Source organism: Streptomyces sp. NPDC086023, from assembly GCF_044540325.1.
In the GTDB taxonomy this organism is placed as follows: Bacteria; Actinomycetota; Actinomycetes; order Streptomycetales; family Streptomycetaceae; genus Streptomyces.
This window is the reverse complement of the sequence record NZ_JBITRX010000001.1, coordinates 167362-225032: the sequence shown is the minus strand read 5'-3', so window position 1 is coordinate 225032 and position 57671 is coordinate 167362. Positions and strand designations below refer to the sequence as shown.

46 protein-coding genes (2 of these 46 only partly in view) are annotated in these 57671 nt (G+C 73.5%); 17 read left to right on the top strand and 29 right to left on the bottom strand.

Annotated elements, in window-relative coordinates; genetic code table 11:
* The 3 genes in view from efeB to ACIF6F_RS01045 are tightly spaced (at most 22 nt apart) and all read left to right on the top strand, a layout consistent with a single transcriptional unit that may run on beyond the window.
* Nucleotides 1-448, top strand: the final stretch of a protein-coding gene (gene efeB / locus ACIF6F_RS01055; RefSeq protein ID WP_399939389.1) for an iron uptake transporter deferrochelatase/peroxidase subunit. Its footprint begins 854 nt before the window's first position; 448 of the gene's 1302 nt are visible here — the last part of the coding sequence; its start codon lies off the left edge, out of view; it ends in the stop codon at nt 446-448.
* 22 nt (nt 449-470) lie between these two features.
* Nucleotides 471-1436 (top strand): iron uptake transporter permease EfeU, encoded by a 966-nt coding sequence (efeU, locus tag ACIF6F_RS01050; RefSeq protein ID WP_399939387.1) that lies wholly within the window; start codon nt 471-473, stop codon nt 1434-1436.
* A complete protein-coding gene (locus tag ACIF6F_RS01045; RefSeq protein WP_399940500.1) occupies nt 1342-2313 on the top strand; it encodes a hypothetical protein in 972 nt (323 codons plus the stop codon). Before efeU ends, ACIF6F_RS01045 begins: the two co-directional genes overlap by 95 nt.
* 45 nt (nt 2314-2358) lie before the next feature.
* Here the strand turns inward: ACIF6F_RS01045 and ACIF6F_RS01040 are convergent, their stop codons facing one another.
* Nucleotides 2359-3243, bottom strand: coding sequence for a PhzF family phenazine biosynthesis protein (locus ACIF6F_RS01040; RefSeq protein ID WP_399939384.1), 885 nt, complete (start codon nt 3241-3243; stop codon nt 2359-2361).
* A gap of 107 nt (nt 3244-3350) precedes the next feature.
* A complete protein-coding gene (locus ACIF6F_RS01035) occupies nt 3351-4112 on the bottom strand; it encodes an SDR family oxidoreductase (protein ID WP_399939381.1) in 762 nt (253 codons plus the stop codon).
* A 106-nt stretch (nt 4113-4218) separates the two neighbouring features.
* On the opposite strand from ACIF6F_RS01035, the gene ACIF6F_RS01030 reads away from it, so the two are divergent.
* Both ACIF6F_RS01030 and ACIF6F_RS01025 read left to right on the top strand, forming a co-directional pair.
* A complete protein-coding gene (locus tag ACIF6F_RS01030) occupies nt 4219-5571 on the top strand; it encodes a multidrug effflux MFS transporter (RefSeq protein ID WP_399939378.1) in 1353 nt (450 codons plus the stop codon).
* Nucleotides 5572-5580: 9 nt separating this feature from the next.
* The gene (locus ACIF6F_RS01025) at nt 5581-6570 is read left to right on the top strand and encodes a small ribosomal subunit Rsm22 family protein (protein WP_399939376.1); all 990 of its coding nucleotides are present in this window, start codon (nt 5581-5583) and stop codon (nt 6568-6570) included.
* Between the two features lie 19 nt (nt 6571-6589).
* Here the strand turns inward: ACIF6F_RS01025 and ddaH are convergent, their stop codons facing one another.
* From ddaH to ACIF6F_RS01010, 3 genes are all read right to left on the bottom strand, one after another.
* On the bottom strand, nt 6590-7399 hold the full coding sequence (gene ddaH, locus ACIF6F_RS01020) for a dimethylargininase (RefSeq protein ID WP_399939374.1): 810 nt from the start codon (nt 7397-7399) through the stop codon (nt 6590-6592).
* 631 nt (nt 7400-8030) lie between these two features.
* The gene (locus tag ACIF6F_RS01015) at nt 8031-8906 is read right to left on the bottom strand and encodes an alpha/beta fold hydrolase (protein ID WP_399939371.1); all 876 of its coding nucleotides are present in this window, start codon (nt 8904-8906) and stop codon (nt 8031-8033) included.
* A gap of 679 nt (nt 8907-9585) precedes the next feature.
* A complete protein-coding gene (locus ACIF6F_RS01010) occupies nt 9586-10278 on the bottom strand; it encodes an iron dependent repressor, metal binding and dimerization domain protein (RefSeq protein ID WP_399939369.1) in 693 nt (230 codons plus the stop codon).
* 187 nt (nt 10279-10465) lie between these two features.
* On the opposite strand from ACIF6F_RS01010, the gene ACIF6F_RS01005 reads away from it, so the two are divergent.
* The gene (locus tag ACIF6F_RS01005; RefSeq protein ID WP_399939367.1) at nt 10466-11221 is read left to right on the top strand and encodes an SIS domain-containing protein; all 756 of its coding nucleotides are present in this window, start codon (nt 10466-10468) and stop codon (nt 11219-11221) included.
* Between the two features lie 76 nt (nt 11222-11297).
* Here the strand turns inward: ACIF6F_RS01005 and ACIF6F_RS01000 are convergent, their stop codons facing one another.
* Both ACIF6F_RS01000 and pdxH read right to left on the bottom strand, forming a co-directional pair.
* Nucleotides 11298-12569 carry a PAS domain-containing protein gene (locus ACIF6F_RS01000; protein ID WP_399939364.1) on the bottom strand — a complete coding sequence of 424 codons (1272 nt, stop codon included), beginning with the start codon at nt 12567-12569 and terminating at the stop codon, nt 11298-11300.
* Nucleotides 12570-13127: 558 nt separating this feature from the next.
* The gene (pdxH, locus tag ACIF6F_RS00995; protein ID WP_399940497.1) at nt 13128-13757 is read right to left on the bottom strand and encodes a pyridoxamine 5'-phosphate oxidase; all 630 of its coding nucleotides are present in this window, start codon (nt 13755-13757) and stop codon (nt 13128-13130) included.
* Nucleotides 13758-14159: 402 nt separating this feature from the next.
* Between pdxH and ACIF6F_RS00990 the strand changes: the two genes are divergently transcribed.
* The gene (locus ACIF6F_RS00990) at nt 14160-15266 is read left to right on the top strand and encodes a citrate synthase 2 (protein WP_399939362.1); all 1107 of its coding nucleotides are present in this window, start codon (nt 14160-14162) and stop codon (nt 15264-15266) included.
* Nucleotides 15267-15324: 58 nt separating this feature from the next.
* Here the strand turns inward: ACIF6F_RS00990 and ACIF6F_RS00985 are convergent, their stop codons facing one another.
* The 8 genes from ACIF6F_RS00985 to ACIF6F_RS00950 all read right to left on the bottom strand — a co-directional run bounded on the left by ACIF6F_RS00985 (nt 15325) and on the right by ACIF6F_RS00950 (nt 25209).
* On the bottom strand, nt 15325-15945 hold the full coding sequence (locus tag ACIF6F_RS00985) for a TetR/AcrR family transcriptional regulator (RefSeq protein WP_399939359.1): 621 nt from the start codon (nt 15943-15945) through the stop codon (nt 15325-15327).
* Nucleotides 15933-16709, bottom strand: coding sequence for an enoyl-CoA hydratase family protein (locus ACIF6F_RS00980; RefSeq protein WP_399939357.1), 777 nt, complete (start codon nt 16707-16709; stop codon nt 15933-15935). The genes ACIF6F_RS00985 and ACIF6F_RS00980 overlap by 13 nt, the downstream gene beginning before the upstream one ends.
* 118 nt (nt 16710-16827) lie before the next feature.
* A complete protein-coding gene (locus ACIF6F_RS00975; RefSeq protein ID WP_399939354.1) occupies nt 16828-18012 on the bottom strand; it encodes an acyl-CoA dehydrogenase family protein in 1185 nt (394 codons plus the stop codon).
* A complete protein-coding gene (locus ACIF6F_RS00970; RefSeq protein ID WP_399939351.1) occupies nt 18009-19979 on the bottom strand; it encodes a biotin carboxylase N-terminal domain-containing protein in 1971 nt (656 codons plus the stop codon). The genes ACIF6F_RS00975 and ACIF6F_RS00970 overlap by 4 nt, the downstream gene beginning before the upstream one ends.
* An 8-nt stretch (nt 19980-19987) precedes the next feature.
* Complete coding sequence (locus ACIF6F_RS00965; protein WP_399939348.1) at nt 19988-21586, bottom strand: acyl-CoA carboxylase subunit beta; 1599 nt, start codon at nt 21584-21586, stop codon at nt 19988-19990.
* A gap of 105 nt (nt 21587-21691) precedes the next feature.
* Nucleotides 21692-23722, bottom strand: coding sequence for an acyclic terpene utilization AtuA family protein (locus tag ACIF6F_RS00960; protein WP_399940494.1), 2031 nt, complete (start codon nt 23720-23722; stop codon nt 21692-21694).
* 67 nt (nt 23723-23789) lie between these two features.
* Nucleotides 23790-24584, bottom strand: a complete 795-nt coding sequence (locus ACIF6F_RS00955) for a TIGR03084 family metal-binding protein (protein ID WP_399939345.1) — start codon at nt 24582-24584, stop codon at nt 23790-23792.
* Nucleotides 24585-24732: 148 nt separating this feature from the next.
* Nucleotides 24733-25209, bottom strand: coding sequence for a hypothetical protein (locus ACIF6F_RS00950; RefSeq protein ID WP_399939342.1), 477 nt, complete (start codon nt 25207-25209; stop codon nt 24733-24735).
* Nucleotides 25210-25441: 232 nt separating this feature from the next.
* On the opposite strand from ACIF6F_RS00950, the gene ACIF6F_RS00945 reads away from it, so the two are divergent.
* The gene (locus ACIF6F_RS00945; protein WP_399939340.1) at nt 25442-27094 is read left to right on the top strand and encodes a CocE/NonD family hydrolase; all 1653 of its coding nucleotides are present in this window, start codon (nt 25442-25444) and stop codon (nt 27092-27094) included.
* Between the two features lie 125 nt (nt 27095-27219).
* Here ACIF6F_RS00945 and ACIF6F_RS00940 read toward each other — a convergent pair whose 3' ends face one another.
* The 3 genes from ACIF6F_RS00940 to ACIF6F_RS00930 form a co-directional block, all read right to left on the bottom strand.
* Nucleotides 27220-28233, bottom strand: a complete 1014-nt coding sequence (locus tag ACIF6F_RS00940; RefSeq protein WP_399939337.1) for an EamA family transporter — start codon at nt 28231-28233, stop codon at nt 27220-27222.
* A 92-nt stretch (nt 28234-28325) separates the two neighbouring features.
* Nucleotides 28326-30407, bottom strand: coding sequence for a protein kinase (locus tag ACIF6F_RS00935; RefSeq protein WP_399939335.1), 2082 nt, complete (start codon nt 30405-30407; stop codon nt 28326-28328).
* A 39-nt stretch (nt 30408-30446) separates the two neighbouring features.
* On the bottom strand, nt 30447-33191 hold the full coding sequence (locus ACIF6F_RS00930; protein ID WP_399939333.1) for an FAD-binding and (Fe-S)-binding domain-containing protein: 2745 nt from the start codon (nt 33189-33191) through the stop codon (nt 30447-30449).
* A gap of 85 nt (nt 33192-33276) precedes the next feature.
* On the opposite strand from ACIF6F_RS00930, the gene serC reads away from it, so the two are divergent.
* A complete protein-coding gene (gene serC, locus ACIF6F_RS00925) occupies nt 33277-34395 on the top strand; it encodes a phosphoserine transaminase (protein WP_399939331.1) in 1119 nt (372 codons plus the stop codon).
* Nucleotides 34396-34593: 198 nt separating this feature from the next.
* Here serC and ACIF6F_RS00920 read toward each other — a convergent pair whose 3' ends face one another.
* Nucleotides 34594-35391 carry a hypothetical protein gene (locus ACIF6F_RS00920; RefSeq protein ID WP_399939329.1) on the bottom strand — a complete coding sequence of 266 codons (798 nt, stop codon included), beginning with the start codon at nt 35389-35391 and terminating at the stop codon, nt 34594-34596.
* Nucleotides 35392-35491: 100 nt separating this feature from the next.
* Nucleotides 35492-36520, bottom strand: a complete 1029-nt coding sequence (locus ACIF6F_RS00915) for a WD40 repeat domain-containing protein (RefSeq protein WP_399939326.1) — start codon at nt 36518-36520, stop codon at nt 35492-35494.
* A gap of 75 nt (nt 36521-36595) precedes the next feature.
* Here ACIF6F_RS00915 and ACIF6F_RS00910 point away from each other — a divergent pair, with 75 nt between their 5' ends.
* The gene (locus ACIF6F_RS00910) at nt 36596-37279 is read left to right on the top strand and encodes a GDSL-type esterase/lipase family protein (RefSeq protein WP_399939324.1); all 684 of its coding nucleotides are present in this window, start codon (nt 36596-36598) and stop codon (nt 37277-37279) included.
* On the opposite strand, the gene ACIF6F_RS00905 is transcribed toward ACIF6F_RS00910, so the two are convergent.
* The 3 genes from ACIF6F_RS00905 to ACIF6F_RS00895 form a co-directional block, all read right to left on the bottom strand.
* Nucleotides 37280-38794 carry an FG-GAP and VCBS repeat-containing protein gene (locus tag ACIF6F_RS00905; protein WP_399939323.1) on the bottom strand — a complete coding sequence of 505 codons (1515 nt, stop codon included), beginning with the start codon at nt 38792-38794 and terminating at the stop codon, nt 37280-37282.
* A gap of 102 nt (nt 38795-38896) precedes the next feature.
* On the bottom strand, nt 38897-40351 hold the full coding sequence (locus ACIF6F_RS00900) for an FG-GAP-like repeat-containing protein (RefSeq protein ID WP_399939321.1): 1455 nt from the start codon (nt 40349-40351) through the stop codon (nt 38897-38899).
* Nucleotides 40352-40437: 86 nt separating this feature from the next.
* A complete protein-coding gene (locus ACIF6F_RS00895) occupies nt 40438-41925 on the bottom strand; it encodes an FG-GAP repeat domain-containing protein (protein WP_399939320.1) in 1488 nt (495 codons plus the stop codon).
* A 137-nt stretch (nt 41926-42062) separates the two neighbouring features.
* Here ACIF6F_RS00895 and ACIF6F_RS00890 point away from each other — a divergent pair, with 137 nt between their 5' ends.
* Entirely contained in the window at nt 42063-43052 is a 990-nt protein-coding gene (locus ACIF6F_RS00890; RefSeq protein WP_399939318.1) for an aldo/keto reductase, read from the top strand.
* 230 nt (nt 43053-43282) lie between these two features.
* Here the strand turns inward: ACIF6F_RS00890 and thpR are convergent, their stop codons facing one another.
* From thpR to ACIF6F_RS00875, 3 genes are all read right to left on the bottom strand, one after another.
* Nucleotides 43283-43843 (bottom strand): RNA 2',3'-cyclic phosphodiesterase, encoded by a 561-nt coding sequence (thpR, locus tag ACIF6F_RS00885; protein ID WP_399939316.1) that lies wholly within the window; start codon nt 43841-43843, stop codon nt 43283-43285.
* A gap of 111 nt (nt 43844-43954) precedes the next feature.
* Nucleotides 43955-45418, bottom strand: coding sequence for an MFS transporter (locus ACIF6F_RS00880; RefSeq protein ID WP_399939314.1), 1464 nt, complete (start codon nt 45416-45418; stop codon nt 43955-43957).
* 25 nt (nt 45419-45443) lie between these two features.
* Complete coding sequence (locus tag ACIF6F_RS00875) at nt 45444-45881, bottom strand: MarR family winged helix-turn-helix transcriptional regulator (protein ID WP_399939311.1); 438 nt, start codon at nt 45879-45881, stop codon at nt 45444-45446.
* A gap of 161 nt (nt 45882-46042) precedes the next feature.
* On the opposite strand from ACIF6F_RS00875, the gene ACIF6F_RS00870 reads away from it, so the two are divergent.
* Entirely contained in the window at nt 46043-46225 is a 183-nt protein-coding gene (locus ACIF6F_RS00870; RefSeq protein WP_399939308.1) for a ribbon-helix-helix protein, CopG family, read from the top strand.
* Nucleotides 46226-46254: 29 nt separating this feature from the next.
* Here the strand turns inward: ACIF6F_RS00870 and ACIF6F_RS00865 are convergent, their stop codons facing one another.
* Nucleotides 46255-47712, bottom strand: coding sequence for an NCS2 family permease (locus tag ACIF6F_RS00865; RefSeq protein WP_399939305.1), 1458 nt, complete (start codon nt 47710-47712; stop codon nt 46255-46257).
* A gap of 139 nt (nt 47713-47851) precedes the next feature.
* Between ACIF6F_RS00865 and ACIF6F_RS00860 the strand changes: the two genes are divergently transcribed.
* Nucleotides 47852-48142, top strand: coding sequence for a DUF2530 domain-containing protein (locus tag ACIF6F_RS00860; protein WP_399939302.1), 291 nt, complete (start codon nt 47852-47854; stop codon nt 48140-48142).
* 53 nt (nt 48143-48195) lie between these two features.
* A complete protein-coding gene (locus ACIF6F_RS00855; RefSeq protein WP_399939299.1) occupies nt 48196-50673 on the top strand; it encodes an HAD-IC family P-type ATPase in 2478 nt (825 codons plus the stop codon).
* Nucleotides 50674-50899: 226 nt separating this feature from the next.
* Here ACIF6F_RS00855 and ACIF6F_RS00850 read toward each other — a convergent pair whose 3' ends face one another.
* A complete protein-coding gene (locus ACIF6F_RS00850; RefSeq protein ID WP_399939296.1) occupies nt 50900-51691 on the bottom strand; it encodes a hypothetical protein in 792 nt (263 codons plus the stop codon).
* A 199-nt stretch (nt 51692-51890) separates the two neighbouring features.
* On the opposite strand from ACIF6F_RS00850, the gene ACIF6F_RS00845 reads away from it, so the two are divergent.
* Nucleotides 51891-54449 (top strand): hypothetical protein, encoded by a 2559-nt coding sequence (locus ACIF6F_RS00845; RefSeq protein ID WP_399939293.1) that lies wholly within the window; start codon nt 51891-51893, stop codon nt 54447-54449.
* Between the two features lie 91 nt (nt 54450-54540).
* Nucleotides 54541-56817, top strand: coding sequence for a hypothetical protein (locus tag ACIF6F_RS00840; RefSeq protein WP_399939290.1), 2277 nt, complete (start codon nt 54541-54543; stop codon nt 56815-56817).
* Nucleotides 56818-57119: 302 nt separating this feature from the next.
* On the opposite strand, the gene ACIF6F_RS00835 is transcribed toward ACIF6F_RS00840, so the two are convergent.
* Nucleotides 57120-57374: a hypothetical protein gene (locus tag ACIF6F_RS00835; protein ID WP_399939287.1), complete on the bottom strand. Its 255-nt coding sequence runs from the start codon at nt 57372-57374 to the stop codon at nt 57120-57122.
* A gap of 266 nt (nt 57375-57640) precedes the next feature.
* On the opposite strand from ACIF6F_RS00835, the gene ACIF6F_RS00830 reads away from it, so the two are divergent.
* Nucleotides 57641-57671 carry the start of a GntR family transcriptional regulator gene (locus ACIF6F_RS00830; RefSeq protein WP_399939284.1) on the top strand. Its footprint extends 728 nt past the window's final position, so 31 of the gene's 759 nt are visible here — the first part of the coding sequence; it begins with the start codon at nt 57641-57643; its stop codon lies off the right edge, out of view.

The following is a 57671-nucleotide window of genomic DNA, read 5'->3' as shown; positions in this document are numbered from 1 at the left end:
CTCGTACCTGGTGGCGCGCCGGATCCGGATGAACATCGAGACCTGGGACCGTACGCCGCTCCAGGAGCAGGAGGACATCTTCGGCCGGGACAAGGCCGAGGGCGCCCCCGTGGGCAAGTCCAACGAGCGTGACGAACCGTTCCTGAAGGCGATGAAGCCCGAGGCGCACGTCCGCCTCGCGCACCCCGACAGCAACAACGGCGCGACCATCCTGCGCCGCGGCTACTCCTTCACGGACGGCACGGACGGGCTGGGCCGCCTCGACGCGGGCCTGTTCTTCCTCGCGTACCAGCGGGACGTGCGCAAGGGCTTCATCCCGGTCCAGCGCAGCCTCGCGCGGGCCGACGTCCTGAACGAGTACATCCAGCACGTGGGGTCGGCCGTCTTCGCCGTTCCGCCGGGCGTCCGCGACAAGGACGACTGGTGGGGCCGGGCGCTGTTCTCCTGACGAGCGCGGGGAGGGAACCGGCGTGTTCAGCAACTACCTGATCGGCCTGCGCGAGGGCCTGGAAGCCAGCCTGGTCGTCTGCATCCTGGTCGCCTATCTGGTCAAGACCGGCAACCAGGGCAAACTGCCCGCCATCTGGACCGGTGTCGGCATCGCCTGCGCCATCAGCCTCGCCTTCGGCGCGGGCCTGGAGTTCGGCAGCCAGGAGCTGACCTTCGAGGCGCAGGAGGCCCTCGGCGGCACCCTGTCGATCGTCGCGGTCGGCCTGGTGACCTGGATGGTCTTCTGGATGAAGCGCACCGCGCGGCACCTGAAGGCCGAACTGCACGGCAAGCTCGACGCCGCGCTCGCCATGGGCACCGGCGCGCTCGTCACCACGGCCTTCCTGGCCGTGGGCCGCGAGGGCCTGGAGACCTCCCTCTTCGTCTGGCGCTCCGTGAAGGCCGCCGGCGACGGCACCAGCCCGCTGGTCGGCGCCCTGCTGGGCATCGCCTCCTCGGTGGTGCTCGGCTGGCTGTTCTACCGCGGCGCACTGAAGATCAACCTCGCGAGGTTCTTCACCTGGACCGGCGGCATGCTGGTCGTGGTGGCCGCGGGCGTGCTCGCGTACGGGGTCCACGACCTCCAGGAGGCCAGGTTCGTCGGCGGCCTCCAGGACAAGGCCTTCGACATCAGCACGGCCATCCCGCCGGACAGCTGGTACGGCACCCTTCTGAAGGGAACCTTCAATTTCCAGCCCGACCCGACGGTGCTTCAGGTCACGGTGTGGGCGCTCTATCTGATCCCGGCGCTCGCTCTGTTCCTGCTCCCGGTAGGGTTCGGACGGTCGGCGGGGGCGAAGGAGCAGAAGAGTAGCCATGAGCAGGCTGAGCAGGCTGAGGCGGCCGGGGGCGGTGACGGCCGCGACGGCGGTGCTGGCGCTGACGGCGAGCGCGTGCGTGACGGTGCACGGGGCGGAAGCAGTCGTTCCGTCGGCGACGAAGGCTGAGGCCGCGCAGGCGCTGACGGACTTCCTCGCCGCCTACAACCGGGCCGAGAAGGTCTACGACGAAACGCTCATCGCCTCCTCGGTGACCGGCCCGTACGGCGACGCCAAGAAGGCCAACCTGCGCGCCAACAAGGCGCTCAAGCCCGGCGGCAACACCAAGTTCAAGCCGCTCCAGCTGACCGACGTCGCCTACACCATCCCGAAGAAGGCCGGCTGGCCGCGCTTCTTCATCGCGGACACCGACAGCAACAAGGACGCGGGCACCGACAAGGCCGACAGCCGGGTCGTGCTCACCTTCGTCAAGAGCGCCCCCCGGCAGCCCTGGCAGGTCGCGTACGTCTCCGTGCTGATGCCGGAGGAGGTGCCGGTCTTCAGGACGGACAAGGACGGCTGGGCCGAGCCGGTGGACCCCGCCGCCAAGGACGTGGCGATACCCCCCGGCGAGCTGAGCAGGCGGTACGCCGCCTACCTCACCGACGGCCGGCCGAACGGCTTCGCGCCGGGCAGCCAGACCACCGGCCGCCGCGCGGTCCGGGCCCGCAACGCGGAGCGGCAGGGCCTGACCACGCGCTGGGTCGACCGGGCCGCGGACACCGGGTCCTACGCGCCGCTCGGCCTGCGCACACAGAACGGCGGGGCCTTCGTCTTCTTCGCCTCCCGCCACTTCGAGCAGCAGAAGATCGACAAGTCGGTCAAGGGCGCGAAGCTGCCGCTGACCTCCGGCGTGAGGGCGATCATGACCGGCACGGCGGACGACACGCTGGTGCGCGAGTTCGTCTCGGCCCAGACCGTCTCCCTGCCGCCGGCCACCGAGACCAACCCCCGGGCGCTGTTCCTCAGCCGCACCCAGGGGCTGGTGGTGGCGAAGGGCTCGTAGGCCCCGGTCCGTCGGGCGGAGCCGTCCGACGGACGGCCCGTTCCCTCAGGCGGCCGGGATGCGGGTGCCGGTGCCGGAGACGCGTACGCGCGGGTCGCCGGCCAGCAGCGAAACCGTCAGCTCCCCCGGCCGGCCCATGTCCGCGCCCTGGTGCAGCGTGAGCACCGCCTCCTCGCCGACCAGGCCGTGCTCCCGGGCGTACGCGCCGAAGGCGGCCGCCGCGGCCCCCGTGGCCGGGTCCTCCACGACACCGCCCACCGGGAACGGGTCCCGTACGTGGAAGACGTGGTCCGACTCGCGGTACACCAGCTGCACGGTGGTCAGGTCCAGCCGCAGCATCAGCGCCTCCAGCCGCCCGAAGTCGTAGGACAGGTCCGCGAGCCGCTCCCGGGTGCCGGCGCCGAGCACCAGGTGCCGGGCCCCCGCGTAGGCGATGCCCGGGGTGAACGCGGGGTCCAGGTCGGCCGCCGGCCAGTCCAGCGCGGCGAGGGCCTCCGCGAGGTCGTCGGCACCGACAGCCTCCACCCGGGGCTCGACGCTGGTGAGCGTGGCCCGGTAGCGGTCCGCGCCGTCCGCGGTCACGGACACCGGCACCGTCCCGGCGCGCGTGGCGAAGAGCAGCTCGCCGGGGCCGGTCCGCTCGCCCAGCGCGACGGCGGTGGCCACGGTGGCGTGCCCGCAGAACGGCACCTCCGCCTTCGGGCTGAAGTACCGGATCGTGAAGGCGCGGCCCGGCTCACCGGCCAGCTCCGCCGGCGGGGGCGTCAGGAAGGCGGTCTCGCTGTAGCCCAGCGCGGCGGCGGTCTCCAGCATGGCGGCGTCGTCCAGGCCGGACGCGTCGAGCACCACACCGGCGGGGTTGCCGCCCTCGGGGTCGGCGGAGAAGGCCGTGTAGCGCAGCACCTCGGCGGATGCGTCGGAAGTCGTCATGATCGGGCCAACTCCGGTACCGGCCGCGGCATTCCCCGGCCGGGCCCCGGCGCCGTCCGGCACCGCCCGTACCGCCGGAGTCGCGGGCCCGGCGGGCAGGGGGCGTCTCAGCCGCGCCCGATGAACGGCATGTTCGTCGCCATCACCGTGGCGAACTGCACGTTCGCCTCCAGAGGCAGCTCCGCCATGTGCAGCACCGTGCGCGCCACGTCCGCGGCGTCCATCACCGGCTCGACCGCGAGCTGCCCGTTGGCCTGAAGGATGCCGGTCTGCATCCGCTCGGTCATCTCGGTGGCCGCGTTGCCGATGTCGATCTGCCCGCAGGCGATCCGGTACGGGCGCCCGTCCAGGGACAGCGACTTCGTCAGCCCCGTCACCGCGTGCTTGGTCGCCGTGTACGCCACCGAGTGCGGGCGCGGCACCTGGGCCGAGATAGACCCGTTGTTGATGATCCGGCCGCCCTGCGGGTCCTGCTCCCTCATCTGGCGGAACGCCGCCTGGGCGCACAGGAACGCCCCGGTCAGGTTGACGTCCACCACCGTGCGCCAGTCCTCGTACGACAGCTCGTCCAGCGGCACCCCGCCCGGGCCGAAGGTGCCCGCGTTGTTGAAGAGCAGGTCGAGCCGCCCGTACCGCTCGCGCACCGCCGCGAAGAGGGCGGCCACGGACGCCGGGTCGCTCACGTCGGCCGGTACGCACAGCACGTCCGCCGTCTCCCCGGCCGCCCGCGCCGTCTCCTCCAGCGCCTCGCGCCTGCGGCCGGCGAGCGCCAACGACCAGCCGGCCGCCGCAAGCGCGAGCGCCACGGACCGGCCGATGCCGGAGCCCGCGCCCGTCACTACAGCGATTTTCTTCCGAGGTGCGTTCATGAGGCCGCAATGTACGTGACCTGAAGTCCGGACCCACGGACGTTCCACAGGCTGAGAGCATGGGTGCCGTCCCGGGTGACGCGTGTACACGAGACTTGGAGTTCGCATGACGGAGAGCGGCCGCCCCACCGTCCCCGCCGAGGAGATACCCGGTGGTCCCGCACCACGGGAACCCGCACCCCCGGAAACCCCCGCCGGCCCCGTCGGTGCCTTCGCCCCCGCACCGGCCGCCGGGCCGCCAGTGGCGCGCCGCACCCCGCTCCTGGTGGTCCTGATCCTCGGCGGGCTCGTCGCCCTGACGCCCCTGTCGATGGACATGTACCTGCCCGCCCTGCCGGAGATCGCCGGCGCCCTGGGCACCCCCGCGGCCACCGTCCAGCTCACCCTCACGGCCTGCCTGGCCGGCATGGCACTGGGCCAGCTGGTCATCGGCCCGATGAGCGACAAGTGGGGCCGCCGCCGGCCCCTGCTGACCGGCATGGCCTTGTACGTGGTGGCCACCGCGGTCTGCGCGCTGGCGCCCAGCGCGGAGCTGCTCATCGGCTTCCGCCTGGTCCAGGGCCTGGCCGGCTCCGCGGGCGTGGTGATCGCACGGGCCGTGGTGCGCGACATGTTCGACGGGGTCGCGATGGTGCGGTTCTTCTCCACCCTGATGCTGGTCTCCGGCGCGGCGCCGATCGTCGCGCCGCTGATCGGCGGCCAGGTGCTGCGCTTCTCCGACTGGCGGGGCGTCTTCGTGGTGCTGACGGCCGTCGGCCTGGTGCTGACCGTGCTGGTCTGGCGGCTCCTCGACGAGACCCTGCCGCCGGAGCGGCGGCAGGCCGGCGGGGTGGGTGCCACGCTGCGGGCGGTCCGGGGGCTGCTGGCCGACCGGGTGTTCACCGGCTATACGCTGGCGGGCAGCTTCGCGTTCGCGGTGCTCTTCTCGTACGTCTCGGCCTCCAGCTTCGTGGTGCAGGAGATCTACGGCGCCTCCGCGCAGACCTTCAGCCTGCTGTTCGGGCTCAACGCGATCGGCCTGATCACCGCGGGGCAGGTCAACGGCAAGCTGCTGGCGGGCCGGGTCAGCCTCGACAAGGTGCTGGCCGGCGGCCTCGCGGTGATCACTCTCGCCGCGACGGCGCTGCTGCTGATCACCACCGGGGTGTTCGGCGAGGTGGGCCTGGCCCCGGTGGCCGGCTGCCTGTTCGTGCTGATGTCGGCCCAGGGCGTGGTGCTGCCCAACACCAACAGCCAGGCCCTGCTGCGGGCCCCGCACGCCGCCGGCTCCGCCTCCGCGCTGCTCGGCAGCAGCTCGTTCCTGGTGGGCGCGGTGGCCTCGCCGCTGGTGGGCATCGCGGGCGAGCACACCGCGGTGCCGATGGCCGTCGTCCAGGTGGGCAGTGCCCTCGCGGCGGTGGCCTGCTTCGTCTTCCTGTGCCGCCCCGGGCGGAGCCGGGCGCAGGTGGCAGCGGCTTAAACTCTCCGGGTGAACGCCTCTGTCCCCACCGCCGACGCGCTGCGCGGCGCGCTCGCCGGCCTCCTCGACGGACTTCCGCCGAAGCAGGCCACCGCCGCCGTCGACCGGCTGATCGCCAACTACCGGGGACGCACCCCGACCGATGCGCCCGTGCTGCGCGACCGCTCCGACGTGGTCGCGTACGCGGCGTACCGGATGCCCGCGACCTTCGAGGCGGTACGGGCGTCCCTGGCCGGCCTCGCGGACGCGGCCCCGGACTGGTCCCCCGCCACGCACGTGGACGTGGGCGGCGGCACCGGCGCGGCGACCTGGGCGGTGGACGCCGTCTGGGAGGGGCCGCGCGAGACGACGGTGCTGGACTGGGCCGAGCCGGCCCTGGCGCTGGGCCGGGAGCTGGCGGGGGCCGCGCCCTCGCCGGTGCTGCGGGGCGCGCGCTGGCAGAAGGCCGTGATCGGTACGGCGCTGAGCCTGCCCGAGGCGGACCTGGCGACCGTCTCGTACGTACTGGGCGAGCTGACCCCGGAGGCCAGGGCGGCGGTGGTGGCCGAGGCCGCCCGCCGCGCCCAGGCGGTGGTGGTCATCGAGCCCGGCACCCCCGAGGGCTACCTGCGCGTCCGGGAGGCCCGGGACCGCCTGATCGCGGCGGGCCTGCACGTGGCCGCGCCCTGCCCGCACGACGGGGCCTGCCCGATCGTGGTGGGCGAGGACTGGTGCCACTTCTCGGCACGGGTCAGCCGGTCCTCGCTGCACCGCCAGGTGAAGGGCGGCTCGCTCGCGTACGAGGACGAGAAGTTCAGCTACGTCGCCGCCACCCGCTTCCCGGTGGCCCCGGCCACGGCCCGGGTCACCCGGCGGCCGCAGATCCGCAAGGGCCTGGTCCTGCTGGACCTGTGCGGCCCCGACGGGCTGGCCCGGCAAACGGTCTCGAAGCGTCACGGTGCGCTCTACAAGTCGGCGCGCGACGCCGAGTGGGGCGACGCCTGGCCCCCGGCGGAGTAGGCCGGGGGCCGGGCCGGAGCTACATCCGGAGCTCCTGGGTGCAGCACTTCACGCTGCCGCCGCCCTTGAGGAGTTCGCCCAGGTCCATCCCGATCGGCTCGAAGCCCCGGGCGCGCAGGGGCTGGTACAGGCCCACCGCCGCCTGCGGGAGCAGGACGTGGCGGCCGTCGGAGACCGCGTTCAGACCCAGGGCCGCGGCGTCCTCCTCCGTCGCGATCAGTGCGTCCGGGAAGAGGCGGCGGAGCACGGACCGGCTGCCGGGCGAGAAGGCCCCGGGGAAGTACATGACCTCGTCGCCGTCGAGCACCGAGAGCGCGGTGTCCAGGTGGTAGTAGCGGGGGTCGACCAGGTCGAGCCCGATGACGGGCCGGCCGAAGAACTCCTGCGCCTCGTCGTGCGAGAGCGGCGAGGACCGGAAGCCGCGCCCGGCGAGTACGTACGAGGCGGTGACGGCGAAGTCGCCCTCCCCCTCGTTGACGTGGGACGGCTCGTGGATCTCGGTGAAGCCGTTGGCCCGGAACCAGTCCAGGTGTTCCCGGGCCTCGGCGGACCGCTCGGGGTAGGCGAAGCGGGCGCCGAGGACGCGGCCGTCGATGACGGTGGCGCCGTTGGCGGCGAAGACCATGTCGGGCAGGCCGGGGCGCGGTTCCAGGAGCTCCACGGTGTGGCCGAGCGCCCGGTAGCGGTCGCGCAGGTCTTCCCATTGGGTCAGGCACAGTTGCAGGTCCACCGGCTTGTCCGGGTCCATCCACGGGTTGATGGAGTAGGTGACCCTGAAGTGCGTGGGTGGGCACATCAGGTACCGGCGGGGTGTGGCGTCTCTGCGCAAAGAGGGCTCCTCACGGGACACGACGACCGCGCCGCCGGGTTGGGCGACGCGCGAAGAGAATCGTCTCTCCTGAACGCGCCCGGCGCATTGAACTGATCGGGTGGTTTAGGCGACGCCACCACGAAATGCCCGCACAATGCGCGAAGTCTCCGCTAACGGGGCGGGTGCCGGACGCCCACCGCTCACCCCGCCGACGCCCGACGCCCAACGCCCGATACCCCATGCCCCATGCCCCATGGACGGTAGGACCGGCGCGGCCGCCACTCCCCCTTGGCTGCCCTGGTGGGTGGTGTGGTGTGTGGGGAAGGTGCTTGAGGCGTCGTGGCAGGCTGGTCCGGAGGCAGGCCCGGGCCTGGGGTGGCCGAAGGCCAGGGCGAAGCCCCTTGCCCCAGGGGTGGGCCTGCCGCTGGGCCTGCAGGCCACGACGCGTCAAGCACCGACGGGACCCACACACCACACGACCCACCACCCAAAGCTCCGGTGGCCGAGAACCGTACCCAGAAGCAGCCCGACCCCGCCGGAGCCCAGCCCGCGCACACCCGGGCGGGCGCACCCGCCCACCCCGCCCGAGCTACTCCCACCCCGCCCGAGCTACTCCCACCCCGCCCGAACCACTCCCACCCCGCCCCAACTACTCCCGCACCGGTGCCGGCAGCTCCGCCAGGAACGGTTCCACCGCGGCACGCCAGGCGGCCGGCTGGTCCCAGTGGACGAGGTGACCGGCGTCGGGGATCTCGGCGTAGGCGCCCAGGGGGAGGACGCGGACCATCTCCTGGGCCTCGGCCCGGCCCAGCTCGCCGTCGAGGCCGCGGACCACCAGGGTCGGGCAGCGGACCTGGCCCAGCTCCTCCCAGTGCGCGTCGTGCACCCAGGTCTCGCGGGCCCGCAGCATCTGGCGGCGGGAGAAGACGGGTCGCCAGCCGTCGGGGCCCTCGGTCATCACCTCGGCGAAGAACTCGCCGCGGGCCGGGCTCGGGCGCTCCACCCAGGGGTCGTCCTCACCGAACCACTTGCGCACGTCGCCGAGCGTCGCGAAGGGCAGCGGCCAGCTGCGGAACCAGTCCTCCCACTCCCGCTGGGAGGCCGCGCCGAGCGCCGTGGCCCGCATGTCGCAGATGACCAGGGCCTGGACGAGGTCCGGACGGCGGGCGGCCAGCTGCCAGGCGGTCAGGGCGCCCATGGAGTGGCCGATGAGGATCACGGGAGCGAGCCCGAGCTGCTCGATGGCCGCCTCGGCGTCGCGGATGAAGGCGTCACGGGAGTACGGGCCGTCCGCGGGGCGCTCGCTGCGACCGTGGCCGCGCTGGTCCAGGGCCACCGCGCGGTGGCGGTCCGCCAGCCAGCGGGCGGTGCCGGCCCAGTGGGAGGCACGCCCCATCAGCCCGTGCAGTAACAGCACCGCCGGTTCCGCCGGGGCTCCGCCGTCGGCGTCCTTGGGCGGGTCAGCGAACTCCCAGGCGGCGAGCCGCACACCGTCGGCTCCCGCCACATCGATGCGCCGTACCACCGTCGATGCACCCCCTTCGCTCCGCGCCAGACTATCGAACCTGCATTCGAAAACGGGCGTCTCCCCGGCAACACCGCTCTTTCGAGTGACCTTCCTCAAGGATTGGCGGCCGCTGCCGAGGGGAGATCTTCATCGGGAGGCGGGCCGCTCGGGGAAGACGGTCCGAGGGGATTGACCCTGAGAGCTCGGGGCTCCGGGTCAGCAATGGGGAGGACGGGTCCCGGCGTCGCAAGGCGCCGGGACCTTCCCGTGCCGGGGCGCGCCGGGCGCGCGGGGCCGGGCACATCGCATCGCCCCCTCCCGCAGTTGCCTGGGGCAAGCCTGGCACGGGAGTCGCGCGGTCGCTTCCATTCCGAGGGATTAGCCGGAATTCGACATGGCGGACCCGGGGCCTCCCGGCGGTTGCCGGGGGCGGATGGGGTCAGCGGGGCCTGAGAGGTCGTCCGGGGCCCCGGATGGCGGGCCCGGTCGGCCCGGGGAGTGGGCCAGATGGGCCCGAATGCGGATGGGCCCGAACGGCCCGGATCGACACAAACAGCCCGGATCAACCCGAACGACCCAAATCAGCCCGCAAAGGGCGCGTACGCCCCGGTGGTCCTGGGGGCGGCCCGGCGCGCACGAGGTGCGGGCAGGACACGGCACGGGTTCCGCACCCGGGACCGGTGGATGCCGCCGCGGGCTACCGCTTGGCGACGAAGACGTGCGACGCGGTGTCGTCGTCCAGCTCGGCGGCCTCGCCGCCGCTGCCGACCAGCACGCCGCCCGGCGACTCGGTCACGCTCACCACGGCACCGGGCTGCACGCCCGCCCGCCGCAGCGTGTACATCAGCTGGGCGTCGGTCTGGATCGGCTCGCCGATCCGGCGGACGACCACCGTCTTGCCGTCCGGGCCCGGCTGAAGCTCGCCCAGGCTGACCATGCCCTCGTCGAGGAAGGGGTCCGCCTCGGCCTTCTCGCCCAGCTCCTCCAGCCCGGGGATGGGGTTGCCGTACGGCGACTCGGTCGGGTGGCGCAGCAGCTCCAGCACGCGCCGCTCCACCGCCTCGCTCATCACGTGCTCCCAGCGGCAGGCCTCGGCGTGCACCTGCTCCCACTCCAGGCCGATCACGTCGACCAGGAGGCACTCGGCCAGCCGGTGCTTGCGCATGACGCGGGTCGCCAGGCGGCGGCCCTCCTCGGTCAACTCCAGGTGCCGGTCGCTGGCGACGGCCACCAGGCCGTCACGCTCCATGCGCGCGACCGTCTGGCTGACCGTGGGACCGCTCTGGTCAAGCCGTTCGGCGATGCGGGCGCGCATGGGGACCACACCTTCCTCCTCCAGCTCGAGAATGGTGCGGAGATACATCTCCGTGGTGTCGATCAGTCCGGACATCCGTGCCCCTCAATATCGTGCGCTGGCCCTGTCCCCAATTCTGACGCATCACGCCGACAACCGTCCCGTGCCTGAGCGCGCGGCCTCCCACCGACACGGTTGACCGGCTATTGACAGGCCACTGGTCCAGACCGCACGGTGATCCGCGGACACGGACGCACCCCGACTTCTGGAAGGGCCCTCGGCGATGAGCGAGAGCAAGCTGGCCGGTCAGTTCTTCGACGCCGCGATCGGTCTCCTACAGCGGGTCCGCGACGAGGAGTCCGCGCACATCGCCGCCGCCGGAGAGCTGATCGCGGACGCCGTGGCCTCCGGCAACCGCCTCTTCGCCTTCGGCGCCGGACACTCATCGCTGCCCGCGCAGGACGTCGTCTACCGGGCCGGCGGCCTCGCGCTGATGAACTTCCTCGCCGTGCCCGGCACCGCAGGCGTCGACGTCATGCCGGCCACGCTCGGCAGCGCGTTGGAGCGGGTGGACGGCCTGGCGAGCGCGGTGCTCGACTCCAGCCCGGCCGCCGCGGGCGACGTACTGGTGATCATCTCGCTCTCCGGGCGCAACGCGCTGCCCGTCGAGATGGCGATGAACGCGCGGGCGCTGGGCCTCAAGGTCATCGGCGTGACGTCCGTGGCCTACGCGACCGAGACCAGGTCCCGGCACGTGTCCGGCGGCTTCCTCAAGGACCACTGCGACATCGTCCTGGACAGCAAGATCGCGGTGGGCGACGCGGAGCTGGCCCTGGACGGGATCGACGCGCCCTTCGCACCCGCGTCCACGGTCGTCACCAGCGCGATCATGCAGTCCGTGATGGCCGCCGCGGCGGGCTCGCTGGCCGAGCGGGGCATCGAGCCGCCGCTGCTGCGCTCCGGCAACGTCGACGGCGGCCACGAGTGGAACGGCCGCGTGATGACGGAGTACGGCGACCGCATCTTCTACCGCCACTGAGCGGCCGGAGGATTCCGCCGGTCCGGCCCTCGGAGAGTCCGCCGGTCCGGCCCGGCCGCGATCTGCCGCCCCCCCTCTAGTCCGCGGTGACGCCCGCCAGGGAGAGGTCTGCGGCCACCCTGGCGGCGATCTCCTCCGCGTAGACCGCGTCCGGGCGCTCGAACGCCGGGCGCGACGGGGCGCGCAGGAAGGTGAGCACGCCCAGGGTCCGGCCGCGGCTGCGCAGGACCGTGCACAGGCCGTGGGCGACGCCGTCGGGCCAGCCGGACGGCAGCCGCGCCGGGGCGCTGACCCGTACCGAGCCGACCCGGTCCAGGGCCTGGAACGCCGGGTGCCCCGCCTCGTACCTGGCCGGCAGGCCGCCGGTGGAGGTCAGGCCCGGCGGCGAGGTGGCCGAGCGCACCAGCCGGTCCCCCACCGCCAGGTCCACCAGCGCGTGGTCGGCGAACCCGGCCAGCGAGAAGTCCAGCCGCACCGCCACCGCCTCGGCCGGGTCCTCGCACTCGGCGGCGGCCCGCGCCGCCCGGTGCAGCTGGTTGGCCCGGAAGCGCAGCTGCGCGGTGTCCAGCTCGGTCTGCCGGGCCTCGGTGATGTCCTGGAACAGCCAGGCCACGCCCAGCGGCACCGGCTCCTCCCCCAGCGGCGAGGCCAGCCGCAGGAACCCGGAGCGCCAGCAGCGGCGGCGTACGCCCTCGGGCGTCTTCACGGACACCCACAGCTCCGCCGGCGGGGGCGGCGCGCCCTCGGCCAGCACGTGCTGGATGGCGCCCTCCAGCTCCTCCACGCCCTGGGTCAGCAGCTCCCCCAGCGGCCGGCCGAGCAGCACCGTCCGCCCGGCCCCGAAGGCGCGGGCCGCGTGCGCGTTGACCACGGCGGGCCGCAGGTCCACGTCGACCAGGACCACGCCCCACGAGGCGTCGTCCAGCAACGCCTCGCTCAGCGCGATGGAACGCTCCAGGTCGATCTGGGTGTGCACCTCGCTGAAGGCGCAGTAGACCCCGGCCGGCTTCCCGTCCGCGCCGGGCACGCGGGCCGACTGGGTGCGTACGAGGACCCGGCCGCCGTCCTTGGTGACCAGGGCGAACTCGTGCACCTGGCGGCCCGGAGCGTCCATCGCGGACATCAGCCGGCGCTGCACGTCCTCCGCGTCCGCCGCTCTGGCGGCCCACCCGGCGAAGCCCCGCCGTCCTACCGCCTCAGCGGCGGTCCACCCCAGGATCCGCTCTGCCTCGCGGTTCCAGTGGGTGATCACGCCGTCGGCGTCGAACGCGCACAGGGCGGCGTCCATGCCGTCCAGTAGCGCGGCGAGCAGATCGTCGGCGGTCTCACTACGTCCGGAAGCACTCACCTGGCACCCCCTGCAGGTGTTCGCGTGTGCGGCACGTCAGATCATTCAACTCCAACGTGACGCAGCCCACACGGGGTTCTCGGAAAAGAGCCGGGTCTATTAATCGGTTGCGGCGGTTCCGAGGGGCTCCTAGCGTGTGGGGCACACGAGAAGGGAGGTGGTTCCGGAAATGTATGGCAACCGGACGCGTGAGGTGGCTGCGGGCTAGCGCCCGTCGTCGCACGCACCCAGTGTGCTCGCCGGCGTCGTAGCGTCGGCCAATCCCGAGCAGTCACCCGACCCGCGGGCTCGCCGGCACGTCCGGCCGGCTTCTCTCACTGCAGGAGAGAACCCCGAGCCCGCGGGTCGCCCCCTTTTTTGGGCTCCTTCGCCTCCGGGCGCCTGAATGCCGGGGTGGGGGGGGGGGGGGGGGGGGGGGGGGGGGGGGGGGGGGGGGGCGCCCCCCCCCCCCCCCCCCCCCCCCCCCCCCCCCCCCCGCCCCCCACCCCAGCGCGCCCTTCGGCTCTCTCGCCGTGCGGCTTCGGCGGGGGACGGCCGGGAGTCTGGTGGACCGGCTCCTTACGGCTGGAGCCGCTCCACCCGCCAGGCTCCGCCCTCGGCCTCGCGTACGTAGCGGAGGCGGTCGTGGAGGCGGTTCTCGTGGCCCTGCCAGAACTCCACCGCCTCCGGTACGACGCGGAAGCCGCCCCACTCCGTCGGTACGGGGACCTGCTCGCCCTCCGGGTAGCGTGCGGTCAGCTCGGCATAGCGCGCGTCCAGGTCCGCCCGCGAGGCGATCACGGTGGACTGCTCGCTCGCCCACGCGCCCAGCTGGGAGCCGTGCGGCCGGGAGCGGAAGTAGGCGGCCGTCTCGTCGCGGCCGACCCGGGCCGCGGTGCCGGTCACCACGACCTGCCGGGCGATGGGGTGCCAGGGGAACAGCAGCGCGACGTGCGGGTTCTCCGCCAGCTCCCGGCCCTTGCGGGAGCCGTAGTTCGTGTAGAAGACGAAGCCCCTGGAATCGAACTGCTTGAGCAGCACCGTGCGCGAGCTGGGCCTGCCGTCCGCCGTGGCGGTCGAGACGACCATCGCGTTCGGTTCGAAGACGTGCGCGTCGGCGGCCTGCTGGAACCAGCGGGCGAACTGCTCCATCGGGTCCGCTGCGAGATCGGCCTCGAAGACGATCTCGGAGCGGTACTGCTTGCGCATGACAGCGGGATCAAGGTCCTGGTTCGGCACACCGCCATCCTGCCCCAGTGACGCTCCCTACCCCGCCCGGGGTCCGCCCACGCCCCTCGGGCGCCCGCGGCCGGTGTGCCACACGTCACGCTTCCGCGCGCCTGGCCCAACGTACAAAATCTTGAGGCTGGGCCGCCTCCTGCGGCCGATTCCCGCGATGGGCCTCCTCCCCGGAATCCCGTCCCGGTGTTCGGCATCGGCCGCACGGGGCATGACGGGGTTGACCACCCGCACCGCGCAGCGTGCGGAAGCGTACAAAGGTGTACGCACCCGCCAGATCCTTACGCCTGTTCACAGCCGGACCGCACAGCCGGCCCGTAGGCAGCCGTTCTGGTCACAGCCGTTCGCCGCACTACCTTGAGGAGCCGCCTGATGTCCGACTTCGTACCCGGACTCGAAGGAGTCGTCGCGTTCGAGACGGAGATCGCCGAGCCCGACAAGGAAGGCGGCTCGCTGCGCTACCGCGGTGTCGACATCGAAGACCTGGTGGGCCACGTCTCCTTCGGGAACGTGTGGGGCCTGCTGGTCGACGGTGCGTTCAACCCCGGTCTGCCCGCCGCCGAGCCCTTCCCGATCCCGGTGCACTCCGGTGACATCCGCGTGGACGTCCAGTCCGCGCTCGCCATGCTCGCCCCCGTGTGGGGCCTGAAACCGCTGCTGGACATCGACGAGCAGACCGCGCGCGACGACCTCGCCCGGGCCGCCGTGATGGCCCTGTCGTACGTCGCCCAGTCGGCCCGCGGCCAGGGCCTGCCGATGGTCCCGCAGCGGGAGATCGACAAGGCCGACTCCGTCGTCGAGCGGTTCATGATCCGCTGGCGCGGCGAGCCGGACCCGAAGCACGTCAAGGCCGTCGACGCCTACTGGACCTCGGCCGCCGAGCACGGCATGAACGCCTCGACGTTCACCGCCCGGGTGATCGCCTCCACCGGCGCCGACGTCGCCGCGGCCCTGTCCGGCGCCGTGGGCGCCATGTCCGGTCCGCTGCACGGCGGCGCGCCCTCGCGCGTGCTGGGCATGATCGAGGAGATCGAGCGCACCGGCGACGCCGTGGCGTACGTGAAGAAGGCCCTGGACAAGGGCGAGCGCCTGATGGGCTTCGGCCACCGCGTCTACCGCGCCGAGGACCCGCGCGCCCGCGTGCTGCGGCGTACGGCCAAGGAGCTGGACGCGCCGCGCTACGAGGTGGCCGCCGCCCTGGAGAAGGCCGCGCTGGAGGAGCTGCACGCCCGCCGCCCCGACCGCGTGCTGGCCACGAACGTGGAGTTCTGGGCCGCGATCATGCTGGACTTCGCGGAGGTCCCGGCGCACATGTTCACCTCGATGTTCACGTGCGCGCGCACCGCCGGCTGGTCCGCGCACATCCTGGAGCAGAAGCGGACGGGCCGCCTGGTCCGGCCGTCGGCGCGGTACATCGGCCCGGGCCCGCGCGACCCGCGCCAGATCGAGGGCTTCGGGGACATCGCCTCGACCGCCTGACCGGTCTCCGTTGCGTACGGCGCGCCGCATCCCCTCCGGATGCGGCGCGCCGTCGCGTTCAGGGGCGGGGGGCGGGTACGAGGGCCAGGTCGACCAGCGCGGACCACTGGGCGACGACCCGGGCGCGCCGGGCGGCGTCGTCGGTGAGGACGTTGGCCAGGCCCAGGCCGCGGGCCATGTCGAGCAGGCCCTGGACGGTCTCCCTGACGCCCGGTACCGCCTCGTCGGCGCCCAGCAGCTCGACGGCTATCCGGTGGGTCTCGCGGCCCACCCTGGCCTCCAGCTCGGTGACCCGGGGGCGCAGCTGCTCCTCGTTGGAGGCGGCGACCCAGAGCTGGAGCGCGGCCCGGAAGAGGGTGCCGGTGTAGAGGTCGACCAGGGCCCCGACCACGGCGGGCCGGGCGGCCGGCCCGTCGGCGAAGAGGCCGCGGAGGGCTGCGGAGCGCTCCTCGGCGACGTACTCGACGGCGGCGGTGAAGAGGTCCTCGCGGGTGGGGAAGTGGTGCTGGGCGGCGCCCCGGGAGACGCCGGCGCGCTCGGCGACGACGGCGACGGTGGAGCCGGCCCAGCCGTGTTCGGCCAGGCAGGCCACGGCGGCCTCCAGGAGGCGGCGGCGGGTGGCGCGGCTGCGGTCCTGCTTGGGGGTGCGGTCGGGGACCGGGGCGGTCACGACACCCATGACGGGCTCCGGCGCTCGAAGCGGGCGGTGATGCCCTCGCGGGCCTCCTCGGAGGCGAAGAGGGCCGCGGACAGTGCGGTCAGCCGGTCCGCATCCCGGTCGAAGGCGGCTCGTACCTCGGCGGTGACCAGCTTCTTCGTCTCGGCCAGGCCCTGCGGGGAGGCCTTGCGCAGGCCGTCGAGCACGGGTGCGAGGGCCACGTCGACGGGGTTGGCGGGGGCGCCGGCCCCCGGGGTGCCCGCGTCGGCGTCGGCGGACAGGGTCAGCAGGCCGATGCGGGCCGCCTCGGCGGGGCCGAAGGGCTCGGCGGTGAGGAAGTAGCGCGCCGCGGCCCGCGGGTCCAGGCGGCACAGCAGCGGGACCGAGATGACGGCCGGGGCGAGCCCCAGGTGGGTCTCGGTGAAGGCGAACGTGGCCCCCGGGCCCGCCGCGGCGATGTCGCAGGCGCCGAGCAGGCCGAGGCCGCCGGCCCTGACGTGGCCGGTGACGCGGGCGACGACGGGCCTGGGCAGCTCCACGACCTCCCGCATCAGCGCCACGAAGTCCTCGGGGTCGCACGGCGACTTGAGGTCGGCACCCGCGCAGAAGGTGTTCCCGGTGTGGGTGAGGACGACCGCCCGGACCGCCGGGTCCTCGCCCGCGGCGGCGAGCGCGGCGCGGAGTTCCCCGACGAGGGCCGCGGAGAGCGCGTTGCGGTTGGCCGGTGAGTCGAGCGTGAGCGTCGTGACGCCGCTCGCTTGCGCGGCGCTGACCAGGGGGTCCATGCCGGTGTCCTCCGGAGATGTGCGGGTGGCGACGGAATCCTGCCGGGGAGCGTACGCGGGCCCCCGGGCCCGGGCCCGGGCGGGCGGGGGTTGCCGGGAGACCCGCGGGGGGTGCGGCTCAGTAGGACTTCGGGAGCCCCAGGGTCTGGTGCGAGACGAAGTTCAGGATCATCTCCCGGCTGACCGGGGCGATCCTGGCCACCCGGGAGGCGGTGATGAGCGAGGCCAGCCCGTACTCGCGGGTCAGGCCGTTGCCGCCCAGGGTGTGCACGGACTGGTCCACGGCCTTCACGCACGCCTCGGCGGCCGCGTACTTGGCCATGTTGGCGGCCTCGCCGGCGCCCATGTCGTCGCCCGCGTCGTAGAGGTGGGCGGCCTTCTGCATCATCAGCCGGGCCAGCTCCAGGTCGATGTGGGCCGCGGCGAGAGGGTGGGCGAGGGCCTGGTGCGAGCCGATCGGCTGTTTCCAGACCTGCCGGGTCTTCGCGTAGTCGACGGCCTTGGCGAGGGCGTGGCGGCCCATGCCGATGGCGAAGGCCGCCGTCATGATGCGTTCGGGGTTGAGCCCTGCGAAGAGCTGGACGAGGCCGGCGTCCTCCTCGCCGACGAGGGCGTCCGCGGGCAGCCGTACCTCGTCCAGGACCAGCTCGAACTGCTTCTCCGCGGCGTGCAGTTCCATGTCGATCGGCGAGCGGCCGAAGCCGGGGGTGTCCCGCGGGACGATGAACAGGCAGGGCTTGAGCCGGCCGGTACGGGCGTCCTCGGTACGGCCGACGATCAGCGTGGCATCCGCGATGTCGACCCCGGAGATGAAGACCTTGCGGCCGGTGAGGACCCAGTCGGTGCCGTCCCGGCGGGCCGTGGTCGTGATGCGGTGGGAGTTGGAGCCGGCGTCGGGTTCGGTGATGCCGAAGGCCATGGTGCGGCTGCCGTCGGCCAGACCGGGCAGCCAGGCGCGCTTCTGCTCCTCGGTGCCGAAGCGGGCGATGACCGTGCCGCAGATGGCCGGCGAGACGACCATCATCAGCAGGGGACAGCCGGCGGCGCCCAGCTCCTCCAGGACGATGGAGAGTTCGGCGATGCCGCCGCCCCCGCCGCCGTACTCCTCGGGGAGGTTCACGCCGAGGTAGCCGAGCTTGGCGGCCTCGGCCCACAGTTCGTCGGGGTGGCCGCCCTCGGCGGCCACCTTGGCGAGGTACTCGCGGCCGTAGCGCCGGCCGAGGGCGGCGACGGCGGCGCGCAGCGCCTTGTGCTCTTCGGTTTCGAGGACGGTGCCGGTCGGGGTACCGGGGGCGGTGCTCATGGCTGCGTTTCCTCCAGGACTACGGCGAGTAGGGCGCCCACCTCGACCTGGTGGCCGGGGGCGGCGTGGAGTGCGGTGAGCGTGCCGGAGGCGGGGGCGACGATGCGGTGTTCCATCTTCATGGCCTCCAGCCAGAGCAGTGGCTGGCCGGCGGTGACGGCGGCGCCGGGGGCCAGCCCCTCGGCGACGCGGACGACGGTGCCGGGCATGGGGGCGAGCAGGGATCCGGGGTCGGTGCGGTCCTCGGGGTCGGCGAAGCGGGGCAGGGCGGTGAGGGTGTGCGAGCCGAGCGCCGAGTCGACGTACACGGCCCCGGTGTTCGAATTGTGTTTCACGTGGAACATCCGCTGGACGCCGTCGACTTCGAGGGTGACCAGGTGCGGGGTGACCGCGACGACCCGGACGTCTTCGTGCCCCTCGGCGGGCTCCGGGCCGGTACGGGTGTGCCGGTAGCGGATCTCGTGTTCGGTGCCGGAGGGCTCGGCGCGGTAGCGGCGGAGCTGCGGCTCGGAGGGTACGTTGCGCCAGCCGCCGAGCCGGGCGGCGACGCCGGCGCCCTGGGCGGGCAGGGCCTGGGCGAGGGCGGCCGCCAGGGCCGGGAGCGCGGCGTCGGGGGTGCGCTCGGTGAGGGCGGCGAGGTGGCGGTCGTAGAAGCCGGTGTCCAGGCGGGCGGCCCGGAACTCCGGGTGGCGCAGGGACCGGACGAGGAGGTCCCGGTTGGTGGTCAGGCCGTGGATGCGGGCCCGCTCCAGGGCGCCGGCGAGGACCCGTACGGCTTCGTCCCGGGTGGGGGCGTGGGCGATGACCTTGGCCAGCATCGGGTCGTAGTGGATGCCGACCGGGTCGCCCGCGGCGTAGCCGGCGTCGACCCGGACCCCGTCGGGCACGTCGAGGGTCTCCAGCGTGCCGGTCTGCGGGCGCCAGCCGCGGGCCGGGTCCTCGGCGTAGAGGCGGGCCTCGACGGCGTGGCCGGAGGGCTCGGGCGGGGTCAGGGGCAGCGCGTGACCCTCGGCGACGCGGAGCTGGAGGGCCACGAGGTCGATGCCGTGGACGGCCTCGGTGACGGGGTGCTCCACCTGGAGGCGGGTGTTCATCTCCAGGAAGTACGGGCGGCCGTCGGCGGTGACGAGGAACTCGACGGTGCCGGCGCCCTGGTAGGAGACGGCACGGGCGGCGGCGACCGCCGCCTCGTGGAGCGCGGTGCGCAGGCCGGCCGGGAGGCCGGGGGCCGGGGCCTCCTCGACGACCTTCTGGTGGCGGCGCTGGAGGGAGCAGTCCCGGGTGCCGAGGGCCCAGACCGTGCCGTGGGCGTCGGCGAGCACCTGGACCTCGACGTGCCGGCCGCGTTCGACGTAGGGCTCGGCGAAGACCTCGCCGTCGCCGAAGGCGGCGGTGGCCTCGGCGGAGGCGGCGGCCAGTTCCTCCTTCAGGGCGTCGAGGTCGCGTACCACGCGCATCCCGCGGCCGCCGCCGCCCGCGGCGGCCTTGAGGAGGAGGGGCAGGTCGGCGGCGGTGGCGGCGGCCGGGTCGACCGGTTCCAGGAGGGGGACGCCGGCGGCCCGCATCAGCTCCTTGGCGCGGGTCTTGGAGGCCATGGCCTCGATGGCCGCGGGCGGCGGGCCGATCCAGCACAGTCCGGCGTCCTGGACGGCGCGGGCGAAGTCGGCGTTCTCGGAGAGGAAGCCGTACCCGGGGTGGACGGCGTCGGCGCCCGCCGCCAGGGCGGCCTTGACGACCAGGTCGCCGCGCAGGTACGTGTCGGCGGGCGCGGCGCCGGGGAGCCGGACGGCCGCGTCGGCCTCGCGGACGTGCAGGGAGCCGGCGTCGGGGTCGGCGTACACGGCGACGGTGGCGAGCCCGAGGGTGCGGGCGGTGCGGAAGACGCGGGCGGCGATCTCGCCGCGGTTGGCGACGAGGAGGGAGGTGAGGGGGGTCGCGAGGGGGGTGGTGTCTGGTGTCGTGGTCATCTGCGGGCTCACATCCGGAAGACGCCGAAGCCGCCGCGGGCGCCCTCGACGGGGGCGTTGTGGAGGGCGGACAGGCACAGGCCGAGGACGGTGCGGGTGTCGCGCGGGTCGATGACGCCGTCGTCGTAGATCCGCCCGGACAGGAAGAACGGCAGGGACTCGGCCTCGATCTGCTGCTCGACGAGGGCGCGCAGCCCGGCGTCGGCCTCGTCGTCGTAGGGCTGTCCCTTGGCGGCGGCGGAGGCGCGGGCCACGATCGAGAGCACGCCGGCCAACTGCTGCGGGCCCATCACCGCGGACTTGGCGCTGGGCCAGGCGAAGAGGAAGCGGGGGTCGAAGGCGCGGCCGCACATGCCGTAGTGGCCGGCGCCGTAGGAGGCCCCCATGAGGACGGAGAGGTGTGGGACGCGGGAGTTGGAGACCGCGTTGATCATCATGGCGCCGTGTTTGATGATGCCGCCCTGCTCGTACTCCTTGCCGACCATGTAGCCGGTGGTGTTGTGGAGGAAGAGGAGGGGGATGTCGCGCTGGTTGGCGAGCTGGATGAACTGCGCGGCCTTCTGCGACTCCTGGCTGAACAGCACGCCGTGGGCGTTGGCGAGGATGCCGACGGGGTAGCCGTGGAGTTCGGCCCAGCCGGTGGTGAGGCTGGTGCCGTAGAGGGGCTTGAACTCGTCGAAGTCGGAGCCGTCGACGATGCGGGCGATGACCTCGCGCGGGTCGAAGGGGGTCTTGAGGTCGGCCGGGACGATTCCGAGGAGTTCCTCGGGGTCGTACTTCGGCGGCTCGGCGGGGCCCGGATCGGGGTGCGCCTTGCGGTGGTTGAGCCGGGCGACGATACGGCGCGCCTGTCGGAGCGCGTCGCGCTCGTCGAGGGCGTAGTGGTCGGCGAGGCCGGAGGTGCGGGCGTGCATGTCGGCTCCGCCGAGTGACTCGTCGTCGCTCTCCTCGCCGGTGGCCATCTTCACGAGCGGCGGACCGCCGAGGAACACCTTGGAACGGTCCTTGATCATCACGGTGTGGTCGGACATGCCGGGGATGTAGGCGCCGCCGGCGGTGGAGTTGCCGAAGACCACGGCGATGGTGGGGATGCCGGCGGCGGAGAGCCGGGTGAGGTCCCGGAAGATCGCGCCGCCGGGGATGAAGATCTCCTTCTGGGAGGGGAGGTCGGCACCGCCGGACTCGACGAGGCTGATGCAGGGCAGCCGGTTCCGGAGGGCGATCTCGTTGGCGCGGAGCGCCTTCTTGAGGGTCCAGGGGTTGCTGGCGCCGCCGCGGACGGTGGGGTCGTTGGCGGTGATCAGGCACTCGGTGCCCTCGACGACGCCGATGCCGGTGACCATGGAGGCGCCGACGGGGTGGTCGCTGCCCCAGGCCGCGAGGGGGGACAGCTCCAGGAAGGGCGTGTCCGGGTCCAGGAGCAGCTCGATGCGCTCGCGGGCGAGGAGCTTGCCGCGCCTGCGGTGGCGCTCGGTGTACTTCGGGCCGCCGCCGGCCAGCGCCTTGGCGTGCTCCTCGTCGAGGTCGGCGAGTTTGGCGAGCATCGCGGTGCGGTTGTCCGCGTAGGCGGGGTCGCGGGGGTCCAGGGCGGTGCGGAGCCGGGTCACTGCGTGGCCTCCGGGGGTGGTGTGCCGTTGGGTTCGCGGGGCGGGGGGTGGGCGGTGCGGTGGCTGCGGCGCGGGGGTTACTGCGGGGTGCCTGCGGCGCGGGGGTTACTGCGGGGGCGGGGGCTGCGGGGGCGGGGGCTGCGGGGCGAGGTGGGACGGTACGTCGACGTGCCGGGCGCGGAGCCATTCGCCGAGGGCCTTCGCCTGCGGGTCGAAGCGGTGCTGGGCGGCTGCGCCGTCGCCGAGGAGGCCGGTGATGACGAAGTTCAGGGCGCGGAGGTTCGGGAGTTCGTGCCGGGTGACGTGGAGGGGGGCGGTCTCCGGGAGGAGCTCCTTGAGGCGGGGGACGGTGAGGGTGGCGCGGAGCCACTCGTATGCGGGGTCCGTTTCCGTCCAGAGGCCGAGGTTGGCGTCGCCGCCCTTGTCGCCGCTGCGGGCGCCGGCGATGCGGCCCAGGGGGATGCGGACGGTTTCTGTGCCGGTGCCCGTGCCGGGGGCCGGGGGTTCCGGGTGCGGGTCCGTGCCGGTGCCCGTGCCGGGGGGCGCCGCTTCCGAGTGCGGGTTGTTGCCGGGTGCGGGTCGTTGCCCTGCGGGGCTGTCCCCTACCCGCCCTTCCTCCGTTCCCCGGGCTCCGCCCGGACCCGTTGCGGGGGCTCCGCCCCCGTACCCTCCCCCAGCTACCGCTGGGGGTGCCCCCAGCTCCTCAAACGCCGGAGGGGCTGGACTCGCCGGTGGCGCTGGATACCCCTGCGGCGCGGATGCCTGGGCCGCGGGCTCCGCTCGGGTCCCGCCCGCGTGCCCCGCGGTGCGGTCGCCCTCAGGCGCCGGGGCGACCGGCGCGGCGGATGCACCCACCGGTGCGGGGGCGACCGGCGTGGCCGGTACACCCACGGGCGCCGGGGCGACCGGCGTGGCCGGTGCACCTGCCGGTGCGGGGGCGATCGGCACGGACGTGCCGTTCGGGAGGACTGCCCGGTGGGGCGGGGTGGTGGACGGGATCAGCGGGGACGCGAAGGTGCCGTAGGGGGTGGGCGGGGCGGGTGGGCTCGTCACGTGGAAGCCGGGATAGCTGGCGAGGGCCAGTTCGATGGCCTTCGAGGTGAGGGGGCGGCCCACCTTGGCCGGGTCCGGGTCCTTCACCGTGAGGCGCAGCAGCGCGCTCGCCGTTTCCTGGGTGGCCGCGTCCTCGTGGTCCGTGCGGGCCAGGGTCCATTCCGCCGAGGCGATGCCGGCCAGCGCGTCCGCCAGCTGGGCCTTCAGCAGGGCCGCCTTGGCCTCGACGTCCAGGCCGGTCAGTACGAAGACGACCTCGTTGCGCCAGCCGCCGATGCGGGTCAGACCCAGTTTCAGGGTGCCGGGGGCGGGCTCCCCCCGGGTGCCCGACACCAGGACCCGGTCCGGGCCCTGCTGCGTGAGCCGCACCGTGTCGAGGCGGGCCACCACGTCGGGGCCCAGGTACCGGGCGCCCTGGGTCTCGTACAGCAGCTGGGCGGTGACCGTGCCGGTGTTCACCACGCCGCCCGTGCCCGGGTGCTTGGTGATGACCGCGCTGCCGTCCCGGGCCACCTCCGCCAGCGGGAAGCCCGGCCGCCGTACGTCGTGGCCGGTGAAGAGCGCGTAGTTGCCGCCGGTCGCCTGGGTGCCGCACTCCAGCACGTGCCCGGCCACCACCGCCCCCGCCAGCGCGTCGTAGTCGTCCCGCGCCCAGTCGAAGAACCACGCGGCCGGCCCGCTGACCAGCGCCGCGTCCGTCACCCGGCCGGTGACGACCACGTCCGCGCCGGCCCTCAGGCACTCGGTGATCCCCCAGCCGCCGAGGTACGCGTTGGCGGTGAGGGCGTCCTCGTACGGCATCAGGTCGTCGCCCTCGACGTGCGCCACCGCCACCGGTACGCCCAGCCGGGCGGCGAGCCCGCGGATGGCGTCGGCCAGTCCGGCGGGGTTCAGGCCGCCCGCGTTGGCCACCAGGCGGACGCCCCGGTCGACGGCCAGGCCCAGGCTCCCCTCCAGCTGCCTGAGGTACGTCTTCGCGTACCCCAGCGCGGGGTCCTTCAGACGGTCGCGGCCGAGGATCAGCATCGTCAGTTCGGCGAGGTAGTCGCCGGTCAGCACGTCCAGCGGGCCGCCGGTGAGCATCTCCGCCACGGCGTCGAAGCGGTCCCCGTAGAAGCCCGAGGCGTTGCCGATGCGCAGGATCCGGTCGTCAGGCACCGCGCCGCTCCCGGCCCTGGCCCGCCGGGCCCGCGAAGGCCTGGGCGATGTCCAGCCAGCGGTCCGCCTCCGCGCCAGAGGCCGTCACGGCGAGGTCCGCCCGGTGCGCCCGCCGGGTCACCAGCAGGCAGAAGTCCAGCGCCGGTCCGGTGACCCGATGCTCCGCCTCCGGGGGCCCGTACGCCCACAGCTCCGCGCCGTCCGGCGAGGTGAGTTCCACCCGGAACTCACCCTCGGGCGCGGGAAGTCCGTGTACCGCGTAGGCGTAGTCGCGGGCCCGCACTCCGATCCGGGCCACGTGCCGCAGCCGTGCGGTCGGGACCCGGACGGCGCCCAGCGCGTCCGCCACGTCCTGGCCGTGCGCCCAGGTCTCCATGAGGCGGGCGCCCGCCATGGAGGCGGCCTTCATCGGGGGCCCGTACCAGGGGAACCGCTCCCCCGCGGGCGCCTTCGTCAGGGCCGCGTCCAGCTCCGCGCGCCCGGCCCGCCAGCGGGTCAGCAGTTCGGCGGGCGGCAGGGCGGCTCCGGCCTCGGCGCCCTCGTCGACGAAGGTGTCGGGCCTGCCCAGGGCCTCCGCGGCCTGGCGTGCGAAGCCGTCGGCGTCGGTGAGGGCGAGAAGGGCCGCCCGGTCGGTCCACTCCAGGTGGGCGATCTGGTGGGCGACCGTCCAGCCGGGCGCGGGGGTGGGCCGGGCCCACTCCTCGGCGCCCAACGCGCCGACGAGCCGGTCGAGTTCCTCCCCCTCGGCACGCAGGTCGGCGATCACCAAGGACAACGGATCGGGCACGGCGGACTCCCCCACGCGGACGGCGACACGACGGTGTGCCCCGAAGCGTGGCAGCGGGCCAAGAAACAATCAAGCGTGCTTGCATTATTTTTTGCCCCGCATTCCCCCGGGGCGCCCGCCGCACCAACTCCCCTGCGGGGGCGGCGAGTCAGCCCGTGAGGCCCTCCGGCAGCGAGTCCGTCAGGTACGCCGCCAGGTCGGGCTCGCCGGACAGCATGTGCCGCACCCACGCGTTCCGCTCGTGGCCGATGGGCGGGAGCTCCCACACGCACCCGATCAGCGAGCGGTCCAGCCGGACGAAGTGCGTGCTGTCCCGGTCCGGGCAGCCCAGCACCGGCTGGCCCGCCGCCCCGCCCGCGAAGTGCAGGACGTTGTCCCACACCCAGCTGTAGACGTTGAGGTACGCGCCGTCGTCCCCTCCCCTGTGGAGGACGACGAAGCTCACGGGCGGCGTGCCGTCCGGCTCCGGCAGCGTCGCGAGCAGCTCGGGCAGGAACGCGTAGGCGGCCTTCTCGACCTCGGGCTCGATTCCGGCCGGGTCTCCGGTGACGTGGTAGCGCTTCACGAGCCGGCCCTCGACCTCGACGGGCCCGGGGACGCTCAGGTGCTTCTCCTGGAATGCCATGCGGGGACCGTAGGGGCGCTTCCCTGACATCTCCCGTCAGGAGATCCGCGCGCGGATCCGCGGGTCCGGCGCGACCCCGTGGCGCGTCGGCCGACACGCCCGGCCGGAGGATCCGGTTCCGGCCAGATCCGTAAAACTGCCGACACTTCCGGGCGAGGGTCCGCCCATACTGGGCCCGCTCCGCACACGGAGCGATCACGCCGTTGCTCACCGTAGAGGAATGGACCGCGACATGACCTCCGCAGCAGCACAGCAGCCGATCCCGCTCTACCCCCAGCTCGACGAGGCCGCACTACGCGCCTTCGTGGCCGCCCTGCAGAGCGGCGACACCTCCGGGCTCGCGCCCGCCCGGGCCGCCGAGGTCGACCAGGCCCGCTCGCTGCTCACGTTCGTCCCGGTCGAGGTGGAGGGCGCGGCGGACCCCGCCACCGGCGAGGCCGCACGGCTCGACGCCGCGCTCTGGCGGCACACCGGTCCCGAGCCGCGGGCGGTCGTCGTCATGCCCTCGCCGTGGACGGACCTCGGCTGGCTCGCGTACGCCGTCCAGGCCACGGCCTTCGCGGCCAAGGGGTACAACGTCCTGGCCTACACCGCCCGCGGCTTCGGGCGCTCCGGCGGCGAGGTCGACGTGGCCGGCCCGCTCGACGTCGAGGACGGCACCCGGGCGCTGGACTTCCTCATCGAGCGGACTCCGTCCGGGGTCACGGCGGCCGGCTTCCTCGGGGACAGCTACGGATCGGGCATCAGCCAGCTGGTCGCGGCGCACGACACCCGGGTCGACGCGGTCGTCGCGATGAGCACCTGGGGCGACCTCGGGGAGGCCTTCTACGAGAACACCACCCGGCACGTCGCCTCGGTGACCGCCCTGCTGAACGCCGCGAGGAACGCCCGGCTGAGCCAGGAGACGGCGGCCGTCTTCGCCGACGTGCTGAACAACCGGAACATCGAGGCGACCCTGGCCTGGGCCGCCCGGCGCTCGCCCCTCACGTACGCGGGCGAGCTGCGCGAGCGCCGGGTCCCCGTCTACTTCGCCCACGCCTGGCACGAGACGCTCTTCCCGGTGAACCAGACGCTGCGGATGTTCGAGGCGCTGACCGGCCCCAAGCGCCTCGACCTGTCCATCGGCGACCACTCCTGTCCGGAGATGAGCGGGATCATCGGGCTGCCGAACCGGATCTGGTCGAACGCCCACCGGTGGCTCGACCAGCACCTCAGGGGTGAGGACACCGGCATCGGCGCGGAGGGCCAGATCCTCAGCCAGGTGATGTGGAACAAGACCCTGGAGGACCGCCCCACCTGGACGGCCGTGACCACGCGCCGCCAGCGGGTGTACCTGACGGGCGGCGCCGCGGGCGGCACGCTGGCCGACAAGCCCGAGACCGGCTGGACCATCGAGGCGCTGACCGGCATCGACACCCCCGCCACCGTGGCGGACGCGATCATCACCACCGGGTACGACGAGATCGCCGGCCGTCCGAAGACCTACCCCGCCGAGGGGATCAGCCACGACGTGGCGGCCGTCTGGACGGGCGCGCCGCAGGACGCGGTGCTGCGGCTGCGCGGCATCCCGAGGCTGCGGCTGAGCTGCGCGGCGGCCACACCGCGGGCCACGTTCGTCGCGTACCTGCTCGACGTGGCGCCGGACGGGACCGGGCACATCGTGACGCACGCGCCGTTCACCCGGCTGCAGGGCGACCCGGAGAGCCCGTACGCCGCGGAGGTCGAGCTCCAGGCCACGGCGTACGACGTGCCTGCGGGGCACCGCCTGATGCTGGTCGCGGACACGGTCGACCCCTTCTACGGGGGCGCGAACCTGCCCCGGGGGACGCTGCGGTTCGGCTCCTCCGACGAGGACCCGGCCTTCCTGGAGCTGCCGCTCGGCTGAGCCGTACGCGGTGCCGCCGTCGGCCGGGCCGGGCCCCCGGCGACGGCGCGCCGGGCCGTGGCCGCTGGTGCGGGCGACGGCGTGCCGGGCCGTGGCCGAGCCGACCCGCGGTCAGCCCTCAGCCCTCAGCCCTCGCCCGTCGGCGGCAGCCGCTTGGCCTGCGAGCGCACCGCGCCCATGCTGGCCGCGATGACCAGGGCGATGGCGAGCGCGTCGGTGAGGGAGAGCCCCTGGCCCAGTACGAGGAAGCCCGCCGTGGCCGCGATGGCCGGCTCCAGGCTCATCAGCACCGCGAAGGTGGGCGCCGGCAGCCGCCGCAGGGCCAGCAGCTCCAGCGTGTACGGCAGGACCGAGGACAGCAGCGCGACACCGAGGCCCAGCGCCAGCGTGCCCGGCACCACCAGCTTGGCCCCGGCCTCGGCGATGCCCAGCGGAAGGCTGATCACCGCGGCGAAGGCCATCGCCAGGGCCAGCCCGTCGGCCTGCGGGAAGCGGCGCCCCGTACGGGCGCTGAAGACGATGTACGCCGCCCACATCGCGCCCGCGCCGAGGGCGAAGGCGGCACCCAGCGGGTCGAGCGAGCCCATCCCGGACCCGCCGACGCCGCCGAGCAGCGCCACTCCGCACAGGGCGAGCCCCGCCCAGAGCAGGCTGGACAGCCGCCGCGAGGCGAAGACCGACAGCACCAGCGGGCCCAGCACCTCCAGCGTGACGGCGGGGCCGAGGGGGATGCGCTCGACGGCCTGGTAGAAGAGGCCGTTCATGCCCGCCATGGCCGCGCCGAAGGCCAGCACGGTGGTCCAGTCGGCGCGCGAGTAGCCGCGGATCCGCGGCCGGCAGATCAGCAGCAGCACGACGGCCGCCGCGACCAGCCGGAGCGAGACCACGCCGGCCGCTCCGGCGCGGGGCATCAGCGTGACCGCGAGCGCCGCACCGAACTGCACCGAGACGCCGGCGGAGATCACCAGCGCGACCGGGCCCAGCCGCCCGGGACCGCGGCCCCGGAGGCGCCCGGCGAGCCGGCCGAGCCCGGCAGCCGGGGAGGTCCCGGCGGTGCCGGCGGCCCCGGTGGTCCCGGCCGTCCCGATGGTGGCGGGGGCGGCGGCGGGCGCGGGGGCGGGCGCGGCGGAACGGGTCATTCCACCATGCTAAGCCCGCCGTAAGGAGCGTGGCTCCATGTTTTCCCTTACATGGCGGCCGGCCACCCCCGCGCCTCCCCGCGCCTCAGCCCTCAGTCCGTCTCGGGCTCCAGCGCGCCGCGCCATACCGTCACGTCGACCTTGGAGTGCCTGCTCGGGTCGTCCTGGCCCGACATTCCCCGGTAGGTGACCAGCGCGATGTTGCCGGACTTGGTGCGCAGGCAGATCTGGTCACCCCGCGAGAGGGTCTCCGCGAGGATCTTGTTGGTGAACCGGGTCGCCTTGCGGCAGGTGTCGAGCGAGCCCTTCTCCGCCGAGTCGAGCAGCACCATCTTGGTGACGTACGAGGTGAACTTGCAGCCGTCGGAGCTGCCGCACGAGAAGTTCAGGTCGTCGCTGAACTGCGAGTCGCGGGGCGTGAGCGGGTCGTCCCCGAGCTCGATGTGGTAGCCCGCGGGGAACTCGAAGTTCGCGTACGTGGCGGGCTTCGGGTCCGTGCGCGGCCGGGTGCTCCCGCCGGCGGAGGGGTTCCGGCTGCCGCTCGCCGAACCGCCGCCGCTGCTCGCCGCGGAGCTGCCACCGGTGCGGCGCGCCGCGTCGTCGTCCTTGCCGGCCAGGTTGGCCAGGGCGGCGCAGCCGCCCAGCAGCAGGACCAGGCCACCGAAGATCGAACCCAGCACGATGCCGGCCCGCTTGGCGTCGGAGGCCCGCGGGGCGGGCGCGGGCGCGGGCGCGGGGACCGCGTAGCCGCCGGTCCCGGCGCCCGGGTACGGGGTCTGGTACGGGTTCACCGGCGGCGGGGTGTGGTGCGCCACCGGCGGGGGCGTCGGGTAGGCGCCGGGCGCGCTCGGCGGCGGCGTCGGGTACGTGCCCGGCGCGCTCGGCGGCGGCGTCGGGTGGGCTCCGGCCGCGGGGTGGGCCGGAGCAGTCCGCTGGTGGGCGGGACCGGCCTGGGTCGGCGTGGCGTACGGGGCCGCCGCGGCCTGAGCGGCGGCTGCGGCCGCCGGCGCCGCGGCCGGCATCGGGGGCACGCCCGGGGCCGCGGCGGCCGTCGGCACCGCACCGGCCGGGGCCGTGGCCGAGGCGTCGGCGGGCGCCGGAGCCGTGGCCGGAGCCGTGGCCGGAGGCGTCGGCGGAGGCGTCGGCGCACCCTGAGCCGGCACCGTCGGCACCGGACCGCCGACCTGCCCCCCAGCCTGACCACCGGCCTGACCGCCGACCGGCCCCCCGACCGGCCCCCCCACCGGACCGCCCACCGGACCCGGCACGATCCCGACCCGCGAGGTGATCCCCGCCGCGACGCCGCCCGGCAGCCAGTCCTCGGGACGGCGCAGCTGCGTCTGGCCGTCCGCCGCCCGGCACAGCTCCAGCACCTCGGCGAGCGAGGCCCGGTCGGCGGCGTCCTTGGCGAGGCACCGCTCCACCAGGGGCCGCAGCTCCTCCGGCAGGCCGGTCAGCCGCGGCTCCTCGTGCACGATGCGGTACAGGACGCCGTGCGAGGGGCCCTCCCCGTACGCGGGGGCGCCCAGGGCGGCGTACGCGGCGACCTGGCCCAGCGCGAAGATGTCGGTGGCAGGCCCGATGCGGCCCCCGGCGGCCTGCTCGGGCGCCATGAAGGAGGGCGTGCCGATCGCGACCCCGCTCGCGGTGAGGGAGGTGGCGTCCGCGGCCCGCGCGATGCCGAAGTCGATGACGCGGGGCCCGTCGGAGGCCAGCAGCACGTTCGACGGCTTCAGGTCCCGGTGCACGATGCCCGCGCCGTGGATGACCTGGAGCGCCTCCGCGATCCCGGCGGCCAGCATCAGCACCGTGCGCGCGGGCAGCGCGCCGTGCTCGGCGACGGCCGCGGCAACCGTGGGCCCGGGCACGTACGCCGTGGCCAGCCAGGGCACCGGGCCGTCCGCGTCCGCGTCGATGACCGGCGCCGTGAAGAGGCCCTGCACCCGCTGCGCGGACTGCACCTCCTGCTTGAACCGCCGCCGGAACTCGGCGTCTTCGGCGAACTCCGGCCGGATCACCTTGATCGCGACCGGCCGCCCGCCGGGGGTGTGGGAGAGGTACACCTTGCCCATGCCGCCCGAGCCCAGCCGGGCCGCCAGCCGGTATCCGGCCACCATCTGCGGATCGTCCGCCTCAAGCGGCTGGAAGATCCCGTCAGTTGCCGACCCGCTCATCCCTGCGCCCCCTTCACGCCCGTGTGTTCAGGCGTCACCCTATTGCTCCCGCGGCACTTCCCCCGCGTCGAGCGCGGAAGCGAGCAACTCGGCCAGGTGGAGGGCCCGTCGCCCGCCGAGCTGGGCGAGCTGCGTACGGCAGGAGTAGCCGTCGGCGAGTACGGCGGCCCGCGCGTCCGCCGCCCGGACGGCGGGCAGCAGCCGCTCCTCCGCACAGTCCACCGACACCCGGTAGCGCCCGGCGCCGCGCTCGAAGCCGAAGTTCCCGGCCAGCCCGCAGCAGCCGCCCTCCAGCTCCCCGGTCAGGCCGGCCCGGTCGCGCAGCCGGCGGTCCGCCGCGTCGCCCAGCACCGCGTGCTGGTGGCAGTGGGTCTGGCCGGTCACCGGGCGGTCCAGGCGCGGGGGCGCCCAGTGCGGCGCGTACTCCTCCAGGGCCTCGGCGAAGGTCCGTACCGCCGCGGCCAGCCGGGCCGCCCGCGGGTCGTCGCGCAGCAGCTCCGGCAGGTCGCCCCGGAGCGCGGCGGCACAGCTGGGCTCCAGGACCACCACGGGCGGCCCCGCCTCCAGCACCGGCGCCATCACGTCGAGGGTGCGGCGCAGCACGGCCCGCGCCCGGTCGAGCCGCCCGGTCGACACGTACGTCAGCCCGCAGCAGACCCGGCCCGGCGGGAGGCCGGCCGGCAGCCCGGCGTCGGCGAGGACCCGTACGGCGGCGTGGCCCGCGCCCGGCGCGAGGTACTCGGTGAACGTGTCGGGCCACAGCACCACCTCGCCCGGGCCCTCCGGCCGCCAGGCCCGCGTGAACGGCACCCGGGCCGGCGCCGGCAGCTCCCGCTCGGGGGTGATCCCGCCCAGCCGCTTGACCAGGGAGGACAGCACCGGCGTCCGCCCGGCCGCACCCACCAGCGGCGCCAGCCGGAGCGCCGCGGCCAGACGCAGCCACCCGGGCAGCCCGCCCATCGCGTAGTGGGCGGCCGGCCGGATCCGCCCGGCCCAGTGGCGGTGCAGGAACTCGGCCTTGTACGCGGCCATGTCGACCCCCACCGGACAGTCGCTCAGGCACCCCTTGCAGCCCAGGCAGAGGTCCAGCGCCTCCCGCACCTCCACCGACCGCCACCCGTCGGTGACCACCTCGCCGGCCAGCATCTCGTGCAGCAGCCGCGCCCGGCCCCGCGTGGAGTGCCTCTCCTCGCCGGTCACCCGGTACGAGGGGCACATCACCCCCGGCCCCGGCCCGGGCGTACGGCACTTGGCCACCCCGACGCACCGGCCCACCTCCCGCGCGAACTCCGTGGGCGGCAGCACGGTCAGCCGCAGGCCCTCGTCCAGCGGCTCCGGGCGGACCAGCACCCCCGGGTTCATGCCGCCCTCGGGGTCCCACAGGTCCTTGTACGCGCCGAAGACCCGCACCACGTCGTCCCCGTACATCTTCGGCAGCAGCTCCGCCCGCGCCCGGCCGTCCCCGTGCTCTCCGGACAGCGAGCCGCCGTGCGCCACGACCAGGGAGGCCAGCTCCCCGGAGAAGGCCCGGAAGCGGCGCACGCCCTCGGAGGTGACCAGGTCGAAGTCGATCCGCACGTGGACGCAGCCCTCCCCGAAGTGCCCGTAGGGGACGCCCCGGAGGCCGTGCGCGGCCAGCAGCGCCCGGAACTCCCGCAGGTACGCGCCCAGCCGGGCCGGCGGCACCGCGCAGTCCTCCCAGCCGGGCCAGGCCATCTCCCCGCCGGGCAGCCGGGTGGCCGTACCGGCCGCGTCCTCCCTGATCCGCCACAGCGCCCGCTGCCCGCCCCGGTCGGCCACCACCGCCGCGTCCACCGCGTCCGCCGCCCGCACCAGGGCCCGGGCCGTCCCCGCGTCCGGCATCTCCACGAACAGCCAGGCGCCCCCGCGCGGCAGCCCCGCCGCACCCCGCACCAGGTCGGCGGCCATCCCCTCCACGGTCAGCGGCCCGAAGGGCAGCAGCCCGGCCGCCGCATCGGCCGCGGCGCTCTCGTCCGCGTACCCGAGCACGACCAGCACCGGCTCCGCCGGCACCTCGACCAGCCGCACCACCGCCTCGGTGACCACCCCGAGCGTGCCCTCGCTCCCGCAGAACGCCCGCGCCACCTGCGCCCCGCGCTCGGGCAGCAGCGCGTCCAGCGCGTAGCCGGAGATGCGGCGCGGGAAGTCGGCCGGCATGCCGGTGCGCAGCAGCGCGAGGTTCCGGTCGACCAGCTCGCGCAGCCCGGCGGGCGCGTCGGAGAAGCCCCGGGAGAGGCGGTGCCGGCCGCCCCCGTAGGTGAGGACGTCCAGTTCGGCGACGTTGTCCGCGGTGGTCCCCCAGGCCACCGAGTGCGCCCCGCACGCGTTGTTGCCGATCATCCCGCCGAGGGTGCAGCGGGACCAGGTGGACGGGTCGGGGCCGAAGGTCAGCCCGTACGGGGCGGCCGCGGCCCGCAGCGCGCCGAGCACCAGACCGGGCTGGACCACGGCCGTGCGCGCCTCCGGGTCCAGCCGCACCAGCGCGGCCATGTGCCGCGTGAAGTCCAGCACCACACCGGTGCCGACGGCCTGGCCGGCGATGGACGTGCCGCCGCCCCTGGGCACCACGGGCACCCCGGCCTCACGGCACACCCGCAGCGCCTCGCGCACGTCCGCCGCGTCGCGCGGGGCCACCACGCCCAGCGGGACCCGCCGGTGGTTGGAGGCGTCCATGGTCACCAGGGCGCGGGCCGATACCCCGAAGTCCACTTCGCCCCGGACCGTCCCCCGCAGCGCCCGTTCCAGTTCCACCGTGTCGGTCACCCGTCCATCCTGCCGCCCTGCACGGCTCGTCTCATCGGGTGGACGCGCGGCCGACGGGAGGGTTCCGACCGGATACGCTCCGCTCGTGGCTGAGATCCAGATTCCCGCTGACATCAAGCCCGCCGACGGACGATTCGGCGCGGGCCCCTCCAAGGTGCGGACGGAAGCGCTGGACGCGCTGGCCGCCACCGGAACCTCCCTGCTCGGTACCTCCCACCGCCAGGCCCCGATCAAGAACCTCGTGGGGTCCGTGCGCGACGGCATCCGGGACCTCTTCTCGCTCCCCGAGGGCTACGAAGTGATCCTGGGCAACGGCGGCTCCACCGCCTTCTGGGACATCGCGACCCACGGTCTGATCGAGCGGAAGTCCCAGCACCTGACCTTCGGTGAGTTCTCCTCGAAGTTCGCCAAGGCCGCCAAGCTGGCGCCGTGGCTGGACGAGCCGAGCGTGATCTCGTCCGACCCGGGCACGCACCCCGATCCGGTCGCCGAGGCGGGCGTGGACGTGTACGCGTACACGCACAACGAGACCTCCACGGGTGTCGCCGCGCCGGTCAAGCGCGTCGCGGGCGCCGACGAGGGCTCCCTCGTGCTGGTCGACGCGACCTCCGGCGCGGGCGGCCTGCCGGTCGACATCACCGAGTCGGACGTCTACTACTTCGCCCCGCAGAAGTCCTTCGCCTCCGACGGCGGGCTGTGGCTCGCGGCGTTCTCGCCGGCCGCGCTGGAGCGCGCCGCGCGCGTCCACGCCTCCGGGCGCCACATCCCCGAGTTCTTCTCGCTGCCGACCGCGATCGACAACTCGCTGAAGAACCAGACGTACAACACCCCGGCGTTGTCCACCCTGTTCCTGCTGGACCAGCAGCTCAAGTGGATCAACGGCCAGGGCGGCCTGGACTTCGCCACGCAGCGTACGGCGGCCAGCGCGCGGACCCTGTACGGCTGGGCCGAGGAGTCGAAGTACGCCACCCCGTTCGTGACGGACGCGGCCAAGCGGTCCGCGGTCATCGGCACGATCGACTTCGCGGACGAGATCGACGCCGCCGCGATCGCCAAGGTGCTGCGCGCCAACGGCATCGTGGACACCGAGCCGTACCGCAAGCTCGGCCGCAACCAGCTGCGCATCGCGATGTTCCCGGCCATCGACCCGGCGGACGTCGAGGCGCTGACGAAGTGCATCGACTACGTGATCGAGAAGCTCTGACGGCTTCCCCGAACCGTACGGTCCGGAGCCCCCGGTGACGCCTGGTCACCGGGGGCTCCGGCGTTCCCGGAGGCCCGAGATCAGCGGTTCCGCCGTCGCGGGAAGGACAGGAGGCAGGCCGAGTCGTACGGTAAAGCCGTACGACTGGCCGCACCCCATGCGACCCGTCCGCGGCTATCGCACCTCCGGCTGTCGCGCTCACGAGACCGGCAGCTTCGGCGCCTCCACCGGGAGCTTCGGCGCCTCGACGGGCAGCTTCGGTGCCTCGACGGGCAGCTTCGGTGCCTCGACGGGCAGCTTCGGCAGGCCGGGCAGGTCCGGCACGGGCAGGCCGGCGCCGAGCAGCAGGGCCAGCACGGTGTTGACCAGGCCGGTCACCACCTCGGTGACCTTGCCGACGGCGTCGGCGGAGCAGCCGCAGGGGGCGGAGGCCTTGGCGAGCCCCTCGACGGACTTCACCAGGTTGTCCAGGGCGGTGGTGATCAGGTCGAGCGGAGCGGCGGCGCGGGCCTGGCCCGCCACGGCGGCGACCGGCAGCTTCGGCGCCTCGACGGGCAGCTTCGGTGCCTCGACCGGCGTCTTCGGTGCCTCAACCGGTAGCTTCGGCGGGTCCACCGGCAGCTTCGGCGGGTCCACGGGCAGGTCCACCGGGGGCTTGGGCACCTCCACCGGCGGCGCCGGCAGCGAGGCCTTCAGCTTCTCGACCGCGGCCTTGACCGCCGCCACGTGTTTGTCGAGGTCCGCCTGCGGCAGCTTGCCGTCGTCCGCCTTCAGCACCGCGGTCAGCAGGTCCGTGACGGGCGTCAGCAGGCCCCCGACGGCCCCCAGCGCCTGCACCTGCTTGAGCAGGGCGTCCGCCCCCGGCAGGGGCGCGGCGGCCCGGGCCGCCAGGGCGGGCCGCTCGGGGGCGCCCGCGGCACCGGCGAGGCCGGGTGACGCGCCCAGCAGGGCCAGGGACAGGGCGGCGGGCAGGACGAAACGCGTAGTGGTACGCAACAGGCTCTCCTCCTCGGGGAGTGGACGTTCAGTCACCACTCACGAGCAGTCGGCCCGACCCCGCAACCGGGGTGCGCCAGTCACGTGAAAGACCGTCAGGTCAGTCACCCCGACGCAGCAAGCGCCGCATCGCCAGCAGCGCGGCCGCGCCGAGCACCAGGACCACGGCACCCACGGTGAAGCCTCCGCCGCCCTCGGCCGCCGCACCACCGGTCCCCCCGGCCGCGGCCGCCGCACCCGGCTTCGCGCCCGGCCGCGTGGCGTCGGGCGCACCGCCCGACGCGCGCCCCGGCACCGGCACCGCCACCACCCGGCTGCCCTCGCCCTCCGAGCCGAACATCAGCGTGGAGCCGTCGGGCGAGTACGCCACCGCCTCGGCCTGGCCCTGGAAGGGGGCGTTCACCCGCTCGCCCTCGCCGACCGTCCGGCCGTCCTTCCAGCGGTAGGTCTCGGCGAAGAAGTAGCCGCGCAGGGCCAGTTGGCTGCCGTCGGGCGAGAAGGCGCCGTCCGTCACCCACGGCACGTCGCCCACCCGGCGGAACACGTTCGTGCCGGAGGCACTGAGCCGGGCCGGACCCTCGTACAGGTGCCCCGAGTCCTCGCTCTTGCTCGCGATGTACACCCGTCCGGTCACGGGGTGCACCATCAGCGCCTCGGCGTTGCGCGCACCGTCCGCGTAACGGACCGTGAACTGGGTGGCCTTGACCGCCGCGTCGGCCAGCCGGTCGGGCTCGGGCAGGCGGTAGATCCAGACGTGCTTCCAGGAGCCGTCGGCGTTGTCCCCGATGTCACCGACGTAGAGGTTCCCGTCCGGCCCGAGGGAGATCCCCTCGACGTCACGCGGGCGGCCCACGCCCGTCATGGTGATCCGGGCGACCGTACGGCCGCTGGCCGAGTCCACCGCGTACAGGTAGGGCCCGTCCTCGCTGTCGTTGTGCGTCCAGTACACGCCGGGGTGCTTCCTGCTGGCCGCGAGGCCGCTGGACTCCTTGATGCGCGGGTCGGAGATCGTGAAGGAGGAGGTGCCGGGGCCCTCCGCCCCGTCGGCGGCCAGGGCCGCCGACGGGGACGACAGGACCGCCGGGACCAGGACGGCCGCACACAGGACGGGACGCAGAAGACGACGCATCCCCCCAGCCTGCCACCCCCGCGGGGTGTCCAGGCTCACAGCACGGCCCCGGGGGCGATCCGCGATGATGACCGGATGCGTTTCATGTTCGTCGGCGACTCCATGACCATCGGACGCGCGGGCGACTACACCTGGCGCTACCGGATGTGGCAGCACCTCAACGCGTCCTTCGGGGGCCCGTACAAGATCGTCGGTCCGCGCCGCGAGGTGTACGACACCTTCGCCGACGCGCCCGTCTCGCACGACTACGCCGACCCCGGCTTCCCGGACCACGCCCGCCGCCACCTGGCCGGCTGGGGCGAGGGCTGGCAGCACATGGCACCGCTGATCGGCGAGACCGTGGCCGTGCACAAGCCGGACGTGCTGCTGGTCTCCCTGGGCCTGATCGACCTCGGTTTCTACACCGCCTCGGACGAGACCGCGGCCAACGCCCGCCGGTTCGTAGCCGCGGCCCGCGAGGCCCGGCCGGGCATCCGGATGGTCCTGCTGCCGGTGATACCGAACGTCCGCGCCGAGTCGGACGCCCCCTTCGCCGCCGAGTGCGCCCGTTTCAACGAGCTGCTGGCCAAGGCGGTCGCCGACCTGGACACCCCGGCCTCGCCGATCCTGCTGGGCGCGCGGCCGAAGGAGTACGACATCCACCACGACACGTACGACGGCACTCACCCGAACGAGTCGGGTGAGCACCGTCTGGCGGGCGAGTTCGCCGATGCCATGTACCAGGCCTGGGGCATCGGCGCGCCGTACGCGATGCCCTGACTAGCGGGTCATCAGACCGAAGCGGTTGCCCCAGGATTCGATCTTCGGGTCGCTCACCGGCCGGACCTCCCGCGTGGGGGCCGCCCCGACGACGCCGTTCTTCACGCCGACGGACCAGATGGTCCCGCCCGACCACGTGAGGTTCACCTCGGGCCTCTTGTCCCCGTTCAGGTCGGCCAGCCTGATCTGGTGACCGAAGCGGATGATCCCGGCGGGCTTGGGGAAGCCCGCCGACTTGTAGTCGTAGAACTTCGAACCGCTCGCCATGACCCCGGACTTGCCGCCCTTGAGGACGTAGAGACCGCCACCGCTGCGGTTCCGGCAGCCGTCGTCGCAGGCCGGGGAGTTCTCGCCGGCGGCACCGACGACCAGGTCGGGGTAACCGTCGCCGGTGACGTCGGCCGCGCGGACATCGGAGCCGAACTGGTCCCTGTGCTGCGGGGTGCCCGGCACTCCGACGGTGTCCTCGCTGATGACCCGGACCCGCCGGCCGGCGTCCAGGCCGCCGCTGCCGCCGTACGCGATGTGGACGCGGCCGGCCTGGGTCACGTCCTCCCACTGGAAGTCGGGGTGGCCGACGGCCACGTCACCGTAACCGTCCCTGTCGAAGTCCGCGATCACCGCGTTCGTGCCGGCGCGGACCTTCGCGGACGTCGCCTTCAGACCCTTCGAGCCGCCGAGGAGCACCTTGCCGGGCCGCTCGCCGAGGAGCGTCCGGTCCCCGAGGACGACGAGGTCGTCGGCGGCGTCCTTGTCGATCCGGCCGGCTGCGATCCGGCCGGGCTCGTACGGCGAGTAGCGGAAGTCGATGCCGTCGTCGACCGGGAGGATCGCGGCGGGCTTGCCGGTGCGGGTGAACGGGCCCTTGAAGAGGTCCAGCCGGGTGCTGTGCCCGACGACCAGGTCGGTCTTCCCGTCACCGGTGAAGTCGCCCGTCACCAGGACGCCGCCGAAGGCGCCGAACTTCACGTCCGGATCGTTGTTGGCGATGTCCGAGCCGCCCTTGAGGCCCGTGGGGCTGCCCCACAGGATCGTGACCCGGGCCGTGTCCTTGCCGTCCGGCCCGCCGACCCAGTCCTCGGAACGCACGACGAGGTCGGCGTAGCCGTCGCCGTCGAGGTCGCCGTTGGCGATGACCTGGCCGAAGCCGTGGTTGAGCGCGGCCTTGCCGGGGACCCCGGGCGTGTCCTGGGTGATGGCCTTGAGGCCGGCCTTCTGAGCGCCGTACCCGGAGCCGTAGGAGACGGTGACGTACCCGGCCCCCCAGCCGGCGTTGGGCTTCTCCGCGGTCTCGGGGACCACGACGTTGGCGCTCCCCACGGCGATGGCGAGGTCGTGGTAGCCGTCGCCGTTGAAGTCGTCGGCGTACCGGGTGGCCGCGGGACCGGCGGCGGTGGCCGCGGGACCGGCGGCGGTGGCCGCCCGGGCCTCGGTGCCGCCGGAGACCAGCAGGCCCCCGGTGAGTGCCGTGGCCGCCGCGGCGACCGCGACGGCGTGACGCGTGTGGCGTCGCATGTGGAGTTCCCCCTGTTGGTGCGGTGGGTGCGGCCGGGGCGTCCGGCGCGCGCGCGTGCGCGTGCGCGGCGGACGCCCGGCCTTCGAGGCGTGCGGGCGAGGTCAGTTGACGAGGACGCCGAACTGGGTCGCGGTGCCCTGGAGTTGTGCGTCCGTCGGCGGGTTGACCACGCGGGTGGGCGAGGCGCCGGCGACCTTGCCGTCCTTCGTGCCGACCGACCAGACCTGCGGCACCGTCGCCTTGACCGGGAAGGTCAGCTCGGGCTGCCTGTCGCCGTTCAGGTCCGTGGCCTTGAGGTACGAGGGGATGCGGTACGTGCCCGCGGGGCGGGGCAGGCCGGGTGCGTTGTACGCGTAGAAGGCCGCGCCGGTGCCGGTGAGGCCCTTGGACGTGCCCTTCAGCACGTAGATGCCGCCGCCGCTGACGTAGCAGTGCTCGCAGGTGGGCTTGAACTCGCCGATGGCACCGACGGCGAGGTCGGCGTAACCGTCCCGGTTCAGGTCGGCCGCGGCGACCGACCAGCCGAAGCGGTCCGCGGCCCCCACGCTGCCCGGGATGCCGGCGCTGTCCTCGGTGAACGTGCGCACGGCGCGGTTCTCGTCCACGCCGTCGGCGCCGCCGTAGTTGATGCGCACCAGGCCCGCGGCGTACTCGGTGTCGATCTGGTTCTCCGGGTCGCCCACCGCGATGTCGCCGTAGCCGTCCCTGTCGAAGTCCCCGACGGCGACGCTGCTGCCGCCCCGGATGGTGGTCTCCGTGAAGCGCAGCCCGGAGGCCCCGCCGAGGAGCACCCGGCCCCGCAGCGGTCCGCCGATGTCGCGCCGCTCGCCGAGGACGACGAGGTCGTCGATGGCGCCCTTGTTGATCCGGCCCACGGTGATCCGGTTCTGCGCCCCCGATTCGAAGACGGGGTAGTCGCGGCCGAGGTCGATGTTCCTCGGAGCCGCGGCGGGCGAGCCGTCCGCCTTGAAGGGTCCCCGGAACAGCCAGAGCGAGGTGGAGTAACCGACGACGAGGTCGGACTTCCCGTCACCGGTGAAGTCACCGGCCTTCAGGACCACTCCGTAGCCCGGCCGCTTCTGGGGGTCGGCCATCAGGGTGCCGCCCTTGAGGCCCGAGGCGCTGCCCCAGAGCAGGGAGACCTGGTTGCCCCGCGCACCCACGGCGAGGTCCGCGTAGCCGTCGCCGTTGAAGTCGCCGCTGGTCAGGACCGCGCCGAAGCCACGGCCCTGCGCCGCGTCGCCCGGTACGCCGGGGCTGTTCTGGGTGAGGACCTTCAGGCCGGTCTTCTGGGCGCCGTACTTCGAGCCGTACGAGACGGTCACGTAGCCGGCCGCGGAGAGCAGGGTCTCGCCGTCCGCGCCCGTGACCTTGACGTTGCCGTCCGGGGCGCCGATCGCCAGGTCGTGGTACCCGTCGCCGTTGAAGTCGTCGGAGTACCGGGTGGCCGCGGGGGCCGTGGTGGCCGCCTGCGCCTGGGTGGGGGCCAGCAGGCCCCCGCTGAGCGTCGCGGCCGCCGCGGCGACCACCACGGCCTGACGGATGTGACGTCGCACGTCCGTTTCCCCCTAGTGGATTGGTTCGGATACGTACTCAAGACCCCTGCCGGGGCCGGAAGGTTGTAGGCCGCCCGGCCCGGATCTCAGCGGGTGATCAGACCCAGGTCGGCCGGGAACTGCGGCGTGCGGTGGATCAGCGGGTCGGCCGGCGGCCGGACCACGCGGGTCGGCGAGGCTCCGGCGACCTTGCCGTCCTTCGTGCCGACGGACCAGACCTGCTGGCCGGACTCGTACATGCTCGACAGGGCCAGGGTGATCTCCGGCTGCCGGTCGCCGTCGAGGTCGGTGACCTTCAGCTGGCGTGCGATGCGGGCCACACCGGGCAGGGCGGGCAGGCCGGCCGCCTTGTGGCCGTAGAACGCGGCGCCGGCGCCGGTCGGGCCCTTGGCCGTGCCCTTGAGCACGTACAGGCCGCCCCCGCTGACGTAGCAGTGCTCGCAGGTGGGCCGGTTCTCGCCGACCGCGGCGACGATCAGCTCCGGGCGGCCGTCACGGTCGAGGTCGCCCACCGCGACGTCGGAGCCGAACTGGTCCCCCGCGCCCGGGGCCCCGGGGACGCCCGTGGTGTCCTCGGTGAAGGTCCGCACGGCGCGGTTCTCGTCCACCCCGGCGGCGGAACCCATGGTGACGTGGACCCTGCCCACCCAGCGCTCGCCGTCCCGCTCGTGCTCCGGGTCGCCCACGGTGATGTCGCCGTAGCCGTCCCTGTCGAGGTCGGCGATCACGGCGCTGCCGCCCCCGCGCACGGTGCCTTCCGTCAGGCGCAGGCCGGACGGGCCGCCGAGGAGCACGCGGCCGCGACCGCGCCCGTCCGGGAGGACGACGAGGTCGTCGATGGTGCCCTTGTTGATCCGGCCGACGGCCAGTCGCCTGACGACACCGGCGGCGCCGAAATCGACGTTCGCGCCGAGCTCCACCGGCTGGACCCGGGAGGGGCGGCCGTCGGCCGCGAACGGGCCGCGGAACAGGTGGAGCCGCGAGTCCTGGCCCACGAGCAGGTCGGCCTTGCCGTCCCCGGTGAAGTCACCGGCCGCGAGCGCGACACCGAAGCGGTACTGCAGCGCGGGTGCCACCGGGACGGTGCTGCCGCCCTTCAGGCCCGTCGGACTGCCCCACAGCAGGGTGACCACGCCCTTCTGCGGCGTGTCCCAGTCGACGAAGGGCGAGCGCGAGGACACCGCGAGGTCCGCGTACCCGTCGCCGTTGAAGTCGCCGTTGGCCAGCGCCAGGCCGAAGTTCTGGCGCTCGCCCGCCGTGCCGGGCACGCCCGGGCTGTTCTGGGTGACGGCCTTCAGACCGGTCTTCTGGGCGCCGTACTTCGAACCGTACGAGACGGTCACGTAGCCCGCGTCGTAGGCGATCACGGTGCCGCCGTCCGCCCCGGGCACGTTGAGGGCGGCCCCCGCGGACGCGGCCGCCAGGTCGTGGCGGCCGTCGCCGTTGAAGTCGTCGGCGTACCGGGTGGGCGCGGGCCCCGTGGCCGCCTGGGCCTGGGTGGAGACCAGCAGGCCTCCGGTGAGCGTGGCGACCGCCGCAGCGGTCGTGACGGTCCTGCGGAAGTGACGTCGCACGTCCGGTTCCCCCCTGGGAATGCGATCGGTAACACCCCCAAGACCCCTGACAGCAGAGAACGGTTGTACGGATCTTTGCCCCGCCCCCCGCCCCGCGCCCTTGCCCGCGCCGCGCCGATCGAGTTGGCTTGCGGACCATGAAGTACACGCAGCTCGGACGCACTGGACTCAAGGTCAGCCGACTCGTACTCGGCACCATGAACTTCGGCCCGCAGACGAACGAGGCCGACAGCCACGCGATCATGGACGCGGCGCTGGAAGCGGGCATCAACTTCTGCGACACGGCCAATGTGTACGGGTGGGGCGAGAACAAGGGCCGCACCGAGGAGATCATCGGCACGTGGTTCGCGCAGGGCGGGGGGCGCCGCGACAAGGTGGTCCTCGCCACCAAGGTGTACGGCTCCATGGACCGCCAGGGCGAGACCTGGCCGAACCACGACCGGCTCTCCGCGCTGAACATCCGGCGGGCCGTCGACGCCAGCCTCAGGCGGCTCCGTACCGACTACATCGACGTCTACCAGTTCCACCACGTCGACCGCCGGACCCCCTTCGAGGAGATCTGGCAGGCGATCGACGTGCTCGTCCGGCAGGGCAAGATCCTGTACGCCGGATCCTCCAACTTCCCCGGTTACAAGATCGCCCAGGCCAACGAGACGGCCGCCCGGCGCGGCATGGTCGGCCTGGTCAGCGAGCAGTGCCTGTACAACCTCGCGGAACGGCGCGCAGAGATGGAGGTCATCCCGGCCGCGCAGGAGTACGGGCTCGGCGTCATCCCGTGGTCCCCGCTGCACGGGGGCCTGCTCGGCGGCGTGATCAAGAAGGAGGCCGAGGGCGGCCGCCGGGCCTCCGGACGGTCCGCGGACGCACTGGCCAGCAGCACCGTGCGGGCGCAGGTGCAGGCGTACGAAGACCTGCTCGACAAGCACGGCCTGGCGCCCGGCGAGGCCGCCCTGGCCTGGCTGCTCACCCGGCCCGGCGTGACCGGCCCGATCGTCGGGCCGCGCACGGCGGAGCAGCTGGAGGGGGCGCTGCGGGCGGTCGAGCTGGAGCTGCCGGACGAGGTGCTGAGCGGGCTGGACGAGATCTTCCCGGGCCCGGGTCCCTCCCCGGAGGCCTTCGCCTGGTAGCGCGGCCGCGTACGGCGTGCTGCGCGCAGGGCGTGGCCCGCATGTGAGGAACCGCAGACGGCGTCGCTCGCGTACGGGAAGCCTCGCGTACGGCGTACCGCGCGGTGGCGGCTGCTGCTACTTCAGGGCGGCCGCCACCGCGACGACGACGAACATGACGGCGAGCACACCGGCCATTACCCGGTTCCTGGTCTTGGGATCCACCCTTCGAGCGTAACCGGCCCCGCGGGTCAGCCCGCCAGCGGCCAGGCCTCGACCACGTCGTAGCGGGGCTGCTCGCCGGGCACGCCGTGCGCCGGCAGGGTGCTGCGGACCAGGGACAGCTCGCCGACCTGCCAGGGCGCGCCCTCGAAGGAGCCCAGCGCCTCGGTGTACGGGTGCAGGTCGGCCCGCGCCCGGCTGCGGGCGACCGTCAGGTGCGGGGTGAAGCGGCGGTGGCGCTCCATCGGGACGCCGGAGCGGCGGGCCGCGGCGTCCGCGCGCTCGGCGAGCAGGTGGATCTCGTCGACCCCGCCGGCCGCGCCGATCCACAGGGCGTGGCCGCTGAACTGTCCGGCGCCGTGCAGGCGCAGCGGGAACGGCGCCGTACGGTGCGCCGCGCGGGCCAGCCGGGCGTGCAGCTCGGGGAGCAGCTCCTCCCCCACCTCCCCCATGAAGGCCAGGGTGAAGTGCCACCCGGCGTGCCCGGTCCAGCGCAGCCCGTCGCCGCCGGCCCGGCGCAGCGGGTCCACGACCCGGGCCAGCTCGTCGAGCACCTCCCCGGGCGGCAGCACGGCGGCGAAGAGTCTCATGCGGCGACGATAGTCCTCGCCGCGGGAGTCGGCAGGGGCTCCGGCCGCCGGGCCGGCCCCGGCCGACGCCCGGCGGCCCGGCGGGCGGACCCGGCCGCCCGCCGGGCGCCGTCACGCGGCGGTGGCGAGCTGTTCGCGGCGCGGTACGAAGGCGACGTGCGTATGGCCGGGCCTGAGGTCCACCCGGAGGCGGAGGCCGCCGACGCGGGCCAGCACCAGGCCGACGCCGACCGCGGCGGCGAGCGACACGAGGCCGCCCGCGGCCATGCCCACGCGGGCGCCGTAGGTGTCCGTGACCCAGCCGACCAGGGGCGCGCCCAGCGGCATGCCGCCGGTGAACACCATCATGAACAGGGCCATGACGCGGCCCCGCATCTCCGGGTCGGTGGCCATCTGGACGCTGGAGTTCGCCGTGACGTTCACGGTGAGCCCGAACATGCCGATCGGCACCAGGAGCGCGGCGAAGAGCCAGAGGCCCGGCGCGAACGCGGTGATCGTCAGCAGGGCGCCGAACAGTACGGCGGCCACGACCAGCAGCCGCAGCCGGGCCAGCCCGCGCCGGGCGGCCAGCAGCGCCCCGGCGAGGGAGCCGACCGCGATGAGCGAGTTGAACAGGCCGTACGTGCCGGCCTCCCCGTGGAAGACGTCGTCCGTGAAGGCCGACAGCCAGATCGGGAAGTTGAACCCGAAGGTGCCGATGAAGCCGACCAGCACGATCGGCCACACCAGCTCCGGGCGCCCGGCCACGTAGCGCAGGCCCTCGCGGAGCTGGCCCTTGGCGCGCGGCCGGGGCTCGACCACGTGCAGCTCTCGGGTCCGCATCAGCAGCAGGCCGGCGATCGGTGCCGCGAAGGACAGGCCGTTCAGCAGGAAGGCCCAACCGGAGCCGACGGCGGTGATCAGCACGCCGGCGACGGCGGGGCCCACCAGCCGCGCGGTCTGGAAGTTCGCGGAGTTCAGGCTGACCGCGTTGGCCAGCTGCCGCTTGCCGACCATCTCCGAGACGAAGGTCTGCCGGGCCGGGTTGTCGACCACCGTGATCAGGCCGGCCAGGAAGGCGGCCAGGTAGACGTGCCACACCTGGACGTGCCCGGTGACGGTGAGCACGCCGAGCGCGACGCCGGTGAGGCCGAGGGCCGAGTTGGTGGCGATCAGCAGCGGCCGCTTCGGCAGGCGGTCGGCGAGGACGCCGCCGTAGAGGCCGAAGAGCAGCATCGGCAGGAACTGCAGGGCGATCGTGATGCCGACCGCGGAGGCGGATCCCGTCAGGGAGAGGACCAGCCAGTCCTGCGCGATGCGCTGCATCCAGGTGCCGGTGTTCGAGACGACCTGGCCGGTCGCGAAGAGCCGGTAGTTCCGGATCCTCAGCGAGCTGAACATCGTGCTCTTGCGGGTGGCGCTCGGGGCGGTGCCGGCCGGGGTGCGGCCGGCGCCGGGTGCTGCGGGTGCAGCAGGTGCAGCGGGTGTTGCGGGTGCAGCGGGTGTTGCGGGTCCAGCAGGTGTTGCGGGTCCAGCGGGTGGTGTCGGGGTGGATTTCGGTCCGGGTGCGGAGTCTGCTCCGTTTCCCGTACTCAAAGGCTTTCGCCTCCTCGGCTCGTCCTTACAGGTGCGCGAGCTTGTCGAGGACGGGCGCGGCGGCGCGCAGCTTGGCCCACTCGTCCTCGTCGAGCTCGGCCGCGAGCCGGGCCAGGAACGCGTTGCGCTTGCGGCGGCTCTCTTCGAGCATCGCCTCGGCGCGTTCGGTCTGGCTGACCACCTTCTGCCGGCGGTCGTCCGGGTGCGGCTCCAGCCTGACCAGCCCCTTGGCCTCCAGCAGCGCGACGATGCGGGTCATCGACGGCGGCTGGACGTGCTCCTTGCGGGCCAGCTCACCGGGGGTGGCCGAGCCGCAGCGTGCGAGGGTGCCGAGCACCGACATCTCGGTCGGGCTGAGCGATTCGTCGACGCGCTGGTGCTTCAGGCGCCGGCCCAGCCGCATGACGGCCGAGCGGAGGTCGTTCACGGCGGCAGCATCGTCGCCATGGGTGAGGTCAAGCATGTATTTAGAGTAGCTCATTAGTCAGTCTAAATACCAACGGATTACGGGCGGCGCGCCGTGATACCCAGGCCGCAGCCTCCTGACGGCACGTGTCACCCGTAAGGGTGAGACCGTTCCGGAAAGTGACCCCGCCCGCCGCCCGCTGCCCCGACCCTGTGCCCATGGGGACACACGTGCTCAGCATGCGCATAGACGGGGAGCTGCTGGCCCGGCTGCGGGACCACGCCGCCAAACGCGGAATGAGCGTCCAGGACTACGTGGTCCGGACGCTCATCCGCGATGACTTCGACGAGCGCTTCAAGGCGGCCGTCGACGAGACGGAGAAGTTCTACGGGCTCACCTGAGCCCGCGGAGAACCCCACCGGGGCAAGTCCTACGTGAGGCCCAGGGCAGGCATCGCGTAGTAGAAGACGAACACCGCCGACACGACGTACATCGCCGCCGGGACCTCACGGCCCCGTCCGGCCGCCAGCCGCAGCACGGTGAAGGCGATGAAGCCGATGCCGATGCCGTTGGTGATCGAGTACGTGAAGGGCATCGTCAGCATCGCCAGGAAGGCCGGGACGGCGATGGTGAAGTCGCTCCAGTCGATGTCCTTGACGGAGCCCGCGAGGATCAGGAAGCCGACCGGGACGAGGGCGGGGGTGGCCGCCTGCGAGGGCACCATCGTGGCCAGCGGGGTGAGGAACAGCGCCACGGCGAAGAGCGCGCCGGTCACGACGCTCGCCAGGCCCGTACGGGCGCCCTCGCCGACGCCCGCGGTGGACTCGACGAAGCAGGTGTTCGCGGAGGAGGACGTGGCGCCGCCGGCCGCGACGGCGATGCCGTCGACGATCAGGACCTTGTTGATGCCGGGGAAGTTGCCGTCCCGGTCCATCAGCTTCGCCTCGTCGCCGACCCCGAGGATGGTGCCCATCGCGTCGAAGAAGCAGGACAGCAGCACGGTGAAGACGAAGAGGGCGCCGGTCAGGAAGCCGACCTTGTCGAAGCCGCCGAACAGGCTGACCTGACCGACGAGCCCGAAGTCGGGCGCGGCGACCGGGTTGCCCGGCCACTCCGGCACGGTCAGGCCCCAGGCCTGGCCCGGAAGGCCGGCGATCAGCTGGACGGCCACCGCGACGACGGTCATGACGACGATCGAGATCAGGATGGCGCCCGGGGTCTTGCGGATGAGCAGCGCCAGCGTCAGCAGCACGCCGAGTACGAAGACCAGCACGGGCCAGCCGTGCAGGTGGCCGTCGCTGCCGAGCTGGAGCGGGACGGTGGTGTGCGCGGCGTCCGGGATGCGGGAGACGAAGCCCGAGTCGACCAGGCCGATCAGCATGATGAAGAGGCCGATGCCGATCGCGATGCCCTTGCGCAGGCCCAGCGGGACGGCGTTCATCACGCGCTCGCGCAGGCCGGTGGCCACCAGCAGCATCACGATGAAGCCCGCGAGGACCACCATGCCCATGGCGTCGGCCCAGCTCATGCGCGGGGCGAGCTGGAGGGCGACGACCGTGTTCACGCCGAGGCCGGCGGCCAGGGCGATCGGGACGTTGCCGATCACACCCATGAGGAGGGTGGTCAGGGCCGCGGTCAGCACGGTGGCGGTGACCAGCTGGCCGCCGTCGAGCTGGTGGCCGTACATGTCCTTCGCGCTGCCGAGGATGATCGGGTTCAGCACGATGATGTAGGCCATCGCGAAGAAGGTGGCGAAGCCGCCGCGGACCTCGCGGGCCACGGTGGACCCGCGCTCGGAGATCTTGAAGTAGCGGTCCAGGGCGGACCCGGTCCCCTGCGGGGGAGTCTGGGGGGCGGTGGCCGGGGCGGCGGGGGCCGACGTGCTCATTCGGTCCTCAAAGGGTTTGCTTAGGAGATTCGCACCAATAAATTCGGTCGCGAACAAACCGTTTCAGTATGAACACATGAACGAAGGGGCGTCCATCTCCGCGCGTAGACCGTTCAGGAGGCCACCTAGACTGGCCCGCATGGCGAAGTGGACCCCCAAGCACGAGGCACCCGAGCCCCTGGAGGGGCCGGTCGTCGCCACCATCACCGGCGGCACGATCCTCTGGTTCGCCATGTTCGTGGTGCAGCTCCCGTTCTACGGCTGGTTCGCCGACCGGGACCTCCTGTGGTGGGTCTGGACCTGCGCGGCCGGCGGCGCCCTCGGGCTGATCGGCATCTGGTACGTACGCGCCCGCGACGCCGCGCTCAAGCGCCACGCGGCCGAATCCGCCGGGCGACCCCAGGACGATCCGGGTCATACCGAGGTCTGATCTTCCCGCCGCTCGGCGGGTGAAGCGGCACGACCCCGCTTACCGTCGAAACCATGACGCAGCGGGCGAAGATCGACACCGACGAGCCGGAGCCGGGCGGCGGGGGCGCGGGCGGCACCCGTGGCACCGCGATCGACGCGGGCGCGGAGCTCGACCCCGTACACCCCGTACGACTGCCCGCCCCCGTCTTCCAGCCGGGCGGCCTCACCGCGGCGGCCGTCGCCGAACGCATCGCGCGCGGCGACGTCAACGACGTACCGGTGCGCAGCAGCCGCTCGACGGCCGACATCGTCCGCGGCAACGTCTTCACCCGCTTCAACGCGATCATCGGCGTCCTCTGGGTGATCATGCTCTGTGTCGCGCCCATCCAGGACAGCCTCTTCGGCTTCGTGATCATCGCGAACACCGGCATCGGCATCATCCAGGAGCTGCGCGCCAAGAAGACCCTCGACGGGCTCGCCTTGATCGGCGAGGTCAAACCCACCGTCCGGCGCGACGGCAGGGCCGCCGAGATCTCCACCTCCGAGATCGTCCTGGACGACGTGATCGAGCTCGGCCCCGGGGACAAGGTCGTCGTCGACGGCGTCGTGGGCGAGGCCGACGGACTGGAGATCGACGAATCACTGCTGACCGGCGAGGCGGACCCGGTCCTGAAGAAGCCCGGCGACGAGGTGATGTCGGGCTCGTTCGTGGTCGCGGGCGGCGGCGCCTTCACCGCCACCAAGGTCGGCCGCGAGGCGTACGCCGCTCAGCTGGCCGAGGAGGCCTCCCGCTTCACACTCGTCCACTCCGAGCTGCGCTCCGGCATCTCCACCATCCTCAAGTACGTGACCTGGATGATGATCCCGACCTCGATCGGCCTGATCATCAGCCAGCTGGTGGTCAAGGACACCAACCTCCAGGACTCCATCGCCCGGACCGTCGGCGGCATCGTCCCGATGATCCCCGAGGGCCTGGTGCTGCTGACCTCCGTGGCCTTCGCCATCGGCGTCATCCGGCTGGGCCGCAAGCAGTGCCTGGTCCAGGAGCTGCCGGCCATCGAGGGGCTGGCCCGCGTGGACGTGGTCTGCCTCGACAAGACCGGCACCCTCACCGAGGGCGGCATGGACGTCACCGAGCTGCGGCCCATGGGCGGCGCGGACATCACGTACGTACGCAAGGTCCTCGGCGCCCTCGGCGAATCCGACCCGCGGCCCAACGCCAGCCTGCAGGCCATCATCGACGCCTACCCGGACGAGGAGGAGTGGCGCTGTACGGAGTCGCTGCCCTTCTCCTCGGCCCGCAAGTACAGCGGTGCCAGCTTCAGCGAGGGCGACGGGGAGAACTCCACCTGGCTGCTGGGCGCGCCCGACGTGCTGCTGCCCTCCGGCGACCCGGCCCTGGACGAGATCAACGCGCTCAACGAGCAGGGGCTGCGCGTGCTGCTCCTCGCCCGGTCCGCCCGCGAGCTGGACGACCCGCAGATCGGCGCCGGCGCCCGCCCCACCGCCCTGATCGTCCTCGAACAGCGGCTGCGCCCCGACGCCGCCGACACCCTGCGCTACTTCGACGAGCAGAACGTCCACGCCAAGGTCATCTCGGGCGACAACGCGGTCTCCGTCTCGGCGGTGGCCGGGAAGCTGGGCCTGCCGGGCGCCGAGAACACCGTGGACGCGAGGCAGCTGCCGGCGGACCGGGCCGCGATGGCGGCGGAGCTGGACCGGAACGCGGTCTTCGGCCGGGTCACCCCGCAGCAGAAGCGGGACATGGTCGGCGCGCTCCAGTCCCGTGGCCACACCGTGGCGATGACCGGCGACGGCGTCAACGACGTGCTGGCCCTGAAGGACGCCGACATCGGCGTCTCCATGGGCTCCGGGTCCGAGGCCACCCGCGCCGTGGCCCAGATCGTGCTGCTCAACAACTCCTTCGCCACGCTCCCCTCGGTGGTCGCCGAGGGCCGCCGGGTCATCGGCAACATCACCCGTGTGGCCACGCTCTTCCTGACGAAGACCGTCTACTCGGTGCTGCTGGCCATCCTGGTGGTGTGCTGGCAGGTGGAGTACCCCTTCCTGCCGCGGCACCTGACCCTGCTGTCCACCCTCACCATCGGCGTCCCGGCCTTCTTCCTGGCCCTGGCCCCGAACAAGGAGCGGGCCAGGCCGCACTTCGTGAAGCGCGTGATGCGGTACGCGATCCCGGGCGGCACCATCGCCGCGCTGGCCACCTTCGTCACGTACCTGCTGGCCCGGAACCACTACACCGGCGAGGGGGCGCTTGAGGCAGAGACCAGCGCCGCCACCCTGACCCTGTTCCTGGTGTCGATGTGGGTGCTGGCGATCATCGCCCGCCCGTACACGTGGTGGCGGGTGGGGCTGGTCGGGGCGATGGGGCTGGCGTTCCTGCTGGTCCTGGTGGTGCCGTGGCTCCAGCACTTCTTCGAGCTGAAGCTGGTCGGCACGACCATGCCCTGGGCCGCGGTGGCCATCGCGGCCGCCGCCGCGGTGCTGGTGGAGTTCACCTTCCGCTGGGTCGACCGCCGCTTCCCGGCCTAGTCGGCGTCCCCGCGCGGCCGGAGTGGTCCCCCGGTCCGGCGCGTGCGGTTCCGGCCCCACCCCCGTGGGAGCCCGTTCCGCACGCGCCGGACCCGTTCGGGGTGGCCGTGCGCCGTCCGGACGTGCGCTGTCCGGCCGACTGCTACGACGCGTTCTCGGCCGGAATGGTTGTACGCGGGCCGGGACCGGCTCGCGGGACGGCTCGCGGGAGCGGCCGCGGGACCGGCTAGCGGACGTCGACGTAGTCCTCGCGGGAGACCGTGCGGTTGGTGGTCGCGTTGCCCTGGATCTTCCACTGCCAGTAGCCGTCCTCGCTCGCGAGGAGGCGCTTGGTGAAGGTGCCCTTGCCGTCGGTCTCGACGCCGGTGACGTGGCTCTGGACGGTGCCGCCCTTCTTGCGGAACCACAGGCCCATGCCCACGGCGCCGTTGTAGCTGCGGTAGTCGCCCGTCTCCCAGTTCGCGCGCTGCACCGTGCCCTTGACCGTGAGGATCTGGCCCTTCACCACCGGCTCCGGTCCGGCGTCCATCGGCAGGTACGCGGCGCGCGGGGTGTACACGTTGCCGCTGAGCGGGGTCGTGAAGACCTCGGCGGGCCGGGACTTGCGCCAGGCACGGCCAGTGAGCTCCCACGGCGACTGCGAGTCGACGTTCTTGAGGTCGGTGCGCGGGTCCACGGTGATGACGACCTCGCAGAGGGCCGAGGTGCGGTCGGCCGCGACGCACAGCGGCGCCTGGCGGGGTGCGATCGTCTTGCCGCCGTAGAACTCGGCCTTGGCGAGCAGGACGTCCGCGTGGATGTCGGACAGCGGCACGTCCGCCGCGTGCCTGATCGTGTACGACACCTTCACCGTGTTGGGCGTGACCGGCTTGACCGGCATCCAGCGCTTGTTGGTGGACACGGCGCTGAACGCGACCGGACCCGTACCGGCGGCAGCCGCGGCACCGGAGGCGGGCACGCAGAGGGCGGACAGGGCGAGGGCGGCCGTGGTGGCGACGGCTGCGGCACGGAAACGCATGATCGGAATTCCCCCGAACGGAACATGACTGACCGGACGCGGGGTACGACCGTGCAAGATCGCGAATGGTTGTGCACGCAGGGGAAAATTCCGGCCACTTCCCTGCCCAACCGGCATGCACCGGTCACCGGGCGGGGGCCCCGTCATGGCTCCCGGCGGCCGGATCTACGCTGACCTCCATTCATCCCGAGGGGGGTCCATGCACTTCAAGAACCCGCTGGTCGGCGGGGCCGCCGACCGGCGGCGCGCCGCGACCGGCGTCCTGTCCGCCGCCCTGCTGGCGGCCGGCCTGCTGGTGCCGTCGGCCGGTGCCGTACCGAATCCGGCCACCGCGACCGCGCCCGGCGCCGGAACCGGCACCCCCGGGGGCGCCGTCCTGGCCAACGGCGACCGCGTCGAGCGGGTCCCGGGCCGAGCCGGAGCCTTCCGCGTCACCGGCAAGGACGGCGAGCGGCCCGGCAGCTACGGCTACCTCGCCACGCCCGGCCGCGTGGAGATCCGGCCGGTCGGCGGGAAGGCCCCCCTGGCCACCACGACCCTCGCGACGGACACCACCGGCACCACCGCGACCGCACCGGCCTCGTCGGCCCCGGCCCGTGCCGCATACGCCGCCACCGCAGCCCAGAAGGTCAAGATCGACCTGGTCAACGCGGACCACTGGGGCCCGTCGATCCACGTCTGGAACCGCACCACCTGGACGTACTACGACGTCGCCGAGGAGCAGTGGGACGACTGGGGGACGGTGTCGCTCCCGCCGGGCGACTACGTGACCGTCGGCCTGTACTCCAACTGGGGCCGGGCGAGCCACTTCCTGGCGAAGACCTTCACGGTCGGCTCCACCGCCCAGACGGTCCTGCTGGACGCCAAGACGTCGAAGGAGACCCGGATCGCGGTGGACGACACCACCGCGGCCCGCTCCAGCGCCGAGATCTCGTACACGCTGCCCAACGGCGCCTCCACCGGCTTCGTCGGCGGCTGGGGCGAGAAGGTCTACGTCAACCCCATCACGCTCTCGGGGATGAAGCTCAACCTCCACGAGGTGCTGGAGAAGAGCGGCTCGACGGGCAACCTGCCCAGCCCGTACCGCTACGACCTGGTGCACCGGTTCACGGGCGGCGTCCCCGCCACCCCGGTCGCCCAGGTCCTCAAGGCGAACCTGGCCACCACCCAGACCTCCCTGCGCGCGCAGGACGGCAACTCCATCGGCCGACTGGACAGTTACGCCGACATGGGCCTGAACATCGGCGGCGCGTTCATCGGCAGCCCCGTGGGCGTCCCGTCGAAGATCACCGAGTACGTCACGCCGGGCACCGCCTTCCAGCGCGCCCTGACGTACGGCAACACCCACCGCCTGGACCTCAGGACCCGCACCCTGGCCCAGGGCACGCACCCCGTCGAGATCGTCGGCGCCGCGCCCTTCACGCCCCGGGTGCGCTACAACTCCGAGTACCAGAGCGGCACGTTCAAGTTCAGCGAGAGCGCCCTGTACTCGGACGCCGCCGGGAACCTCGGCAAGGACGACGCCGCGAGCCTGCAGTTCCGGATCCGCACCGGCAGCACCACGCTGGCCACCTCCCCGGTGCAGGACTCCGGCACCTGGCAGGCGACCGTCCCGACCGGCCACCCGACGTACACGGTCCGGGTGTCGGCCACCCGGCACGGCGCCCAGAGCAGGCTCTCCAGCCGGGTCTGGACCGACTGGACGATGACCGGGGCCGCCCTGACCGCCCAGTCCGGCCTGCCGGTCACCGACCCGACGTACAAGGTCACCGGACTGGACTGGCGCAACCAGGCCGGCACGGACCCGGTGACCGTCAGCGCCACGCTGAAGCCCCGCCGGGCCGGCACCACGGCCACCCTCACGTCCCTGGAGTTCTCCACGGACAACGGCGTGACCTGGACCGCCCCGGCGCTGACCGCCTCCGGCGCCACCGGCAGCGCGAGCTTCGCCGTCCCGGCCGACGCCTCCTTCGTCAGCCTGCGGACCACCGGCACCGACAGCTCCGGCGGCACCGTCTCGCAGACCGTGATCCGCGCCTTCGCCGGCCCGGCCGCCGCCACCGGGGAGCGCGTCGGCGACACCCGGATCAGCAACGTCGTGGTCAACGACGGCCGCCCGTACGCGCCCGACCTCTCCCCCGACGCCACCGTCAAGGTCCGTTTCACGGTCACCGACCCGGCCGGCGTCGCCGCCGCCGGCGCGTACTTCCACCACGGCACGTACGACCGCCCCGACGGCGTCGTCCCGCAGTACTGGAACGCCCTCTGCACCCCGGCGACGGCCACCACCGCCACCTGCACCGCGGAGGTCGCGGTCCGGCCGGTCGACGAGCTCGGCCGCAACAGCCTCGCCGGCCTCTGGTCGGTCACCGCCTGGGCCCACTCGAAGGACGGCTCCGGCCGTGTCCTCGTCACCAAGGCGGGGACGGCCGACCTCCGGCGCATGACCACCATCAGCCCGGACTGGCCGCCGATGAGCCTGCCCAAGGGCAGCACGTACACCCTCAAGCCGCAGCTGCGCGTCCTCAGCTGGATCAGCGGCAAGAACCTGGTGCTGCCGGACGCCACCGTGCGCCTGGAGTGGAAGAAGGCCGGCAGCAGCACCTGGACCACCGTGGCCACCGCCAAGACCGGCACCGACGGCAGGGTGAGCTTCCCGCGCACCGCCACCGAGGACGGCCAGCTGCGACTGCGCTACGACGGCGCCGCGGGCCTCTCCTCCGCGGACACGGGCGCGTACTCCATCGACGTGTACTGATCCCGTACCAGCCCTCACCAGGGCCTCGGCCCCACCCGGGCCGAGGCCCTACGCTGTGCCCGCCGCGACGACACCGAGGGGGCGCTTGACCATGGCGGACAGCAGTAGAAGTCACAGACGGACCAGGGCGGCGGCAGTGCTGGGCGGCGCCGCCCTGCTGCTCGGCGGGGTGGGTGTGCCGCAGGCCGGCGCCGCCCCGACCGCCGGGTACCCGGTGAAGATCCAGCTCACGCACGTGGACCACGTCGCGCCCGAGATACGCGTCTGGGACCGGGCGACCTGGAAGGCGTACGAGGTCACCGTCCCCGAGGGCGAGGACTTCGGCACCGCCGACCTCCCCACCGGCAACTACCTCACCATCGGCAACTACGCCGGTTACGACGCCTCCGGCACCCAGGCCCGCTTCCTGCCCAAGACCTTCAGCGTCGGCACCGCCGCCACCACCGTCACCCTCGACGCGGACCTCGCCAACCCCGCCGCCGTGAACGTGGACGAGCCCACCGCGGCCCGCGTCACCGCCGACGCCTGGTACACGCTGCCCAACGGCGAGGCGGCCTTCTTCGCCAACGGCTCGGGCGCCACGCTCTACGCGGCCCCCGTGACGCTGCCCGGCCTGACCCTCAACCTGCACGACGTGCGCCAGAAGCGGGGCAGCGGCCCCAACCGGCCCAGCCCGTACCGGTACGACCTCCTGCACCGGTTCACCGGCGGCACCCCCGCCTCGCCCGTGGTCTCGGTGCCCACCGCCGGCCTCGCGAAGAAGCGCACCACCGTCCGCGCCCAGGGCGCCGGGCTGAGCGCCACGGTGTGGACCGCCGCGGTCGCCGACGCCGAGAAGGGCCTGTCCGGCACCTACCTGCCGGCCCACGTGCCGCTCGGCACCGCGTACACGCACTACCTCACGCCCGGCGCCTCCTTCGACCGGTACCTGGAGTACGGGCCCCACGCGCTCGGCATGCCCGGGATGACGCTCCCCGCGGGCGACGCGGGCAGCGAGTTCTTCGGGCGGGCGCCCTTCACCTCGTACGCCTCGCAGTTCCCGGCGTCGCAGTACACGGGCGGCAAGTTCAGCCTGAACGAGCCCGCCTCCCTCTCGGACGCGTACGGCAACGAGGGCCTCGACAGCGGCGGCGGCACCACCTGGCGGGTCACGACCGGCGCCGGGGCCCTGCTCGGCGCCTCGGGCGTGCTCTCGCCGTACGACACGTACACGGTCGCCGCCGGCAGCCACAGCTCGTACAAGATCACCCATACGGTGACCAGGAGCGGCGCGCACAGCCGCCTCTCCCCGCGCGTCACCACCGACTGGACCTTCCCCGGCAGCGCCCTGACCGCCTCCGCCCCGCTGCCGGTGACCGACCCGCGGCTGACGGTCAGCGGCCTCGACGGCCGCAACCGGGTGCCCGCCGGGCCCGTGACGGTCAAGGCCACGCTGGTGCCCCGCACCGACGGCACGACCGCGACCCTGACCGGCATCGAGTCCTCCACGAACGACGGCGTCACCTGGACCGCCGCCCCGCTGACCACGTCCGGCGCCACCGGCAGTGCCACGGTCGCCGTCCCGGCCGGGGCCGCCTTCGTCTCCCTCCGCGTCACCGGCACGGACAGCGCGGGCGGCACCCTGCGCCAGACGGTCACCCGCGCCTTCGGCGGTCCTGCCGCGCAGACCGCCCTCACGTTCGGCAGCACGACGATCGGCGGCGTGGTCGTGAACGAGGGCAAGACCCTGGTCCCCACCCTCACCGGACTCGGCGGCTACAACGTCACGTTCACCGCCACCGACCCCTCGGGCATCGCCTCGGCCGGCGTGTACCTGTACCACGGCTCGTACGACAAGCCGGACGGCATCGTGTACGTCGTGGCGCCCGCGGAGTGCGTGAAGCGGGCCGGCAGCACCACCTGGGACTGCACCGCCGGCTTCGACCTGAGCGGCCGGAACCACCTGGGCCTGAACAAGCTGGCCGGCACCTGGTCGGTGGCCGCCTGGGCCCTCGCGGCCGACGGGAACGGCCTGTTCAGCGGGCCGGTCGGGGGCAGCGCAACCATCAAGCGGGCGAGCTTCCTCACGGCGAACGCCACGCCGGAGCCGGTCACCGCGGGCGGAAAGGTCACCGTCAAGGGCACCCTGACCGGCTCGGCGTGGGAGTACGGCGCCGCCACCGCCCTCGCGGGCCAGAAGGTGGACCTGCAGTTCCGCAAGTCCGGCTCCACGACCTGGACCACGGTCGGCTCGGGCACGACGGACACCGGCGGCGGGGTCACGGTCTCCGCCACGGCCACGGCCGACGGCGGCTGGCGCCTCAGGTACGCGGGCACCGCCACCTCGGCCTCGAAGTCCTCGACGGTGGACTACGTGGACGTGACCTGACCCCGGCACACCCCTCGCCCAACTGGGGCAGGAGCCCCGGCCCGGGTATGACTCCCGGCCGGGGCGGTTGGGTGTCAGGCTGACCTGCCCGGCCCGGTCGCGGTCCTGGCAGGGAATGAGCGGCCGGGAATGGGGTCAGTGAAGGTCGGCCGGGTCCTGCTCGGTGATCGGCCGGCACTTCGGGTCGCCCTCAGGGTGGGCGTACACATCCGGGCGGGCGCCGGACGCGGACTGCGGGGTGCTGACGCGGACCTCGCCGCAAATGATGCGTTGGCAGTAGCAGCAGATGCGCATCGCCTTCCTCACATCCACAGCGGCTGCCAGCAGCGCTCGGGGTGGTGCTCGACGCCCCACCCGTGGGAGCAGGGACGGCAGCGGATCGTCATCGTTCCGAGGACGGGCTCCAGCGGAGCCGGCTGCCGGCACGAGGGGCAGGGCATTGCCGTGCGGGCGCATCGGCCCCCGGGGTGTGCGAGCGACGCCCGGACCGAAAGCGTCAGCCGGGACAGGTCCACGGCCTCGGCGTGCATCTGGGCGAGGCCGCGTCGCGCGCTCACCGGACACCCCTCCCGACTGCGTTCTGCTCGGGCCGGCAGCCGTCTGGGTTCTGACACACAGGAAGACCTCCCGATAGCGAAGCCAACCCTCACGATTACTTCTCTAGAGATGTATCGAGTGAAGCGCGGCACGCGTCAACCGTCAAGACCTCTCTAGAGATGCACCTTCTCCCTTCCCCTCCCCTCCGCCCCACACCAGTCGCAGATGGCGCGCACGCGCGTACCGGCACATAGGCTGTCTAGAGAAGCGGAGGAGTGATCAACCGATGGTCAACCAGGGCAACGGCAGCCAGCCGA

What these genes read in the sequence shown, in the direction of transcription:
- ACIF6F_RS00960 (WP_399940494.1), bottom strand. Translation starts at nt 23,722, where the DNA reads ATGCTCACCGGCGGCCCGCTGGACGTGCTGACCGGCGACTACCTCGCC.
- ACIF6F_RS00915 (WP_399939326.1), bottom strand. Translation starts at nt 36,520, where the DNA reads ATGCGTCGTCTTCTGCGTCCCGTCCTGTGTGCGGCCGTCCTGGTCCCG.
- ACIF6F_RS00940 (WP_399939337.1), bottom strand. Translation starts at nt 28,233, where the DNA reads ATGACCCGTTCCGCCGCGCCCGCCCCCGCGCCCGCCGCCGCCCCCGCC.
- ACIF6F_RS00910 (WP_399939324.1), top strand. Translation starts at nt 36,596, where the DNA reads ATGCGTTTCATGTTCGTCGGCGACTCCATGACCATCGGACGCGCGGGC.
- ACIF6F_RS00865 (WP_399939305.1), bottom strand. Translation starts at nt 47,712, where the DNA reads ATGAGCACGTCGGCCCCCGCCGCCCCGGCCACCGCCCCCCAGACTCCC.
- ACIF6F_RS00950 (WP_399939342.1), bottom strand. Translation starts at nt 25,209, where the DNA reads ATGGCATTCCAGGAGAAGCACCTGAGCGTCCCCGGGCCCGTCGAGGTC.
- ACIF6F_RS00980 (WP_399939357.1), bottom strand. Translation starts at nt 16,709, where the DNA reads ATGGACCCCCTGGTCAGCGCCGCGCAAGCGAGCGGCGTCACGACGCTC.
- pdxH (WP_399940497.1), bottom strand. Translation starts at nt 13,757, where the DNA reads ATGCGCAAGCAGTACCGCTCCGAGATCGTCTTCGAGGCCGATCTCGCA.
- ACIF6F_RS01005 (WP_399939367.1), top strand. Translation starts at nt 10,466, where the DNA reads ATGAGCGAGAGCAAGCTGGCCGGTCAGTTCTTCGACGCCGCGATCGGT.
- ACIF6F_RS00945 (WP_399939340.1), top strand. Translation starts at nt 25,442, where the DNA reads ATGACCTCCGCAGCAGCACAGCAGCCGATCCCGCTCTACCCCCAGCTC.
- ACIF6F_RS01010 (WP_399939369.1), bottom strand. Translation starts at nt 10,278, where the DNA reads ATGTCCGGACTGATCGACACCACGGAGATGTATCTCCGCACCATTCTC.
- ACIF6F_RS01035 (WP_399939381.1), bottom strand. Translation starts at nt 4,112, where the DNA reads ATGAACGCACCTCGGAAGAAAATCGCTGTAGTGACGGGCGCGGGCTCC.
- ACIF6F_RS00855 (WP_399939299.1), top strand. Translation starts at nt 48,196, where the DNA reads ATGACGCAGCGGGCGAAGATCGACACCGACGAGCCGGAGCCGGGCGGC.
- ACIF6F_RS00990 (WP_399939362.1), top strand. Translation starts at nt 14,160, where the DNA reads ATGTCCGACTTCGTACCCGGACTCGAAGGAGTCGTCGCGTTCGAGACG.
- ACIF6F_RS00890 (WP_399939318.1), top strand. Translation starts at nt 42,063, where the DNA reads ATGAAGTACACGCAGCTCGGACGCACTGGACTCAAGGTCAGCCGACTC.
- ACIF6F_RS00905 (WP_399939323.1), bottom strand. Translation starts at nt 38,794, where the DNA reads ATGCGACGCCACACGCGTCACGCCGTCGCGGTCGCCGCGGCGGCCACG.
- ACIF6F_RS00985 (WP_399939359.1), bottom strand. Translation starts at nt 15,945, where the DNA reads ATGGGTGTCGTGACCGCCCCGGTCCCCGACCGCACCCCCAAGCAGGAC.
- ACIF6F_RS00860 (WP_399939302.1), top strand. Translation starts at nt 47,852, where the DNA reads ATGGCGAAGTGGACCCCCAAGCACGAGGCACCCGAGCCCCTGGAGGGG.
- thpR (WP_399939316.1), bottom strand. Translation starts at nt 43,843, where the DNA reads ATGAGACTCTTCGCCGCCGTGCTGCCGCCCGGGGAGGTGCTCGACGAG.
- ACIF6F_RS00975 (WP_399939354.1), bottom strand. Translation starts at nt 18,012, where the DNA reads ATGAGCACCGCCCCCGGTACCCCGACCGGCACCGTCCTCGAAACCGAA.
- ACIF6F_RS00845 (WP_399939293.1), top strand. Translation starts at nt 51,891, where the DNA reads ATGCACTTCAAGAACCCGCTGGTCGGCGGGGCCGCCGACCGGCGGCGC.
- ACIF6F_RS00870 (WP_399939308.1), top strand. Translation starts at nt 46,043, where the DNA reads ATGGGGACACACGTGCTCAGCATGCGCATAGACGGGGAGCTGCTGGCC.
- ACIF6F_RS00875 (WP_399939311.1), bottom strand. Translation starts at nt 45,881, where the DNA reads ATGCTTGACCTCACCCATGGCGACGATGCTGCCGCCGTGAACGACCTC.
- ACIF6F_RS00935 (WP_399939335.1), bottom strand. Translation starts at nt 30,407, where the DNA reads ATGAGCGGGTCGGCAACTGACGGGATCTTCCAGCCGCTTGAGGCGGAC.
- ACIF6F_RS00840 (WP_399939290.1), top strand. Translation starts at nt 54,541, where the DNA reads ATGGCGGACAGCAGTAGAAGTCACAGACGGACCAGGGCGGCGGCAGTG.
- ACIF6F_RS00850 (WP_399939296.1), bottom strand. Translation starts at nt 51,691, where the DNA reads ATGCGTTTCCGTGCCGCAGCCGTCGCCACCACGGCCGCCCTCGCCCTG.
- ACIF6F_RS01040 (WP_399939384.1), bottom strand. Translation starts at nt 3,243, where the DNA reads ATGACGACTTCCGACGCATCCGCCGAGGTGCTGCGCTACACGGCCTTC.
- ACIF6F_RS01030 (WP_399939378.1), top strand. Translation starts at nt 4,219, where the DNA reads ATGACGGAGAGCGGCCGCCCCACCGTCCCCGCCGAGGAGATACCCGGT.
- ACIF6F_RS00970 (WP_399939351.1), bottom strand. Translation starts at nt 19,979, where the DNA reads ATGACCACGACACCAGACACCACCCCCCTCGCGACCCCCCTCACCTCC.